Source organism: Prevotella sp. Sow4_E9_plate, assembly GCF_052116205.1.
GTDB lineage: Bacteria > Bacteroidota > Bacteroidia > Bacteroidales > Bacteroidaceae > Prevotella.
The window spans coordinates 1-57,671 of the sequence record NZ_JBQKLN010000014.1 but is presented as its reverse complement, the minus strand read 5'-3'; the positions used below and the strand labels follow the sequence as shown (position 1 = coordinate 57,671).

Sequence of the window (57,671 nt, the reverse complement as noted above, 5' to 3'; positions counted from 1 at the left end):
TTATGACAGCATTTCTAAAAATAATATTTTTTATGATAGCATTTTTTCAAATGGTAGAATCATAAAACTCTCGCTTTACGATTGCAATCTTCTCGCTTCCCGGCAGATAAAGATAGCCTACGCATTCGGCTGCATCAGCCTTGAACGTACGCATTGAGAGCTTGCTCCAATTAATCTTGTCCGTGCTCTGAGCCACAGGAACCTGAGGAATCAAACTGCCATCCTTGACCAGAATAATGCAAGGAAGAGGCTGGGAAACCGTTGCCGAGCCCGAAGCCTCAGCATAAGCCTTCACCTCCTGAGCCGTAGGGATGGAAATCTCCTGATAGCCACCCTCGTAAACCTTACCGCTCTGATAATCAATCCATTTACCCTTAGGCAAATAAACCGTACGGCTACTGCCCGACTCCAGGAGCGGAGCCACCAGCAGCTGGGAACCATACATGTACTCATCCTCTACCAACCAGGCACCCGCATCATGCGGGAACTCTACGAAGAGCGCACGAACCATCGGCAAGCCCTTCTCCGAACAATCCTTAGCCTGCGCATAGACATAAGGCATCAGCTGATACTTCATCTCGGCATTGGCACGGAAAGCATCCGTAAAATCCTTGCTGATGAGCCAAGGCTCGGTAGGAGGCGCTCCATGAGCACGGGTATGGGAACTCAGGAAACCGAACGGCAACCAGCGACGGTACAGATCGTCAGGACTCTGGGTTACAAAGCCACCCATATCATGACTCCAGAAAGAGAAACCGCTTAATCCGAAACTCAAGCCGCCTCGCAAATCGCCCAGCATTCCTACGCTTCCAATCTCGTTGGTAGCCGCATCGCCACCCCAATGGAGAGGGAAACGCTGGCTTCCTGCCCACGCACTTCGTGCCCAGATTACGCCCTCATGGTCGGCAGAATTTGCCTTCACGGCTTCCCAGAGCGCCTTATTATAACGCAGAGGATAGAGATTGTGCTCATAAAAGCCTGTCTTGCCGCTGGCGTAAAGACCATCATAAGGAGCCGCCTCGCCAAAATCGCACTTGATGACGCCTACTCCCTGCCGGATGAGATGGGCTATCTTGTCCTGATACCAGCTTACGGTCTTCTGATTGCTCAGGTCGAGCACAGCATCCTCATAATTGAGCGTTCCGTTGGCATTTCTTACCGCCATTCCACCTTCTACCAGTTCGTGGAAGTAACGATTTTTCGGAGTGAAATAAGGCAACTGCCACAGGCAGGTATGGAAACCTTCCTTCTTCAGGGTCTTCAGCATTCCCACAGGGTCCTTGAAGCGGTCCTTGGCAAACTCATAGTCACATTGCCAGTCTACGCCAAACCATCCCGTGTCGAAATGAATCACGTCGGCAGGAATGCGGTTGGCTCTCAGCTGGTGTGCAATCTCCAGACCCTCTTTCTGCGAGAAGTAGGAAATGCGGCTCATCCAGGTGCCGAAAGTCCAGAGAGGCAGCATCGGCGACTTGCCCGTAACGTTGGTATATTTATCCAGAATCTCCTTTGGCTCTCCGAAGAAGACGAAGAAGTCCATCGTCTCATCGCCCATAAACAGGCGCTGAGCTCCGATGTAGCTGGCTCCGAAATCGGCAGTAGTAGGAGCCGAAGTATGCATAAATATTCCATAGCCACGATTGGAGAAATAGAAAGGCACAGGCTTGTACATTCCGTCGGTTTCAGGACCCTGCGGGTCTACCACGGAAATATTCACCTTCTGCCCCACCTTGTTGAGCGAGGTGAAACTCTCTCCGCAACCATAGATTCTCTCTCCCGGCGAAAGCATGAAGACGGGGTTGATGCTGCGCGAATTGTCGCTTCCGCGCTTGATGAAATTAAACGGCAGGAGTTTTACCTGCGTACTGTCGTTGTCTATTATATGTCGAGTTTGTGTAAGTATTTTTCCTTTCGCATCGCGAAGTATCAATCGGAATGGATACTTCTGGATTTCCAGCTCTCCATTTCCGTTTTTATAAATAATGCTTTGTGCCGACGCCGACGTGTTCCATCTACCCTTCCCCATGCGGGCATTCCCGTTGCCGAAGTTACCGGAGATAAACTCAGGCGAGAACATCGGGTCGTTGGCCTCGTCCATCTTAGGTTCGATAGGCGAAGTAAAGACGGTAATGCGCAGGGTTCTGTCATCAATCTTCTGAATCCTGATTTTCAGGTTTGGGTCGTTATCGTACTGGGTGTCGGGGAAATCGAGCATCTTCATCCTGACCGGCCAATAACCGTTGAGGTTGAAAGCCTGTCGGGGTGCCAGCCGGTAACGCTTCCAGTTGAGCAGTCCTTCGCCCTTGTTCAGGTCGAAGTCGGCGATGCTGTCGGCAAGGAAATAAGTATTTGCCAAATCGCAGAAATCGCCCGAAACATCGGGCGCCTGGCATTGTAAGTATTCTATGCCATTATTAGTTTTAAGCTGTGCCTGTCCTGCCATCGGCAGGCTCAGGACACAAAGGGTTAAAAGTGATTTTCTCATGATTCAAAAGATTTTTTATTCTATAATTCCAAAGCCGCTTCCTTCAGGTCAACAGCCTTTGCCTGGAGCTTACCCTTGCCCTTCAATACCACCACGCACTTGCCGAAGAACGCCTTGCGATGAGGGTCGGTAAAACGCTCCAGAGAGGTCTGGCAACCATTATCCGTACCCAGAATCTGAGCATCGGAAGAGAAGAAAATCTGGTTCTCGGCATTCGGGCAGAGATTTCCGTCCTTATCCACCACATTCACTTCTACGAAGGTTGTAGGTTCTGCTGATCCATAAGCCAGATTGCCCTGATAGGTCTTCTTCAAGACGATGTGATGAGGAGCCCCCGCAGTCCTGATGGTCTGCTCGCCCACCAGCTTGCCGTCCTTTCTAGCCACCACCTTTACTTCGCCCGGCTGGAATTCAACTCGCCACATCACGTGATATTCCGTACTCTTCCGGAAGGCTTCACCCTCGTTCTTCTCACCATAGACGGTCTTTTTGCGAACACCCTGGCTCTTGCCGTTCACGAAGAGTTCCACCTCGTCTGCGTTGTTGTAGTAGCACCACATGTCGATGGTCTGTCCCGGAATCCAGTTCCAATGAGGGAAGAGATGAAGCACGTTCTTCTGCGTCCACTCACTCTGATACATAAAATAAGTGTCCTTCGGGAGACCTGCCAGGTCGATGATTCCGAAGTAGCTGCTTCGCGCCGGATAAGCATAAGGAGTAGGTTCGCCTATATAATCGAAACCGGTCCAGATAAACTGTCCGCCCACGAAATCATTATGTTTCACCACATCCCATGTCTCCTCGTGCGTGCTGCTCCATGAAGCATGCATATTATCATAAGCCGAGCACTTGAAGGAAGGGTCGTAGTACGGCAGCCACCACTCCTTAGGAGCCGAATAGATACTGTCGCTAGGCATCATGTAAAAGCCGCGCGTCTGCAGGGCAGAGACACTCTCCGACATGATGAAAGGCTTGCCAGGGAAGTTCTTCGGAACATCCTTCACCCATTGATGATGGTAATTGAACCCAATCACGTCGATGGCTCCACTCTTGAAGAGATGGTTCTTCGGATCGGGCTCATTACAGCCAGCCGTAACCGGTCGCATTCCCCACGGATCATACTCCTTGACTATCCGGGCAAGATGCCGGGTAAGGAGCGAATTCACGCTCAGCTCATCGCCATGCGCCAGCGTAGAAGCATCATGACCTGCATTCAGAATCAGATTCGCCTGCTCCAGCGAAAGCGTATCTGCCGCAGCATCCGACCATTGCTCCAGCACCTCGTTGCCGATGCTCCACATGATGATGCTAGGATGATTGCGGTCGCGCTTCACCAGGTCAGAGAGGTCGCGCTTGTGCCATTCATCAAAGAATCGGGCGTAGTCGCCATTCGATTTCTTGCGTCGCCACATGTCGAAACTCTCGTCCATGACGAGGATTCCCATCGAATCGCACATGTTGAGGAGTTCAGGAGCCGGAGGATTATGGCTGCTCCGGATGGCGTTCACGCCCATGTTGCGCAGGATGGTGAGCTTGCGATGCATCGCATCCTCGTTTACGGCAGCACCCAGACAGCCGAAATCATGATGCTCGCAGACTCCATTCAGCTTGATATTCCTGCCATTGAGGAAAAATCCCTTCCTGGCATCAAACTTCACATCGCGGAAGCCTGTAGTGGTTGTGGATACATCCACTACCTTTCCGTTTAGAATCAGCTCACTCTTGACGGTATAGAGATATCCCTTTCCGATGTCCCAGAGATGCGGATTCTTCACCTGCAGTTTCTGTTCCTGATCACCTTTACTCTTTGCTACAATCTTTCCTGCAGCATCATAGATGGTGTTACGGACAGAGAGTTTCATCCTGTTGCCGGAAGCTGCAAAATCCGTCTTCACCCTGACATCACCCTGAGGAGTGGTAGAAACATACTGCCCCCATTGAGGAATGTAAGCCTTCTTCATGGTCTTGGTGAGCCAGACGTGGCGATAGATTCCGCAGCCCGAATACCATCGGCTGTTAGGCTGGTCGCTATTATCCACCTTCACGGCAATCACATTATCACCCTTCCTATTAATATAAGGTGTAAGGTCGTACTCGAAAGTACTGTAGCCGTAAGGACGGGTTCCGAGCTGATGACCGTTGATGTAGACGGTAGAGTTCATGTAAACTCCATCGAAGGTAATGGTAAAGCGGTCGTACTTCTCATGAGGATTCAGGGAGAAATGCTTTCTGTACCATCCTATTCCGCCTGGCAGAGCGCCTCCGCTGGCTCCCGAAGGATTGCCTGGCGAGAAATCGCCCTCTATCGCCCAGTCATGAGGCAGATTCAGGCTTCGCCAATGGGCGTCAGCATAATCCGCTTTCCACATTCCGGCAGAATCAGCCAGAGTGAAAAGCCAGCCCTTATCAAAAGACAGATGTTCACGGGCACTCATCGGAAGAGCGAAAAGACCGCTCATCAAGGCAACGCTAAATATTGTTTTCTTATTCATTCTTTCCTATCAATATAAAAAATCCCACAGACTGCACGGATTTTCACAGATTCATCTTTCCAGAAAGAGAGTTACAGATATCTGTGTAATCTGTGAAATCTGCGGGAGATTAGATTACTTCAATTTTACAGTTACTGCCTGACCGGCATACTTCACCATCTTGCCCTTAGGAGCCTTGGCGAGGTTAACGCCCTGGTTGTTCTGGGCATTCACTAGAATCACGTTGAAGCGACGCTTCTGCAGCATTCCGTCGAATGAACCCTTGCGAGCACCAATGGTCAGGGTCTTCTGGGCATCATTATACTTGAAGTCTATCATAGCATACTTGCCCTTCTCGTAGTTGTAGTTGGTTCCCTCGTCCTCATAGAGCGTATAAGAACCGTCCTTGCCTGCATAGACATAGAGGTAGATGAGCTCAGCCTTCTTCTGGTCGCTCCACTCCATCTCCGGACCTACAGGAAGGATAGAACCCTCTGGTACGAAGACAGGAATCTTCTCGAATGGCGCATCGGCTACGATGGTCTGACCACCTGCATAATGCTTGCCGGTATAGAAATCGTACCAGCCCTTCTGCTTAGGAAGATAAACGTTACGGCTGTACTTCTGATACTCGCCTACAGGACAAGCCATCAGGGCAGGACCGAACATCCACTGGTCCTTGATGTCGTAAACATTATCATCGCCGTTGAAGTCCATTACCAATCCACGCATCATGGTGTAATCCTTGAAATGAACCATACCCGCCATACTGTAGAGGTAAGGCATCAGACGGTAACGGAGCTTGTCGTAAGCCACGATGGTCTTGTAAGCCGGATGATTGGCTGGCGCAATATTCCAGACCTCACGCAATGGCCACTGGCCATGAGCACGATAGAGCGGAACGAAGCAGCCGAACTGGTTCCAGCGAGCCTGCAACTCACGCCACTCCTTCAAGTCGGCATTCTCCTTACCGGTCTTGTCGAACTCCTGCTGGGCAGCCACGTAGCGGTTCTCTACGCAGAAACCACCCTGGTCCATTCCCCAGAAAGGCAGACCCGCCATAGAATAGTTCAAGCCGGCAGTCATCTGAGCGCGCATGTCCTCCCAACGGGTAGCAATATCGCCCGACCAGGTAGCCGTGCTGTAGCGCTGCTCGCCTGCAAAGCCCGAACGGGTAAGGAGGAAGACACGCTGGTTAGGATTCACGCTACGCTGGCCATGATAGATGGCGTCAGCATTCACGATGCTGTAAGCGTTGAAATATTCGGTTGATGTTCCGAGGGCAGTAGGACCGGAAAGGGCCTTGCGGTACCACATCGGAGTACAGTCGCGAACGTTTGGTTCTGATGCATCCATCCACCATGCGTCAATTCCTAACTTATACTTGGTATAGAGATTCTCGTCCATCTGGCGCCAGAACATCTTTCGTGCACCAGCATCATAAGCATCATAGAAAGAGCCGCGGAAGCCGAGCCAGTCATGAATATCGTCCTTGATAGCCTGATGATACATCCAGCCCCTGCTGTCGAGTTCCTTATAGTTCTTGACGGTATCGTAGAACTTAGGCCATACGGAAATCATGAATCTTCCGTTCATGGCATGCACGCTATCGAGCATCGCCTGCGGATTAGGATAACGTGCCGCCTCAAACTCATGGCTTCCCCATGAATCGAGCTTCCAGTAGTTCCAGTCCTGAACGATATTGTCTACAGGAATTTTCAGGTCGCGGAACTTCTTGAGGTTCTCCTCGATGTCCTTGCTGCTCTTATAGCGCTCACGGCTCTGCCAGAAACCGAGGGTCCACTTAGGATAGAGCGAAGCCTTGCCGGTAAGCGTACGGTAGCCCGAAATCACCTCGTCGAGGTTCTGACCGGCAATGAAGTAGTAATCCATGTCAGGAGACATTTCGCTCCAGATGCTCAGCTGGTTCTTCTCAGCCTCTGAACGAGGAGCAGCTACGCGAAGACCGCAGTAGGAAACGTCGCCATCCGGCTGCCACTCGATGCGGATAGGAGTCTTTACGCCCTTCCTGATTGGAGTTTCAAACTTGAAGGAATTAGGATTCCAGGCTGTACGCCAGCGCTCAGGCACAACCAGCTTGCCGTCGATATAAATCTTCATGTAGCCGGCATAGTAGAGGATAAACTGGTAGAAACTGTTGGTTGGAGCCTCCACATAACCCTCGTAAACCACCTTGGAACCATTCAGGGCAAAGCCCTTAGGCAGGTTCTGGATACCGCCCTTGTCGGTCTTGTTGCAGATTTCAGAAGTCTCAGGCATCGCATATTCAAAGTAGATGCTGTCTTCGCCACGAACAATCTTCTGTCCGTTCTTGTCCACGTAAGTACCGGTAAGCTGACCTTCCTTTCCGTCCTTGTCGTAAAGCTTGAAGGCACGGTTGAGCTGGAGATAATCTTCCGGATTACCCCAACGGCAATAAGAATAGGAATCCCAGAGAATACCGTAGTTCTTGTTGGAAATGACGAAAGGCACACTCACCTTCGTATTATACTGGAAGAGGTCTTCGTTCTTGCCCTTCATGTTGAGTTCCTCGCTCTGATGCTGACCGAGCCCATAGAAAGCCTCGTTGTCTGGAGAATCGAAGAGGGCTCTCCATGACCATCCGTGCTTCTGAGATTCAGGAACCTTGGCGATGTCTACGCCAATCTCACGGTCAGGAACGGTAAAAGGCTTGAAAGTCTTACCACCCTGAGCCACCTCGTTGAGGAGCACATGATCCTTCAAATCATAGAATGTAATCTGACCGGTAGCCTCATTCAACACGGCGCGCATGGCGGCTGTGGTAATGATGAGCTGTTCGCCCTGTTCCTCTACCTTATAATTAGCCTTGCCTTTCTGAGGCACGATGATGAGACTCTGCTTGTCGCGGAATCCCTGCTCGGCAGTAGCCTGCACACGGATAATCTTATCGCTCACCACCTGGAGGCGAATCTGACTAGGACCAAAATTCTGGTGCTGTTTCAATTGAACGGTAAGATAGTTACCTTTCTGAATAAAGCCTGCTGCCTGGAGCCCAGAAGCGCTCATCAGCAAAACGGCTGAAATCAATAACGTCTTAGTTAGCTTCATACTATATTGTTTATACAAGTTTTTTAAACTTATGATTATTAGATTGAATATCTGCCTGCAAAATTACTTCTTTTTAGTGATAATAATACGTGGAAATGTAACAAAATAGGGTATAAAATGTTAATTACCACATTTTATACCCTTTTCGTTAACAAGAAATCAAGAGATTCCTATGGATTCCTATGATTAGATTCTCTCGCCATTCAGTTTCTTCTTATACTGGGAAGGCGTCAGTCCATAAGCCTCCTGAAAGTATTTGGTGAAATAGCGAGGATTGTTGAAACCTACCGTATAAGCGATTTCGCTGATGTTCAGCTCGTCGCTATGAATCAGCTCTTCAGCCCGCTTGATGCGCTTGGCACGCAGATACTCTGAAGGAGTGGTACCCGTGAGCGAAACCATACGCTTGTAGAGCTGGACGCGCGACATGCAAAGATGAGCACTCATCGACTCTACCGAAGTATCCGGATCGCCCATCATGTCCTTGATGTATTTATCCACATCTGCCAGGAACTTGCGGTCGCTGGCTGTCATTTCAAAGTCGCCCAGTTCTCCCTTAGGAATCACTCTCTCCTTAGGCTGGCTTGAATCCTTCTTCTCTTCCTTATTCTTATCAAGGAAAGAACGACGGGCAGAACGGCGTGCCCAACCCAAGAGATTGCGGATGCGCAGATTGAGCATATCGATATTGAACGGCTTGATGATGTAATCGTCTGCTCCACTCTCCAATCCCTCTACCTGATGGTCGGTAGCCAGACGCGCAGTCAGCATCACAAACGGAATGGAAGCCGTCTCCTCGTTGCTCTTCACCATGCGGCAGAGCTCGATTCCGTCCATCACAGGCATCATCACGTCGGAGAGGATGACGTCCGGGCGAACCTCGATAATCTTCTGCCAGGCATCCTTACCGTTCACGGCCTCGATGACCTGATAGTCGGTAAGCACATCACGCATAAACTCGCGGAAGTCATCGCTATCATCTACCAGAAGCACCTTAGCCACATAGTTCTTGCGGGCAGGCTTGGCGGTTAGCGATGAACGATGAACGCCATAGAGCGCATCAGAAGAGCCTCCCTCCTCTACCGTTTCTTCCATCGTATCTTCTGCCTTATGAACGGTAGCGATGACTGGAGCCACACGCATGGATTCCAGATGGGCGTTGGTCTTGGCAGCTCCGCCATCATCCATCGGCAAGTCTACGATAAAGACTGAACCGCCGCCATCGTTGTCTCTTACTTCTACCTGACCTCCGTGAAGTTCTGTAAACTTCTTCACCAGGTTGAGGCCGATTCCGCTTCCACCGGCAGGCTGCATTTCCGTGCCGTTCACCTGATAGAAACGCTCGAAGACGTGCTTCTTCTCCTCATCGCTGATTCCCTTGCCGTTATCGGCTACGCTGATGCGCAACATGTCGTGGGTATGGTCTTTTACCTCTACGCCCAAGGCTACGGAAAGTCTAACCGTAATAGATCCTCCGTCTGGAGTGAACTTGTAGGCGTTACTGAGGAGATTATTGACAATCTTGCCCACCTTGTCTGCATCAAAGGTCATGATCAGCTTGGAAGTATACGACTCGAAAGACAGATTCACCTTATTATTAGCCAGGATTCTGAACGAATTGCAGATATTGTCCACGAAGCTCACGATGTCCATACGGGCAAGAGACAGCTTCTCCTTGTTCTGGTCGAACTTGCGGAAATCCAGAATCTGGTTGACCAGATTCAGCAGTCGGGTTGCATTACGATGAATCAGCTCGAGCTTTCTGCGCTTCTCTGGGTCACCCTCATCCCGAATCATGGTAACAAGAGGCGAGATAATCAGGGTGAGCGGAGTTCGAAGCTCGTGGCTCACATTGGTAAAGAAGTTGAGCTTCAACTCGTTCATCTCACGGGTCTTCTTGATGCTGTCTTCCCTGATCTGGATTTCATACTTCACTCTCTGCTTCTCTATCATGCGGCGGCGATAGTACCAGAACGCAGCCACAACGAGGAGCAGATAAATAATGATGGCCCAGGTAGAGAGATAGAACGGCGGATGGATATGAACCTTCAGCCGGCTCACCTCTTCGCTCACGGTTCCGTCTCCATTCACCACCTTCACTTCGAGCACATAGTTGCCTGAAAGGAGATTGGTAAATGTAACTTCCGATCTTCCGTCAGGAGTCATCATCCACTTATCATTCAATCCCTTCATGCGATAAAGGAAACGGCAACGTGCCGGAAGCGACACCTGATTGGAAGCCAGCTGGATGGTAAACGCCTTGTCCTTATAACTCAAGTCAAGTTCCGGATTGCTGTCGAGCGATAATTTGAGTGGCACTCTGCCCTCGAACTTTTCGCCCGCAGTAAGAGGATGGTCAAAGAGAACAAATCCGCTGAAGAGCACATGAGCCTGCTGCCTGCTGGTGCGGATGGTTCTAGGCCGGATGATGTTGATACCGTCCTGACCACCCACGGCAATCGCTCCGTTTCGCATCAGATAGGCAGAACGGATATTAAACTGACGGCTCTGCAATCCATCCAGCGAATTGAAACAGATCATGGTAAGATTCCACTTGCCCTGAGCATCCTTGGTCAAGGTTACACGGGTGACGATAAACTCGGAAACCAGCCAGATATTATGCTGCTTGTCCTCAACAACCGCACAGCCCACAGCTCCTGTGGTTCCATTCAGTTCGTTGATGGATTCATACTGTCCGTTGCTGCTGTCATACATCGAAATTCCTCCAGGCGAAGCCATCCACAAGATGCCACGGCTATCCTTCATCGCATAATTGATAGAAGGACTCCCGAAAGGAGTTCCGTCCTTGGTACTATTGATGTTAGTCATCTTCCTACTATGAAGATCAAAGACAGAAATATACTGGGAATGACCTATCAGAGCCTCATGATTATTGAGCAGGAAAATGGAATTGATGAAATTGCTCGTTATTCCCGAATTGGCAATATTGAAGGTAGAGAATTTCTCTGTGACAGGATCAAAAATCTGCACACCACTTCCCAAAGTACCGATAAGCAGACGATGCTGAGGGTCTTCCTGGAAGCACCAGACGCTATTATTAGCCAATCCGCTATTGGAAATATTGAAAGTCTTCCACCTGCCATTCTTAAACTGGGTAAAGCCGCCGTTGAAGGTTCCGAAATACATGGTTCCATCCTTCATGGTCACGCTACTCACCACGACATCCGAGCCAAGCCCCGTCTGAGCCTTACCGAAATGCCAGGTCTGTCCGGTTACAGGATTATAACCCACGATTCCCATATCGTTGGTTCCACACCACAGATTTCCTGCCAAATCCTGCGTAATGGTACAGACATCGCCGAGCGGAATGGTATTGAACTTGCTGGAAGATGGTGAATAATAAGCCACACCATTCTTATAGCTGCCCACCCATACGGCTCCGAAATTGTCAATATAAACCTTCTGTAAAGAATTGTCTACAATACTTCCCCGGGCATTACTATGCACATACTGGTGAAAAGTCTTTGACTTGAAATCAATATAGAAAAGTCCATGATGATCGGTAGCAACCCACAAGGCACCATTTGGGTCTACCTGAAGGTCGCGCATGACGATACGGTCTTTTACAGGAACAAGAATTCCTCTCTGTGCAAGATAAGAACGGGCAGTAAGCCATTGTCTGTTAAGAGAATTGAAGACATAAGATTCTGTTGCTGTAGAAACCCAGAAAGTATGATTGTTCTCTACATAACTGTAAGCGCCATTATCTCCACAAAGACGATGGTCTTTCAGGAAGGTATTATACCAGAGCACGCTCTGTTTGTCGCCATCCAGCAGGCACAGCTTTCCGTCGCCATAAGTAACCAGCAGCTTGCCGTCTACATCCTTCAGGTTGCTAAAGTCGCCATCCAGGATACAGCCGCTCTTAGGCTTCTTCGCATATTTGAACAGGTATGTGGTTTCGTTCTTTACATTATAATAATAAAGACCCTTTCCCCACACCTGAATCCACATATTCTTCTGTGAATCCACCAATACTCTCTGTGGTGCACCCTCTACGTTGATGGTCTTCAACCATACTTCCGGCTTGCGGTCGAACTGCTCGGTAGTAGGGTCATAGACACAATAACCCACAGAAGTATGCACCCAGATTTTTCCTTCATTGTCCTCCTGTAAATCATCTACGTAATTGTTGGCCAATGAAGTCTGGTTTGTGGCACTATACAAGAAGGTCTTCATTCGGAATCCATCAAATCGATTGAGTCCCGACTGAGTACCAAACCAGACGTAACCTGTCTTATCTTTCAAGATAGCATTCACCTGGCTATTACTGAGTCCGTCACGGTTATTCAAACTGGAGAACTCGATGTTTTGCAAAGCCGCACTCATCTGGAGAGGCTGCAGAAGCAGCACAAATCCTAGAACCATGAGGGCCTGCCTTAGCAAATTCAAGTTTTTAAACATGCTCATTCAAGGTTTATATTTATAGTTTGTCGTTTTTATCTTTATCATCGCTTTCCATCGAGGTTCATCAGTCTTCAAAGTGGTCTTTCAGTTCTAGGGAAAAGTTCCTTTAGCCCTGCTTCTCAGAGCTTTCTCTGATTTTCAGAATCATCGGCACAACTTCCTTGTAGATTTGCTCATCCCCATTGATGCTGCGCATGAGCAATTCGCAAGCCTTGGTACCCTGTTCGTGCGCCTTATCCATGATGGCAGAAAGGCGGGGAGTAACGAAGGCTGCCGTATCTCCATCCGTGAAGCCGATAATGGCAACATCTTCAGGAATGCGCAAGCCCTTAGCCTTGATGGCATCAAAGGCAGCATAGGTAATGATATCGTTGAAGGCAAGAATAGCATCCGGGCGATTCTCACTCTCCAGAAGTCGAAGTGTAGCATTACGAGCTACATCGAAATCTATCTTGTCACAGACTACCAGATCGCGGTCGATAGGAATACGGTTCTCCCTGAGCGCTTCCAGATAGCCATGCTTGCGACGGCGAACCATATCGAGATGATTAGGACCGCCAATGAAGGCAATACGGCGGGAGCCTGTCTCAATCATGTGCTGAGTAGCCTTCTGAGCCGCCACATCACCATTACCCACAACCTGAGAGAACTTTTCTTCCAGGCAGCAACGGGCAAAAAACACCAAAGGAACTCCCATCTTGTGGAGCTGCTCGAAATGAGAATAGTCGGTAGTATCTTGTGCAAGGCAAGCAATAATACCTTCTACATGCATATCGAGAAAATTGTCAAGAGCCTTCGCTTCGCGCTCATGGTTCTCATGACTATTGGCACTAATAACCGAATAGCCACACTTTGAGGCATAATCTTCTATGCCATCCAGCACGGCAGCATAATAGTGGGTAACCAGATTAGGAACGATGACGCCTATCACCCTTGGAGCTTCCTTCCGAAGACTCTGTGCAAATGGGTTAGGCCGATAGTTGAGTTCCTTTGCCAAGGTCTTGACTTTCTGAGTCATTTCCTCTCCCACCTCATGGCTATTTCGTAAAGCTCGAGACACGGTAGCGATGCTCACTCCCAACTTGTCTGCGAGATCTTTTAGTGATGTTCTACGTTGCTTCATTTACTAATAAGTTAGATTAGAAGATGCATTATTGCACTTTTACGTGCAAAGATACAGTTTTTATTCGAATTTGCAAACGTTTACGTGTGTTTTTTCTAGAGAAAATATTTTTTTTTCTATAAAAACTTGTAATTTTGCAGCCAGTAAGTAATGAATAGTTGATAATAAGTTAGTTAGAGACAAAAGGTTTCAGACTGTCGGGAGACAATCTGAAACCTTATTTTTTTACCATATCCTCAAATATCGTATTCAAGTTTCGCAAGTTCAGAAGTTAAATATAATATTCTGCAGAATCTACCAAGCCCGCTCTTAAAGCATATTTTGTAGCCTCATGAACATTATTGACGCCCAGCTTTCTGAAGATATTCTTACGATGGGTGTTCACGGTATGGAAACTGGAGAAACGCTTTTCGGCTATTTCCTTCGTAGTCATTCCTAATGCAATATCTTTCAGAATCTCAGTCTCAGTCTTGGTAAGATTTACCTTTTCTTCTGTTTCTTTCTTAGGAGCGAGCAATACTTCCATCATGCGCTGGCAGATGAAACGGTTGCTGGCTACACAGAAACGGATAGCCTCCTTGATTTCCATCAGCGGGCTCTCCTTCAGGAGAATACTGAACATACTACTGCTAGCCACGAGTACCTTCACGAAGTCGGTACTCAAGTCTTCACTAAACAAGAGCCATCGGGTATAAGGAAAACGTTGGTTCAGGATGAGCAGCTCTGCTGCATCGTTGATGTCGAAGTTCGTATAGTCGAGTATCACGACCGTATCTTCGTTATCTTTGAGCGCATGCATCAGCTCAGCCTTGTCTTCCACATACTTGCTTTCCAGCCCTTCCATTTTCTCTATCACGTAGCTGAGTCCTGCTCGCGTGATGTCCTGTCTGTCTGCTAGCAAAAGTTTCATGATTCTATCTCCTATCTTATTTTATGTTGTTGATGACAAATATGATTTCTGATGGTCCGCTTCCAGACCATCAGAAATTGATTAGAACGTCATGAGGAATCCCATGCGGATGCCCCACTTGTCTACATTAGGATGATTCAGGTAATTGATACGGCGCACATAGTCAATTCCGAAGAACTTGAAGATGTTGTGCACGCCAGCCACCAATTCCCAATATGGAGTATCACCAAAGGTGTAAGAGTTGTTTGGGAACTTGAAGAGAACATCATCGTTCGGATTCTTCAGCGGATTGTTCTTATCCGTAAGTTGTCCCCAGACTCCCTTGGCTGCAATATATTCACGCCACTTGAGTTTCTTGATGAGCGGAATACGATTGAGCAGCTTGCCGTTCATATCCCAGGCTACAGACCAGAACACCTGACGGTCGCTCAGGAATTCCCAGTCTTTCATCATACTGATAGTGGCCTCCTGTTCAAAGATAGAGAGGTTGACAGGTGGCTGGATAAGCATGCTGAATGGCACCTTGTTCCATTGCATCTTACCCACAATATTGAAATCGATGTATCCGAAGCTTCCCAACCATTGGCGCTTGTAAATACCCAGGCTGGTGATGTTGCTCTTATACTGTCCACCCATAAAGCCATCGAGACCCGTCGTATGGCGCAAGCTGAGCTCAGGACTATCCAGATTGATAGGCAAGCGCTGCTGCTTGGTATTCACATAGGTAACACCAGGATTGTAATTGAGTCCTGCCGAAACCTCCGTGGTACGGATTTTCTTTACTTCTTCGCCCGTGTTCACCTTATAATAACGCAGGTTGCCCACGGTACGGTTGCTCTGCCAACGTATATTCGTATCGAAGCGGAAGCCCCAATCGGTCTCGTAGACAAAGCCCAGCTTCTGGCGCTGGTAGAGATACATCTGATCCTGAGTCGTGGCACGAAGGGTCATGAAGAAGTTGTCCTTGTTGTGCAACAGGTTGTCATCAGATGGAGAAGTAATATCATGTCCCATCTCGAAGGTCAGGTTGCGCATAGGGAACTCGAACGGACTGTTTTTCTTCTTGTTGAAAGAATAGGTCAGCACATGACCATAATACCATTCATGACTCTTCAGACCATAGGCTCCGTAACCATTCCAGAAGAAATGAGGATTGAGCGCAGCCATCGTACGACCAGCCAGACGCAATCGGATTCCATCCACGAAGTTGTTGGAAAGGAACGTATTGATAGGTCCCAAGTCGAAATAACTTCTGTTTTCCTTATTCTCCTCGGTCTTCTTGGCATGAGCCACCTCAACATAGTTCTCCATCAGGGCTCGCACACCCAGGATAATGTATTTGAAGCCCTTGGAATTCTCCATACGATGAATGAAACTATCCATCGATGATTCGCTCTTCGTAAGGCCTACCTGTCGGTATTTATTCCAGTAAGCCTCATCACGGTTCATGGCGTCCATATCGTGCCTTATCTTCGCCTTGCCCTTGAACAGCTGCTTCGGCAGTTCATCAAAGGCATAGTCGGAGAGTCGCGTATTTCTTACCACCAGCAGGTCCTGCAACAGATTATTGATGTGCATTTCTGCCACCATATCGTCCTTGGTCAAAACCCACTCGCCATTATCGAGCTTCGTAAATTCCTGCTCTATCTTCATATCCTTCACCCAGTTTACATCACTATTGTGAGGCATGTAAAGATTACATTTCTTTACATGCAGGGTGCTGTCAGCAAGCACATAGAGCTCTCCACGAAATCCGAAGTCCTGACTGTTGGCAGGAATAAACTGCAGATGATAGCAGAGATCGCGATCTACATAAACCGTATCCTCTATATAATAATGGTAGAAGGAAATAGCTGTTCTACCGATAGGAGAAGGGAACGGATATTGCAGGAGGCGCACATAATCATCGTAAATATCGACATCGGTAAATACATCCTTGAGAACGGTATTGATGATTTCACCCGTCTGAATCACCTGACCGATACCATTACTCTGCTGACCCTTGATAATATCTTTCTCGCTCTTTGGATCCTTGCGGTAGATATGCTGCGAAACCGTCTCGTTGATCTGCACAGGCAAGGTCAGCTTATCATTATAAGGCGATTTCTCCACCTGGTCCAGCAGATACTGACGCTTGCTGAAGAACTTGCCCTCCAACTGTTCCTTGGTCAAATCGTTGAGCGCCAAGGTTAACTTCTGATATTTATCAAACTGATAATAATCATGATTGGACAGATTGCTCTTCTTCTTGGCAGCAATCACACGTCGCATCAGCTCTACGGCAGGATTTTCCTTTCTTTTGTACTTACCTTTCTTCGATTTCACCACCACCTCGTTGAGCCGGCGGCTATCATCTTTCAATTTCACTTCCAGAAAATTGAGCTTTTCGCTAATCTTCACAGTCTGTGACTTATAGCTGAGGGCACTCACGGTAAGCACCCATTCGGGATGCTTCTCGATGGTAAACTTACCCTCTCCATCACTTGAAACGGCAATCTTGTGTCCCTTATATTGCACGCTAGCATAAGGCACGGCAAAGCCATCCTCGTCGATGACGCGACCGCTGATTTTTTGCTGTGCAGCCATCTCAAGCGCACAGACCATCAATGTAAAAAACAACAAGAATGATCTTTTAAAATTCATATCCTTCATTAACCTCTTTCTAATAATACCTTATTTATATAATAAGCCATATTTAAGCTCTTTTGGGCTTCATTTTTGGCTTTTTTCCGAATTCGGATGCAAAGATATACATATTATTCTGAAAATAATCGAAAACTATTTGGATATTTTAGTTTTTTAGCGTAATTTTGCAACCGAATTACAAACAATCAAGCAAAACGAATAGAAATTAGGCAAAAATGAACAATAAAGGAAATCTAACCAATGAACCCCCTCCGCTGCTGCCCGTCATCATCGGAACAGGCTTCGGAAGCGGCTTCTGGCCTTGGGGACCAGGCACGGCTGGCTCAGTCTTGGCCACCCTTATTTGGGCATTGATGGCTTACCTCGGTGGCTTCAACGGAGAAACGCTGCAAAGCATCACCTTCTTCCTGGTCATCCTCTCTACCCTGTTAGGAACCTGGGCTACAGCCCGACTACAGCCTTATTGGGGAGAAGACCCAAGCCGAGTTGTAATCGACGAGATGGCTGGCGTATGGATTCCGCTGTCCCTAATTACGCCATTTACTACCACAGGAGCACCAAAGGATGCCTGGTGGTGGGCTTTGGTTGCCTTGGTTCTCTTCCGCTTCTTCGACATGGTGAAGCCGCTTGGCATCAAGTGGCTAGACCGCAAAGAGGGAGCCTTCTATGTCATGGCAGACGACCTGCTGGGTGGATTCTATGCAGCCGTCGTCATGCTGATTGCCAAAATCATATTTTTATGGGTAAGATAAAGCAGGAACTGGTAACCTTCGGAAAGGCTGAGCTGACAGCATCAATAGCCTCGATAGTAGACTTCGGACTGGCTTTCTTCCTCTCCGATATCATCGGAATATACTACGGACTAGCCAATGCCCTGGGCGTCATGAGTGGCGGAATCACCAACTGCACCCTCAACTACCGCTACGTATTCGGCTACTCCAAGCGCAAGAAGAAGAGCGTGGCATGGCGATATTTCATCATCTGGGCCTTGAGCTGGACACTCAATTCGGGCGGTACCATCGCCTTGACAGAAGCCATCAACCTGCATGAACACGTCAATATCCACTACATGATTCCAAAATGTGTGGTTTCATTTCTTGTAGCTGTGCTGGTGAATTATCCCGGACAGAGGAAATTCGTGTTTAAGAAAAAGGACGAAGAAGAGGTTCCTGAAGGAAGGAATCCTGAAGACCTCCAATAAGAAGGAAAAAAGAATATTAGGAAATTACAAATGACAATAAACAAATGAATTACAGAGATTTCTTACAAAAAGTAATCTACGTGATGATCAATCCGCTCATCAAGGCGATGATAAAGATTGGAATCACGCCAAACATCGTGACGCTGGTAGGTTTTATCGGCAATATTTTTGCTACCTGCTTCTTTATTGACGCAGCGTGGATTCAGGGAATGGGCGGAGTCAACAGCGACCCTACCCTGATGACTGCCGGCACTAGCGACTATACTTATGCCGACTGTATGACTCTCATCGGATGGGGTGGATTTATCATTCTTGCCTCTGGTCTCTTCGATATGATGGATGGAAGACTGGCCCGTATGAGCGGCAAGAGCAGCCTCTTTGGTGCACTTTGGGATTCTACGCTCGACCGTTACAGCGAGCTGGTCAGTCTCTTCGGCATCTGCCTGGTCTTCCTCCTTACCGACAAGGGCGAATGGTTCTGGATGGGCGTAATGACTTTTGCTGCCATGACGGGTTCCGTGATGGTAAGCTACGTTCGTGCCCGTGCTGAAGGTCTTGACATCGAGTGCAAGGTAGGATTCATGCAACGCCCGGAGCGAGTAGTCGTTACTGCCGTATCTGCAATCGTTACTGGCATTACCGGAGATTTATGGTGGTTGGCGAGCGGCATGATTCTCATCGCCATTCTTGCCAACATCACAGCATTCTGGCGTATCGCACATTGCTATCGAGTAATGAAAAAAAAATAAGAGAAAGTGTTTAGCATATATTTAATCATTCTATTGGTCGTGCTGATGGCTTGGAAGAAGACCCGCAACTTTGCCATCTACTTCCTGCCTTGGTTCCTCTTCGGAATCATCTACGATTCGATGCGCCTTTACCCGAACTATAAGGTAAACTCCATCGATGTAGTTCATCTGTATGAAGCAGAGAAATATCTCTTTGGAATAGCAGCCACTACAGCTGCTGAACTGCAGGCTGTAGCCGACCATACACAACTCATGATACCAGGCGAATACTTCAAGGTTCACAACTGCGGAGCAGCCGATTTCATGGCTGGTATCTTCTACCTGTGCTGGGTACCGGTACCTATCGCCTTCGCCATTTATCTCTACATCAAGAAGCAGTATTCCTGGTTCAGACGATTCTCATGGGCTTTTCTTCTGGTCAACATCATTGGCTTTATCGGCTATTATATCTACCCTGCAGCTCCACCTTGGTATGCGATGAACTACGGTTTCGAGCCGGTTCTCCACACCCCGGGTAATGTGGCAGGTTTAGGCAGATTTGATGAAATGACGGGACTTTCCATCTTTCATGGACTGTACGGCAAGAATGCCAATGTATTTGCTGCCGTTCCCAGCTTGCACGCAGCCTACATGTTCCTCACTACCATCTATGCCGTAATGAGCCATAAGCGTTGGTACACGATAGCCCTATTCGCTTTCATCTGCATAGGAATCTGGTGGACAGCCGTTTATTCCGGCCATCATTACATCATCGATGTCATCTTGGGCATCCTCACCACCCTTATTGGTGTAATTCTGATGGAACTGGGAGGCTTGAAGGGCTTTCTGGGAGAAAGAAAGAATATACGGTATTAGGAAATAAAACAAAGCGCCTGACTCAGAATCAATTATCTAAGCCAGGCGCTTTTTTATCTTAAAATTGCATTTTCCATATTGTTTTATCTTATCTAACCATCACCTTACGGTAACATCTGCGACGACGATGCTGTTCGCTTTCCAGATATTGCCATTGGCTCTGTACACCTTTGTTGCTTTCCATCTGCGGCATAGCCTCAGCCCATTTAAATCCATAACGGTGATATTGCTCGATAAGATCGGCAAAGATCAAGGCATTGGCTCCCTTGGCACGATACTCAGGCAATACACCTATCAGGAGTAAATCTACCGTATCTGTGGCATGAAACTTCAGTACTTTCAGAATTTTCAACCATCCCCAAGGCAACAGTTTGCCATTCCCTATCTTCTGCAAAGCATCGGTAAAAGAAGGGAAAGATACGCCAAAACCTATTAATCTATTGCCATCATTACCATCAACAACACCCGTAACCAGATTCAAATCAGCCTTCTTGATATAATCATTTACATACTTATCTATCTGCCTGTCCGTGAGTTGCTGGAAATCATAAAGGTCTTTATAGGTTTCGTTTACGATATGAAACACCGCTTGTCCCATACCACCCTTAACCAACTCTCGGGAAGTAAACTTATGCACATGCAGATTGTATCTTTTCTCTATCATCTCTGCAGTTCTGGCAAACTTGGCCGGGGTTTCCTCAGGCACCTTGATGCGATATTCCAGCCAGTCATTATCCTTCTCATAGAACGACATGGCTTCCATGTGGTTCTTATAATAAGGATAATTATAATTGATATACATGGTAGATTTATGATGGAATCCCTCGATGAGCAATCCTTCACGGTCCATATCCGTAAAGCCAAGCGGTCCTACGCACTCAGTCATTCCCTTTGTGCGTCCCCATGCCTCAACAGCATTTAATAAAGCCTGCGATACTTCTAAATCATCCACAAAATCAAACCATCCGAATCTTACCTGCTTCTTATTCCATTGTTCATTGGCACGGCGATTGATGATGGCAGCAACACGACCCACGATACGCGCCTCACCATCTACAGCCAGAAAATACTGCGCCTCGCAGAATTCGAAGGCAGGATTCTTGCGCTTACTCAACGTATTCATTTCATCAAAGCGCAAGAAGGGAACAGCAAATTTATTGCCCTTATACAGTTCATAATAGAAGTTTACGAAGGCACGCAATCCCTTTCGGGTTGTTACTGGTATTATTCTTATATTGCTCATTACAGTTTTTACTCGATTATAATCAAATTCTGATCAGTATAATTAGTCCGTTTTATATAGCTATTCAGTCCGTACATCTTGTATTACAAGAAGATAGAGAACTACAAAACTTCTGCAAAAGTACTATATATTTTTGACAGAGGCAAGTTTTTAGTGCATTTTTATTAAAAAAGTTCACATAAATCCCATTATTGGGCGATAATCGAAAATAAAATAGTACCTTTGCATGGTCAAAAAAAGAAGAAAACAGATTTTTCGCAATGAAGAAAACAAGAGATAATTATACATTCCTGACCGAAGCTCCTGTGCACAAGGTTGTTTTCACGATGGCGATTCCTACCATCATCAGCATGCTGTCTACAAGTATGTACAATCTCGCCGACACCTATTTCGTGGGAAGCATCAATACCCAGAGCGTAGCGGCTGTGGGAATATCGTTTGCCATGATGGCGGTAATACAGGCTGTTGGCTTCTTCTATGGTCATGGAGCTGGCAATTATATCTCTCGTAAGTTGGGCGCCAAAGAGGAGGAGAACGCCAGAAAGATGGCGACAACAGGCTTTGTATTGAGCTTTCTCACAGGTTTGGTCATCGCAATACTGGGACAGCTGTTTCTTACCCCACTCTGCCTTACCTTGGGCTCTACTCCCACCATTCTTCCCTATACAGAGCGTTATCTGGGCATTATCCTGTTAGGGGCTCCTTTCATGACCACTTCGCTCACTCTCAACAACATGATGCGTTTCCAGGGTAACACGATGTATGCGATGAAAGGCATCATGTCAGGCGTATTGCTGAATCTGATTCTCGCCCCATTGCTCATTCTCTACTTCGAGCTGGGCATTACGGGTGCAGCCATCGCCACTCTCATCAGCCAATGTTTCGGTTGCACCATCCTCTTCTGGATGACGCACAAGGGGCAGAACATCCGAATCCTCCTTCGCTACTTCACACCTAGCAAGGCTTATGCCAAGGAAATCATCTTTGGCGGAACCCCTTCCCTGTCAAGACAAGGCTTGGGAAGTATCGCCACCTTGGTATTGAATGTGGCAGCGGGAGCTTACGGAGATGCTGCCATTGCCGGCATGAGCATCGTTACCCGCATCTCTTTCTTTACCTATGCTGTGGTAATCGGATTGGGTCAAGGATTCCAGCCTCTCTGTGGTTTCTGCTATGGAGCCAGACTATATGCCCGCGTCAAGGAAGCTTTTTATTACTGCATCAAGTGTGGCACAATATTCCTGGCTATCTGTGCCGTAATTGGCTTCATTTTCTCAGAGCCTATCATCGAACTCTTCCGTGATGATGCCAAGGTAATAGAGGTTGGTTCCATGGCTTTGAAATGGCAGGTTATCAGTTTTCCTCTGGTTGCCACCATCGTACTTACCAATATGCTGATGCAGACCATCCGCAAGCCTATCCGTGCCAATATCGTAGCTGGAGCAAGAAGCGGTTTGTTCTTCATTCCGCTCATCTTTATCCTACCCCATTTCTTCGGTTTGCAGGGGGTAGAAATGTGTCAGGCATGGGCAGACTTCTGCTCCTTTGCAGTAGCTATTCCGATAGCCTGGAGTGCGTTCAGAGATATGAGAAAGGTGTGAATGCCCATTCTTTGTTCTTTGAAAAAGTCATGGGATTATTAGCAAAAATCATAGCTGTCTTTTGGTTTTCTTGAAAGATTTTTGTAATTTTGCAGGCTGAAAGAAAGAAGAGAAATGGAGAAAGCAAAATATAGTATCGGACTAGATGTTGGCTCTACAACAGCCAAAGTTGCCGTTATCGATGGCAAAAAAAACTTGATTTACTCAAAATACGAACGCCACAACGCTCGTGTCAAAGAACTTGTGTCTCATTATTTCGATGAGATTAACCAGTTGATAGTCGATACAAAGGTAAATATCTGCGTTACGGGAAGCGTGGGCATGGCTACGGCAGAACAGCTGCAGGCTGAGTTTGTTCAGGAAGTAGTGGCAGCATCGGTTTATGCCCGTAAGGCTCATCCTGAGGCAAAGGCTCTCATCGATATCGGTGGAGAGGATGCCAAGGTTGTTTTCTTCAAGCCTAATGGCGGAATGGAACTCCGCATGAACGGAAACTGTGCCGGAGGTACTGGTGCATTTATTGACCAGATGAGCGTATTGATGGGTGTAGACAATCAGAAGATGAGCCAGTTGGCTATGAATGCCCAACATGTTTATCCGATGGCAGCCCGCTGTGGTGTCTTCGCCAAGACCGATATCCAGAATCTCATGGCACGCAATCTTCCGGAAGAGGATATTGCAGCCAGTATCTTTCATAGCATCGCAGTACAAACTGTGGTGACGCTTTCTCACGGCATCGACTTCGAGGCTCCTATCCTGCTTTGCGGTGGTCCGCTGACCTTTCTCCCTGCACTCCGCAAAGCATTCTGCGACTATATGCAGCTGTCAGAAAATGATTTCATCGTATCAGAAAATAGCAATCTGATTCCTGCGCTGGGATGCGCCTACCGTAATTCTCCCACGGATTCCGCAGATTCTACAGATGCTTCTGATTCTGACGGAATCCAGCTTTCCATACTCAGAAAGCGCTTACATCAGGAAATAAAGGTTGAGTGGAACAGTAGCTTGGAACCTTTGTTTAAAAACGAAATGGAGCACGATAAATGGCTCCTGTCAAAAGCAAGATTCGCTACCGAAATCCATCCTCTGGCAAAAGGTAAGCAGCAGGTGGTTATCGGTATTGATTCCGGCTCCACTACGACCAAGATTGTGGCAGTTAGAATGGGAAGCAATACGGATACAGATGCGAAATCTGCCCAAAAGGACAAGGGCGATATTGTCTTTACAAACTATCGTCTGAACCTAGGCAACCCTATTAAGGCGGTAGCCGATGGTCTGAACGCCCTGAAGCAGGAAGCAGAACATAGAGGGGCTGAACTGGAAATCGTAGGCTCTTGTTCTACCGGCTATGGCGAGGAACTGATTAAGGCTGCATTCGGACTTGACAGCGGCATTATCGAAACCATGGCACACGAACGGGCAGCTGCATCACTCATGCCCGACGTCAGTTTCATCCTTGATATTGGCGGACAGGACATGAAGGCTATCTTTGTTGAGAAAGGAGCTGTTGTGAGAATGGAACTCAACGAGGCATGCTCTTCCGGTTGCGGAACCTTCATACAGACTTTTGCCAATAACATGGGATATTCTGTAGGTGATTTCGCCAAACTTGCCTGCCAGTCTAAAGCTCCTTGCGACCTGGGTACCCGCTGTACGGTCTTCATGAACTCCAAGGTAAAGCAGGTTCTCAGAGAGGGGGCTTCGGTGGCTGATATTTCTGCCGGAATCTCTTATTCGGTTATCAAGAACTGTCTTTATAAAGTACTGAAACTCCATGGTAACGAGAACCTTGGAGGAAAAATCGTCGTACAGGGTGGTACCATGAGAAACGATGCTGTGGTAAGAGCTTTCGAATTGCTGACTCATACCGAAGTGGCCCGTAGCAACATGCCGGAATTGATGGGTGCCTACGGCTGTGCACTCCATGCGGCAGCTGATTACCCAACAGAAACGAATGCCCGGAGCATTGACGACCTTCTGAATCTGGCTCATTACGAAACCAGGCAGTTGCAATGTAAAGGCTGTGAGAACCATTGCTATGTTTCTCGCTACACCTTCGCTGGTGGCAATAAGTTTTACTCGGGAAACAAGTGTGAACGGGTTTTCAACAACAAGGGTGCAAATGAGATAAAAGGTAAGAATATTTACGAATATAAATATCACTTGCTCTTTGACGGTAAGGAAATTAAGCACTTTGATGTCACAAAACGCCACATCAAGGTTGGTATCCCCCGCATTCTCAACATGTATGAGGATTTTCCGTTCTGGAATGCCCTGCTTCATGCAGCAGGTTTCGATGTCATTCTCTCTTCTGATTCAACCTTCAGCCAGTATGAAGGAGCCTTGAATACAGTTATGAGCGACAACATCTGCTTCCCTGCCAAGTTGGCTCACAGTCATCTCAAAGAGCTTAATGAGAACCCGGAGGTAGACCGCATCCTGATGCCATACGTAGTATATGAACACAATGACGACCCGAAGAATACGCTGAACAGCTTCAACTGTCCTGTGGTTTCGGGCTATAGCGATGTCATCAAATCGGTAATAGATCTGAAGAAACCGATAGATTCTCCAGTCATCAACTTTGCACAATCCAAGGCTTTGGAAAAGCAAATCGTGGATTATCTCAAGAAGTTGGGAGTAGACAGAAAGACTGCCCGAAAGGCCTTGAGAGAAGCGCTCTATGCGCAAACTGCCTATTCAGCAGAAATCAAGACGAAAGCTTGGGAGATTCTCAATCAGAACGAGGAAAAGCCTCGTCTTACCATCCTCCTGGCTGGCCGTCCTTATCATACAGACCCGTTGGTTCAGCACAAGTTGAGCGAGATGATTGCAAACCTGGGAGTCAACGTAATCAGCGAAGACATCGCCAGAGGCTCATCAGACAACAACGATGCATACAACAGCCAGCCAGAGACTTATCTTGTCAAGCAATGGGCTTACATGAACCGCATCATGAAGGCTGCGCAATGGGCAGCCGAACAGGGTGACAATGTACATTTCGTACAGATGACCAGCTTCGGTTGCGGACCGGACAGCTTTATCCAGGACGAGATTCGTGACATCATGAAGCGCCACAACAAGCCTTTCACGCTCTTGAAGATAGATGATGTCAGCAATATTGGTTCGCTGAAGCTTCGTGTCCGCTCGCTGATAGAAAGTCTTAAAGTTAAAAGTAATCATAAGGTTCAAAGCTCAAAGTTCAAAGTTCAAAGTCTCAAACAGACCAAGGTTTTCACCAAGCAGGATGTGCATCGCAAGATTCTCGCTCCGTTCATGACTGAGTATCTCACTCCTATCATTCCTCCTATCCTGAAGCTGATAGGTTATGATGTAGAAGTTTTGCCTATGAGTGATGAAGCTAGTGCTGAAATTGGCTTGAGATTCGCCAACAATGAGGTTTGCTATCCTGCAACACTCATCGTGGGCGACATCATCAAAGCCTTGAAATCTGGCAAATACGACCTCAAGAACACAGCAGTAGTAATGAGTCAGACGGGTGGACAATGTCGTGCAACCAACTATGCAGGCCTCATCAAACGGGCGATGATTTCCAACGGTTTCCAGGATGTACCATTACTCACACTAGGCGTGACAGCCTCGACAGGCGAAGCTTCCGGTTCTACGGATGATAAGCAAGACTATAATGAGCAGGATGGCTTCAACGTGCCTTGGCTAAAATACAGCCAGATTATCGTTACCGCTATTTTCTATGGCGATGCGATTAACGAGATGTACAACGCCTGCATCGCAAGAGAACGGAAACAGGGAATAGCCAAGGAATTACGGGATAAGTACATACGCCTCATCGACGAGCCTATCGCCCGAAACTCAGCAAAAGGTCTCATCAAGCTCCTGGAACAGGCTGCAGAGGAATTCAACCAGATGACCCTAGACAAGGATGTACCTAAAGTGGGCATCGTAGGAGAAATCTTCCTGAAGTTCAATCCTTTTGCCCATCAGTACCTGGAGCGATACATCATCTCTAAGGGCATCGAGGTTGTACCACCACTACTCGCTCCATTCTTCCTACAGGAATTCGTGAATGTAGAGATACAGAAGCACATGCGACTGAATTGTACCAAGGTACCAGACTTCATCATCAAGGGTGCTTATCAGGCATTGATAGGCAGAAGATTGCGCCAGGTGAACAAGGCAGCCAGCAAGTTCCGCTACTTCCGTCCATTCACCAATATTTATGATGATGCGAAGGATGTGCAGGGATTGGTTTCGCTGGCAGCACAGTTTGGAGAAGGCTGGCTCCTGCCTGCCGACATCGTGGGTTATATCCGAGACGGAGTGAATAATATCATCTCGCTCCAGCCATTCGGCTGCATCGCTAACCACGTGATTTCCAAGGGAATCGAAAAACGGCTACATGAGCGTTTCCCTCAACTGAACCTGGTATCCCTCGATTTCGATTCGGGAGTTTCAGAAGTAAATGTCACCAACCGATTGCTGCTCTTTTTAGACAGTATCACAGAATAGAAGCCGAAAAAGCAGATTCCGTATTTTAGTGAATCTGCTTTTTCTGTTTCGATTATTCTACAAAAAAGCAAAAAAACAGCCGTCATTTTTTTGCAATTCAAGAAATAAATCGTATCTTTGCACACGAATTTTATTGATACATGAAGAAAATGAGTAAAGATACATTAACTCATCAGCTGACAGAGACCATCGACGAGCTTTCTTGCGCCGATTCATTAAAAGGTCTATTCCATCAGCACAGAGACGGAAATCCACTTCCTTCGGGCAAGGCGCTCGAAGATATCATCAATCTGTCTCGCTCCATCCTCTTTCCGGGATATTTCGGCAATTCTTCCGTTAATATCTCCACTATCAAATATCATATTGGAGTAAGAGTAGAGAAACTCTACGAGATGCTTGCAGAACAGATTCTCGCCGGACTCTGCTTCGCCAATGATTGCGAAACTGAGACACAGGCTGATCTACAGCATCAACGTGCCAAGGCTGGCGTTATCGCAGCAAAAGTCATCATGGAGTTTCCAAAACTTCGTAAAATTCTCGCCACTGACGTGGAGGCTGCCTATAATGGAGACCCTGCGGCAATGAGCCACGGAGAAATCATCTCCTGCTATCCTGTCATCAAGGCGATAACCAACTATCGTATCGCTCATGTTCTTCACCTGCTCGGTGTGCCACTCATCCCCCGTATGATGACCGAGCTGGCACATTCAGAGACCGGTATCGATATCAATCCAGAGGCTACCATCGGTCACCACTTCACCATCGACCATGGAACGGGTGTGGTAATCGGAGCCACCTGCATCATCGGCAACAACGTGAAACTCTACCAGGGTGTAACCCTCGGAGCCAAGAGTTTTCCACTCGATAAGGACGGCAACCCTATCAAGGGAATCCCTCGTCACCCTATCCTGGAAGACGATGTCATCGTCTATGCCAATGCTACAATCCTCGGCCGCATCACCATCGGAAAGGGCTGCGTAGTAGGAGCAAACGTATGGGTAACCAAGGATATGCAACCCAAAACAAAGAAATATAGAAAAGAAAAACAAAGTTTATTAGATATAGAATTCAATAATGGAACAGGAATTTGAACTCATTGCCAAGACCTTTATGGGTCTGGAGCCCGTCTTGGCTGAGGAGCTCACCCAGTTGGGTGCCAACAATGTACAGATAGGTCGCCGTATGGTATCTTTCACAGGCGACAAGGAAATGATGTATCGTGCCAACTTCCAGTTGCACACAGCCATCCGTATCTTAAAGCCTATCAAGCACTTCAAGGCTCGTTCTGCCGAAGAAGTGTACGATCAGATTCAGAAGATTAAGTGGGATGACATCTTAGACGTGAAGAAGACATTCTCAGTAGATTCAGTAGTTTACTCCGAGGAATTCCGCAACTCACGCTTTGTTACTTACAAGGTAAAAGATGCTATCGTAGACTGGTTCCGCGAGAAGCAGGGCACACGTCCTAACATCAGCGTATCCAACCCAGATATCCGTCTTAATATCCATATCGCAGAAGATAACGCAACCTTGAGTCTCGACTCAAGTGGTGAAAGCTTACACCGCCGTGGCTACCGCCAGGAGCAGGTTGAGGCTCCATTGAACGAGGTTCTGGCTGCAGGTATGATTCTGATGACCGGCTGGAAGGGCGAATGCGACTTCATCGATCCTATGTGTGGTTCTGGCACCATCGCTATCGAAGCAGCACTTATTGCCCGCAACATCTCTCCAGGTGTATTCCGCAAGGAGTTTGCCTTCGAGAAGTGGAACGATTTCGATCAGGAGCTTTTCGATATGATTTACAACGATGACTCTCAGGAACGCGAGTTCGAGCACCATATCTACGGTTATGATGTAGATATGAAGGCTGTGAACACTGCCAACCTCAACGTGCGTGCAGCCGGACTGAGCAAGGATATCACCATCGCACAGCAGGACTTCAAGAACTTCACTCAGCCAGCAGAGAAGAGCATCATAGTGATGAACCCTCCATACGGTGAGCGTATCTCTACCCCTAACCTCTTGAATACCTACAAGATGATTGGCGAGCGCTTCAAGAAGGCTTTCGCAGGCAACGAGGCTTGGGTATTGAGTTACCGCGAGGAATGCTTTGAGCAGATTGGTCTGAAGCCATCTATCAAGATTCCTGTATACAACGGAAGTTTGGAATGCGAATTCCGCAAGTACGTGATGTTCGACGGTAAGATGAAGGAATTCCGCTCTGAAGGCGGTATTGTCAAGACCGAAGCCGAGAAGCGAGAAATGGCTCAGAAGCATCGTTTCAAGAAAGAGCGCGAGTTTAAGAAACGCATAAGCGAGGAGACAGAAAACGAGGATGCAGACATCCGCAGCTTCCAGTTCCATAGCCATCGCCTGGAAGACTTTGAAAAGCGCCGCAATGAGATTCGCCGTGGCGGACGAAGCCACGATGATGATGACCGCAAGGGCGGACGCAGCTTCGGCGGAAAGCGTGGCAACGACCGTAACGACAAGCGTGGTGGATTCAAGGGAGACCGTCGCGGTGGTCGTGATTTCGGAGGAAAGCGTGGTGGCAAGCCTAGCTTCAACACCGACTTCGATGATGAGGATTAAAAACTACGCATCAAACCATACAAGACCTTGACGTGGCATTCTGCCACATCAAGGTTTTTATTCATTCAATCAACAAACAAAATAACAATGAATCTAAAGAATTCAATTTATAAATTATCTTTTGCAGCAATGATTTCCATGATGGCAATGAATGCAACCGAGATACAGGCTCAGGGCGTGGTTCCTGCGCAGAAGGGTGAAAAGACCTTCACCCTGGAGGATTTGAACTTCGGTGGTCATAACTATCGCAACATGGTGGCAAAGAACCGCTGGTGTACCTGGTGGGGAAATGAACTCATTCGCCAGGACGTGGAGGCTTGCTATCTCGTGAACAAGGCTACGGGCAAGGAGACCAAACTCTTCGGCATCAACGATATCAACCAGTGGATTGCTCCTACCAAGGACATCAAGGTAAGAGCTCTCTACAACGCTCAGTTCCCTTTTGCAGGCAAGAGCATCGTAATGGTAAGCAATGGCAGCAAGACCTACACCATCGACTTCAAGAAGCATAAGCTGCTGAGCGAGATGGAGTTTGAAGATGGCGAGAACCTCCTCGAAGCTAACGCACAGCAGAATGCATTCGCCTATCTGAAGGGCAGCAACCTCTATGTGCGCACCTTCAACGTAGCCAACAATGCCATGACAAGAGAGAAGAAGTCTCACGATTTCCAAATCTCTACAGACGGCAGCCGCTCTATCGTGTATGGTCAGAGTGTTCACCGCGATGAATTCGGCATCAGCAAGGGTACCTTCTGGAGCCCTAACGGCGAACTGCTCGCATTCTACCGCATGGACCAGAGCATGGTAACAGATTATCCGCAGGTGGATATCCCGGAGATTGATTACTTCAATCATCCTGAGACAGAAACCTGCTGCGCCAAGCCTGCACCAGACAAGTATCCGATGGCAGGCGAGACATCGCACAAGGTAACTGTGGGCGTGTTCGACTGCATGACCGGCAAGACCATCTATCTGAAGGCTGGCGATCCTACAGACCGCTACTTCACCAACATCGCATGGAGCCCGGACAGCAAGACCATCTATATGTTCGAACTGAACCGCGACCAGAACGACTGTCGCCTGACAGCCTACAGCGCAGAGACTGGTGAGAAGACAGGTGAACTCTATCGCGAGACCGATGAGAAGTATGTAGAGCCTTGCCACCCAATCCAGTTCCTGCCTTGGGACAATAGCAGCTTCATCATGCAGAGCCGCAAGGATGGCTACAATCACCTCTATCTCTGCACCCTGGGCAAACACGGCAGCCGCATGGCAAGCAACACAGAATCACTCGAAATCAAACAGTTGACTTCCGGTAAATGGGAGGTGATGGAAGTGCTCGGCTTCAACGCCAAGCGCAAGAGCATCATCATCGCATCCAACGAGTGCTCTCCTATCCAGCGTAACATCTTCGTGGTGGATACCAAGACCGGCAAGCGCACCATGATGGACGACTGCGGCAAGGGATGGCACAACGCTACCCTGAGCGAGAACGGTCAGTTTATCTATGACAACTACTCTACTCCTACCGTGCCTCGCAAGATTGCCATCGTAAACACCGAGAACGGCAAGCGCACCGCCTATTTCACAGCCGAGAACCCTTGGAAGGGCTACAACGTGCCTGAATACAGCTGCGGTTCCATCAAGGCTGATGACGGCGAGACCGACCTCTACTGGAGAATGGTGAAACCAGTGAACTTCGACCCCAACAAGAAGTATCCTACTATTATATATGTATATGGCGGTCCTCACGCCCACAACGTGGATGCCCGCTGGAACTACTCTAGCCGTGGCTGGGAAACCTACATGGCAGAAAAGGGCTATCTTCTCTTCATCCTCGACAACCGTGGCAGCGAGAACCGTGGCAAGGCTTTCGAGCAGGCAACCTTCCGCCAGCTGGGTCAGGTGGAGATGAAGGACCAGATGAAGGGTGTAGAGTATCTGAAGACCCTGCCATACGTAGATGCCGACAAGATTGGTGTTCACGGTTGGAGCTTCGGAGGATTCATGACCATCTCATTGATGACCAACTATCCTGACGTATTCAAGGTAGGCGTAGCAGGCGGTCCGGTAATCGACTGGCACTGGTATGAGGTGATGTATGGCGAGCGCTATATGGATACCCCACAGACCAACCCAGAGGGTTACAAGAAGACATCCCTGCTCTATCAGGCTAAGAACCTGAAGGGTAAGCTGCAGATTATCCAGGGCTTGAACGATGTAACTGTAGTACCACAGCATTGCCTCACCTTCCTGAAGGCATGTATCGCAGCAGGTACACAACCAGATTTCTTCGTATACCCAGGCGAACCTCATAACATGAGAGGTCACCAAAGCACTCACTTGCATGAGCGCATCAGCAATTACTTCTTCGACTATTTGAAGTAAAACTTGCAAAAAAATATATTTTATGTAAATATTTTGCCTAATTCATAGGATTTTAGTAACTTTGCAGCAAAATGGAGAAATTAAGTATCCTAAGGTAAAATATCAGAGGAACAATTAAACGTACAACGATGAAAATATTATTGTTAGGAGGCGGTGGACGCGAGCACGCCTTAGCTTGGAAAATCGCTCAGAGCGAAAAGTGTGAGAAACTTTTTATCGCTCCAGGTAATGCCGGTACTCAGAATGTCGGCGAGAACGTGAATATCAAGGCTGACGACTTCGAGGCTCTGAAGAACTTCGCTGTCGAGAACGGTGTTGATATGGTTGTTGTTGGTCCTGAAGACCCATTGGTAAAGGGTGTTTATGACGACTTCAAAACCGATTCTCGCACCAAGAACATTCCTGTAATCGGTCCTTCAAAGGCTGGTGCTGTATTAGAAGGCAGCAAGGACTTCGCCAAGAAGTTTATGAAGCGCCACAACATTCCTACAGCTCAATACGAAACTTTCGATGGCGAGCATGTAGAGGAAGGTCTTAAATTCCTGGAGACCTTGAAGGCTCCATACGTATTGAAGGCTGACGGTTTGTGCGCAGGTAAGGGTGTTCTCATCCTCCCTACTTTGGAAGAGGCAAAGAAGGAGTTCAAGGAGATGCTGGGCGGTATGTTCGGCAATGCTTCTGCACGTGTGGTTATCGAGGAATTCCTGAGCGGCATCGAATGCTCTGTCTTTGTTCTCACAGATGGCAAGAACTATAAGATTTTGCCTGAGGCTAAGGACTACAAGCGTATCGGTGAGCACGATACCGGTTTGAATACAGGCGGTATGGGTAGTGTTACCCCTGTGCCATTCGCTACCAAGGAATGGATGCAGAAGGTAGACGAGCGCATCATCCGTCCTACAGTAGAGGGACTTGCAGAAGAGAACATCGACTACAAGGGCTTCATCTTCTTCGGACTGATCAACGTTGAGGGCGAGCCAATGGTCATCGAGTACAACTGCCGTATGGGCGACCCAGAGACAGAAAGTGTCATGCTCCGATTGAAGAGCGACATCGTAGACCTCTTCGAAGGTGTTGCTGCTGGCGACCTTGACAAGCGCAACATCGAGTTTGATGAGCGTGCAGCAGTCTGCGTCATGCTCGTGAGCGGCGGTTATCCAGAGGCTTACAAGAAGGGCTATCCTATAGAAGGTATCGACAAGGTTGAAGGTTCTGTAGTATTCCACTCCGGTACAACGATGAAGGATGGACAGGTAGTAACCAACGGTGGTCGTGTCATCTGCGTAAGCAGCTACGGCAAGGACAAGGAAGAAGCCTTGAAGAAGAGCTTTGCCGAGGCCCAGAAGATTCAGTTCACCGACAAGTACTTCCGTTCAGACATCGGACAGGACCTTTAAGATAATGAATAATTAATAATTAATAATGTATAAATCTGCAGGACACAATCCTCCTGCTACAACGTACATTATTAATTATACATTATAAATTATTAATAGACATTGATGTTAAGAAAAAAAACTTTTCAAAATAAAGTAGCACCTAGTCGCTACGCACTACCAATCACTGCAACCCTTGCCACCTTGGTTTGGGTTGCAGTAGGTTTTATAGAGGGTAACATTTGGCTTAATTTTGCTTTTACCATCATATCTACATTACTGATGGTAGAACTCAACAACCACAACTCTCTGATGCGTACCTACAGCCGAATGGTTTCGTGCAGTTTTCTGGTACTAGTCACCATGACTTGTCTACCAACCCCATCTTATAAAGCCAATATCGTATCGATGTGTTTCATCGCCTTCTATCTCATTATATGGAATAGCTATCAGGATAAACGGTCGGCAGGATGGACTTTCTATGCCTTTACCTGTATCGGACTCGCTTCGATGGTATTCATACAGATAGGTTATTTCTTACCGATATTATGGCTGATGATGATGGTATTCACCAATTCCTTCAGTATCAGAAACTTATTTGCCTCACTCATCGGAATCATCATACCTTACTGGTTCTCGGCAGGATACTATGCCTATACCAACAACATCGATGGACTTGTCAGCCATTTATCAGAATTCATCAACTATCATGAGTTGTTTGATTATTCAAGGGTAACCGACCATGAAGTCGTCAACCTGATATTCATCACCATTCTGGGCATTATCGGTTCCATCCACTTTCTGCACACAGCATATGCTGACAAGATTCGTACGAGAATGATATACGAGTCGTTCACCATGGTGAACTTCGTGAGCCTCGCCTTCATCATCCTGCAGCCTCAGCACATCAAGGAGTTAGGCAGCATCATGATAGTAAACACGGCACCACTCATCGCTCACTTCATCACCTATACCAAGGGAAAAATAACCAATATCATGTTTATCACGATGCTCGTGATGACTGTCTTGATATTATTATACAATATATTCATTCCTGAAACTGTATTATTACAGGCAGTTCAAGGATTAAGTATCCACGGATAAAGTTTGATGTGTTGAAACGCTGCATCAGACCTATTAAATGACGAATTGACAATGAGTTGGATTATCAGTTTCTTAATCGACTGGGGCTATTGGGGCATGCTTGCTGCAGCTTTTCTGGCAGGTTCTTTCTTCCCATTCAGCAGCGAGGCAGTAATGGCAGGCTTGCAGGCAGCCGGACTAGAGCCTCTCCCCCTCGTTATCTACGGTAGCATCGGCAATGTGCTTGGTTCCATGTTCAACTACGGTGTGGGCAGAATGGGTAAGATGGAATGGATAGAGAAATACCTGCATGTGAAGAAAAAAAATCTGGATAAGGCTGAACGTTTCATGGCAGGCAGAGGCGCCTGGATGGGATTCTTCGCCTTTCTCCCACTATTGGGAAGTGCCATCACCATCGTTTTAGGCTTGACAAGAGCCAATATTCCGATTTCGATACTCAGTATCACCATCGGAAAAGTACTAAGATATGTTTTATTGGTCTATGGACTGAGTTTTATCGTTTAATTATGAAGAGATTTTTATACCTTATTATAATATGCACCCTAATGGTTGGCTGCAAAAGCAACCAGCAAAAGGCTGGCATGGCTGAAAGTAATGCCAAGCCTACTGTAACCGTTACCATCCCTCCCTACCAATACTTCGTAGATAAGATTGCCGGAGACAAGGTAGATGTCAACGTAATGGTATCGAATGGTAACAACCCTGAAACATACGAGCCAAACGCCCAGCAGATGATGGAACTCTCCAATAGTGCACTCTATCTGAAAGTGGGCAGCATCGGCTTCGAGCAGACTTGGATGAAGAAACTGCAGGACAACGCTCCCGACATGAAGGTGATTGATACCTCTGTAGGCATCAAGCCAGCCCAAACACCTGGCGGCAATATCGACCCACATGTATGGATGAGTTGCAAAAACGCCCGCATCATCGCCAGCAACATACTCAAGGCACTCTGCGAACTGGAGCCAAAACACAAGACTTTCTTCGAGAAGAACTACAAATCGCTGCTCAGCATCATCGACAAGAGAGACAGCACCATCAAGGAAAGTTTCAAAGAGAACCCAGATTTGGTACGCAAGTTTGTGATTTATCACCCTATCCTTACCTACTTTGCCCGTGACTACCAGCTTGAGCAGCTAGCCATAGAGGAAGAAGGAAGGGAGCCAAGTGCCGCCCAGCTGAAGAGCCTCATCAAGAGAGCAAGAAAAGAGAAGATCAAATATTGCCTCATACAAGCAGAGTTTGCCAACCGCAACACCAATACATTCATCAACGAGAGCCACACCAAGCCAATGAATATCAACCCATTGCAAGGCGAATGGAACTGGGCGATGCAGGAAGCTTCATTGGCTGTACAAGGCAAGGAAATTGTGGTAGGCAAATAAACTATACTTCTGCTGGTGCTACCCAGCCTGGCGGTTAAATTTAAAGAACAATAACTAATCATAAAGTTCAATGTTCAAAGTTCAATGTTCAAAGTTAATAGAGATTGAGCATCTATCCGCCGGATACGACGGCAAACAGGTGCTCCACGACATCAATCTCACCGTCTATCAAGACGATTATCTTGGCATCATCGGACCTAACGGTGGTGGCAAGACTACCCTCATGCGCCTCATTCTGGGACTGATGAAGCCAACAGAAGGAAGAATCAGATATTATAAAGATGGGCAGGAAGTCAAGGAAATCCGAATGGGCTATCTCCCACAATACAACTCCCTCGACAAACAGTTCCCTATCTCCGTCTACGAAGTGGTGCTCTCTGGCCTCAGCAAGACCAAGAGTCTCTTTTCGAGATACACCCAGGCGCAGCATCAGCAGGTACTCGATTGCCTCGAGCGTATGCAATTGATGGAATTCAAGGACCGCCACATCGCAGCCCTCAGCGGTGGACAGCTGCAGCGAGTCCTCCTCGCCCGGGCTATTGTCTCAAAGCCGGATGTAGTAATCCTCGATGAGCCAAACACCTATATCGACCGCAGATTTCAAAAGCAGATGTACGAGATGCTGGAGCAAATTAACAAGGAATGCGCCATCATCATCGTGAGCCACGACATTGCCGAAGTGCTTAATAATGTGAAGCACATCGCCTGTGTGAACCATCATCTGCATTACCACGATACAGCAGATATGCCTAGAGAAAAACTGGAAGAACATTTTCTAAATGTTTAGGTAGATAATATAATAATGCCTAAAAAACAAGAATAAACTTCAAGATTATCTCATCTTTTTAGTATCTTTGCAACGATTTATACACTTTAACAAAGAAATATAATACATTAAAGTTTAAACAATAATGAAACAGTACAAATTGGTGGACAATATCTTTGGATGGGTCGCATTCATCATTGCGGCTTTTGTTTATTGTTCCACGATTGAGCCGACAGCCAGTTTCTGGGACTGTCCTGAGTTTATTACAACTGCCTACAAGCAGGAAATCGGTCACCCACCAGGGGCACCGTTCTTCATGCTCTTGGGCAATTTCTTCACACACTTCGCCAGCGATACCACTCAGGTGGCTAAGATGGTGAACATGATGAGCGCACTCCTCAGTGCCGTCTGCATCATGTTCCTCTTCTGGACCATCACCCATTTGGCTCGCAAGCTTATCATCGGTGACTGGAAGGAGATGACCACCGGCAAACTGATTGCCATTGAAGCATCCGGTATGGTGGGCGCACTCATCTATACCTTCAGCGATACCTTCTGGTTCTCAGCTGTTGAGGGTGAGGTATATGCCTTCTCTTCTGCCTTTACCGCTGTGGTATTCTGGTTGATTCTGAAGTGGGAAGACCATGCCGATGAACCTCATAGCGACCGCTGGCTCGTACTCATCGCTTATATGACAGGTCTGAGTATCGGTGTGCACTTGCTTAACCTGCTCTGCATCCCAGCCATCGTATTGGTTTATTACTACAAGAAGGTACCTCAGGCAAACTTGAAGGGTTCGCTCCTGGCGTTGTTCCTCTCATTCCTGGTAGTAGTTGCCGTATTGTATGGTGTGGTTCCAGGTATCATCACCGTAGGCGGATGGTTTGAGCTGTTCTTCGTCAACGTGCTCGGTTGTCCATTCAATACCGGTGAAATCGTATATATCATCTGCCTCGTAGCCTCTGTTATCTGGGGTATCTACGAGACATACAATGCCTCAGAAAAGAACGAGAAGAAGCAGAACATCGCCTTCGTTCTCGGCTTCGGTATGCTCGGCATTCCTTTCTATGGATATGGCTGGACCGCCGTTATCTGTGGCATCCTCGTATTGGCAGCCCTCTGGTTCGCCTTGAACTACAAGCGCAAGAAGGAAATCACAACAGGTGTTGACGAGGTAACAGGCATCACAAAGAAGAAGATGCAGGTATTGCCTCTCATCTCTGCCCGCATCAAGAATACAGCATTGCTCTGCATGCTGATGCTGATGATTGGTTACTCGAGCTATGCGCTCATCGTAATCCGTTCATCTGCCAACCCTCCTATGGACCAGAACTCTCCTGAGGACATCTTTACCTTGGGTAGTTACTTGAGCCGTGACCAGTATGGCGACCGTCCTTTGTTCTATGGTCAGGCTTATACCTCTCAGGTAGCTCTTGAGGTAGATGGCAATATGTGCAAGCCTGTCATGAAGGAAGGTGCACCGGTTTACCAGCGCAAGGAGAAGGCTTCTGCAGATGAGAAGGACTCCTACTTTGTAGTAAGTCATAAGAACAAGTACGTCTATGCACAGAATATGCTCTTCCCTCGTATGTACAGCTCGGCTCATGCCTCAGCATACGAAGACTGGATGGTCGGCGTAGAAGGCTCCGAAGTACCTTACGACCGTTGCGGTGAAAGCATCATGGTGAAGGTTCCTTCACAGATTGACAACATCCGCTTCTTCCTCTCATATCAGTGCTACTTCATGTACTGGCGCTACTTCATGTGGAACTTTGCCGGACGTCAGAACGACATTCAGGGCAATGGCGAACCAGAACATGGTAACTGGATTTCCGGTTTCTCATTCATTGATGATGCACGCTATGGCGACCAGAGCAAATTGCCAGACGATTTGAAGGAAAACAAGGGACACAACGTGTTCTACTGCATGCCGCTGATTCTCGGTCTCATCGGTCTCTTCTGGCAGGCTTGGTATACCCGCAAACGCAAGGTAATGAAGAACGGCGTGGAGACTGAGGAGACTCTTCCTATCGGTATCCAGCAGTTCTGGGTGGTATTCTTCCTGTTCTTCATGACAGGTCTTGCCATCGTCATCTACTTGAACCAGACTCCTATGCAGCCACGTGAGCGTGACTATGCTTATGCCGGTTCATTCTATGCCTACGCTATCTGGTGTGGTCTTGGCGTCCTCGCCATCATCGACCTTCTGAAACAGAAGATGAAGCTCAGCGGAACAGCCGTTTCTGCTATCGTAGCAGTCATCACACTTCTCGTCCCAATCCAGATGGCTTCACAGACTTGGGATGACCACGACCGTTCAGGCCGTTACACCTGCCGTGACTTTGGTCAGAACTATCTGATGTCACTCCAGGAGAAGAGCAACCCTATCATCTTCACCAATGGTGATAACGATACCTTCCCACTCTGGTACAATCAGGAAGTAGAAGGCGTAGGAACAGATGCCCGCGTTTGTAACCTGAGTTACCTGCAGACTGACTGGTATATCGACCAGATGATGCGTCCTGCATACAACTCACCTTCTGTGCCAATCACCTGGCCACGTCTCGACTTCTGTTCAGGTACCAACGAATATGTATCGGTAGAGCCGGAAACAAAGAAGCAGATTCTTGAATTCTACAAGCAAGATCCAGAGAATGCCAAGAAGCAGTTCGGCGATGAGCCTTTCGAGCTGAAGAACATTCTGAAGAACTGGGTACGCAGCAAGAACCCTGATATGCACTTCATCCCAACCGATACCCTCTATGTCACTATCGACAAGGAGGCTGTAAAGAAGAGCGGCATGATGATGGCATCAGATTCTATTCCAGACAAGATGGTCATCTCGCTTGCCGGCAAGAGCGCACTCTACAAGAACGACCTCATGATGCTCGAAATGTTGGCACAGTGTAACTGGACACGTCCTCTCTACGTAGCACTCACCGTAGGCGAAGAGAACTATATGAACCTGGGTGACAACTTCGTACAGGAGGGACTTGTGAACCGTATCACTCCGTTCACCACCAACAAGCCAGGTGCCAAGAACTTCGATACAGAGAAGACCTATCATAACATCATGACCCGATTCAAGTTCGGTAACCTCAAGCAGAAGGGTCTCTATATCGACGAGACTACCATGCGCATGTGTTATACTCACCGTCGCCTGCTTGCTCAGACAGCTCTCCAGCTCATAGCTGAAGGCAAGAAGCAGAAGGCTATCAACATCTTGAAGAAGGCTGATGTAGAGATTCCGGCATACAACGTAACACTCGATTACATGAGTGGTGGTCTGGATATGGCTCGCGGCTGGTTGATGACCGGTCAGAAAGCCAAGGGTAAGGAATATGTAGAAGCAGTTTGGAAGAACGCTTCACAGTATCTCAACTATTACCTCTCATTATCTAACGACCGATTCCTCATGAGTCAGAACGACTGCATCCGTCAGCTTATGATTATGCAGAGCATCTGCGATGTAGCAGGAATGGTAAGTCCTCAGTTGGAACAGAAGTATCAGAAGCAGCTCAACAACCTCTATACCCTGTACCACGGCAGAGGCGGCAAAATGCCAGAAGGCAATCAGTAAATAACAGAAAGTTTGATGTAGCGATGGCTACATCAAACTTTTCATTATTCATAACAATCAATTTTTCCCATGTTCATAGAGCAACCAGCCAAATGGCTTAGATGGTTATATCCAAAGGCAATCTGGAGAATGGATAAGAATGACCACTCGGTATATCTCACATTCGATGACGGTCCCATTCCAGAATCCACTCCATTCATTCTGGAAACCCTGAGAAAATATAACATCAAGGCAACCTTCTTTATGGTGGGCGAGAATGTATTGCGCAACCACGACCTCTACAACCAGATTGTGGCAGAGGGACATCAGGTGGGCAACCATACATTCAACCACATCGGTGCTTTCAAGCATCGTGTCATCTCATACGTTCTCAATACCAACAAAGCAAATGAGTTGATACATGCCCATCTTTTCCGTCCACCTCATGGATGGATGAGAGCCAGTGAATACTGGTGGCTGCATCGTACCTATAAAGTAATTATGTGGGACCTGGTTACCCGCGACTATTCTAAATGGATGACGGCAGAAGACGTGGTAAACAACGTGAAGAAGTATGCCCGCAACGGCAGCATCATCACCTTCCACGACTCATTGAAGAGCATCGACAAACTGAAGACAGCTCTTCCACAATCCATCGAATGGCTCATGGAACAGGGTTATGAATTTAAGATTTTTGAATAAACAGACATGAAAAGAATCAATAGTTATCAAGCTGTAGCTTCATTTGTAAGAGGTTTCTTCGAGGCTTATGCCCGAGGCATCATGGATGCAGCCATCGGAGGAGATGACTTCCAGAAGAAAAACGACCCGAAAGAGGTGAAGCAGATGATGCTGGAACACTATGGAGAAGTGAACCAGTATTTCTTCGACATCATGTTCTCTACCCTCGTACGACTCAACTACAAGAGCGCAGAAGAGGCTAATGAGCGCATGAAGAAGAACTTTGAGAGCATGAAGCAAGCGGATCCTACCTTCGAGCCAACCATGCTCGACTATCTGCGCATCGCCTGCAAATCCAACCAGCTTTACAAGGCGATGGAAGCTGAATACAAGCGCAACTTCACCTGGCTTCTTCAAGGTAAGTTTACAAGCATAGAGGAGCACGTACGCGATTATACGCATGGCATTCTCATCAGTCTTGCCGACGAACCGATGGCTATCCATCTGCTGGTGCGTATCATCGTGAAGGCATACGCAGCCGGACTGAAATGTGGCAGCAAGGAGGGCAGCCAGCATCAGCTCCACATGCCTACCCTGCACGGTATGCTGCTGAACAATGTGAACATCCTCCTCAATGAGGCTCCGCTGAAGGGCGATCCTGAAGATCCTGTTGCCCTCTTCAAGGAGGCATGCAAGAATGAAGAAGAAAACATCAACGTTCTTTTCAACACATTAAACGATGCGATGAAAGAGCTGGCAGAGGAATAAGTTTTCCATCAAATTATACCGGAGCTAAAATAACTGCACTTCAGCTGGGCAACAAGCGCACAACACGTGCTATGCAAGCGCACAACAGCTGTTGTGCGGCTTTAGAAGCTGACTGTTACGAAAATAAATAAGTAATATCCGGACAACTTTTACTATAAACGAGAACGACTTCTCACACTTATAAGCATTGCTGCCTATAATTGTGAGAAGTCGTTCTCATATATAATACAGTATCTTACTGCATATCATAAACTACCTGCATGAGCTTCTTACCAAGTTCATCAGCCTGCTCCATGGTTGAAGCCTCACTATATACGCGGATGATTGGTTCAGTGTTACTCTTGCGGAGGTGAACCCACTTGTCAGGGAAGTCAAGCTTCACACCGTCGATATCAGTAACAGTTACATCCTTCTCCTTGCCATACAGCTCCTTCACCTTGACGAGGATAGCATCTACATCGGTAGAAGCGGTCAGGTCGATGCGGTTCTTGGCGATGAAGTAGTTAGGGAAGCTGGCACGAAGCTCGCTCACCTTGCAGCCCTTATGAGCCAGACTGCTCAGGAAGAGAGCGATACCTACGAGGGCATCACGACCATAGTGGCTCTCAGGATAAATAACTCCACCATTGCCTTCGCCACCAATCACAGCGTGAACATCCTTCATCTTGGTGGTTACATTCACCTCACCTACGGCAGAAGCACAATATGAACCGCCATGCTTCTCGGTTACATCACGGAGCGCACGAGTAGATGAAAGGTTGCTGACGGTGTTACCTGGAGTCTTGCTCAATACATAATCAGCTACACTTACCAGGGTATATTCCTCGCCAAACATCTTACCATCCTCGCAGATGAAAGCCAGACGGTCAACATCCGGGTCAACAACGATACCCATATCATATCCACCCTTCTTCAACTCATCCATGATGCCACCGAGATTCTTCTCCAATGGCTCTGGGTTGTGAGCGAAATCACCGGTAGGCTCAGCATTCAGGAATGTATATTCTACGCCGAGGGCATCGAGCAACTCAGGGAGAATAACACCACCCACAGAGTTGATAGCATCTACACAAACCTTGAAGTGAGCATTCTTGATAGCCTCAACATCAACGAGCTTCAAAGCAAGCACCGAGTCGATATGGCGCTTATTGAATGTATTATCTTCTGTATATTTACCGAGAGAATCAACATCAGCATACTCGAAGTCTTCTTTTTCAGCGATACTCAACACCTCGCTACCATTGGCAGCAGTCAGGAACTCACCCTTCTCATTCAGGAGCTTGAGGGCATTCCACTGACGTGGATTGTGGGAAGCAGTAATGATGATACCACCCGCAGCACCACTCATGGTTACGGCAAGCTCAGTAGTAGGAGTAGTAGCCAGACCAATGTTCAAAACATCGTAGCCCATACCCATTAAGGTACCACAAACTACATTCTTAACCATCTCGCCAGAGATTCGTGCATCACGACCAACAACGATGGTATTACTCTTCGAAGCACCGCTACGACGAATGAATGTTGCGTATGCAGAAGTGAACTTTACGATATCGAGCGGATTCAAAGTATCGCCCGCTGGACCGCCAATTGTACCGCGGATACCAGAAATAGACTTAATTAATGTCATAATTATATCTTTAAAATGAATTATTAAGGAAAATTCTTCAACAAACCGGATTATCTTCCGCGCTGGATGAGCAAATCATAGAAATATGCATTCACACTACCCGAAGCAGTTGTTGTACCGTATGAATGAGGAATCAACAAGCGAACATGGGCAACACGCTCTGCATCGGTCTGAGGACGACCAACCTTGATCCATGTAAAAGGAACGAGCCATCCACTAGGTACGACACCACTGACACCATAAGACTGACTGGCATGAGCTGTAGCCATCAAACTGGTCTTGGTATCAAAAGTGGCCTGGAAAGTTCCTGTGGTATTGGTTACCGTCATCTTATCTATATAATAAGAATAAGCAGCTACCTTATTAGAGAGTGTCCATGAATCTTTACAGATCTTGGCACGGGTATTGATGTTATATTCATCGAAACGCACCAATACATCTGCAGTTTCACCAGATTTGATAAAATCGCCACAGCCCTGCTCCAATACCTGCATATACACACCATTACTGTTGAACAAGACATACTCGTTCTTGCCATTGGTATGCTCGGTAAGAGTCTTACCCTCTTTAAATCGCTTGGTAAACTCATCCTCTGAAATAACGGTGATATTCTCATTCTTCAGGAAGGCAGCGATAGAATCAAGTTCACGGTTACGCAAATCTGCGTAAGTCTCATTATCACTACATGCGGCAAACGAGAAAACGGCCGCAAAAGCTATTATTGCAAACAATAATTTCTTCATTACTATTACTTAATGTCTGAATTACTTTGTATTAAAATCTAAATTATTGCGCAAAGTTACAAAAAAGAAAAGACAACACCGAGAGGAATAGGAGGATTTTATTATAATTTATCACTTATTATCATCCAAATGCCTCTTTCGGGGTTGTTTCTTCTTATTTTTTCACTATTTGCCGGATTTATACCCGAAGTTTTACTTCAATAAATCGGCATATGCCATAATGGCTTTCTGGGCTACAAGCTCAGCTTCCTCGATACTGCAAAGCAGTTTTCCTCCCGATGCATTGAGATGACCGCCACCATTGAAGAATTGCTCTGCCATCTTATTGCATGGGAAATCATCTACCGAACGGAGACTTACCAGAATACGGTTATCGATGTCGGTATCCTCACGGAGAGAGATAGAAAGTTTATGTCCCTTGATGGTAAGAGGCACATTCACCAATCCTTCCAAATCGCCCTTGATGAAATCATAGTCCTTCAATTCCTTACGGGTAACGGTATAATAACTGGCATGAAGAGACTCGATGACCTGCAATTTCTCGTTCATCAGATGACCACGGAAGCGGACTGCAGACACACGGGCGTTATTGAATACATTGCGATAGATCTTATCCTTGTCGATGCCCTTGGTCAGGAGCTGGCAGATGATGTAATAGATGTCCGGATTAGAGGAATTATAAGTAAATCCACCCGTATCCGTCATCATACCGCAGTAAACGCAGGTTGCCCAGGTCTTATCCAGCTCAGGGAAACCACCCAACTGCCATACCAATCGGAACACCAGTTCGCTGGCACTGCTGGCATGTGGCTGGGAAATCATCAGCTTAGCCTCCAGATTAGGAGCCAGATGATGGTCTATAACAATGCGCTGCGCCTTGCAGTCAGCAAGTACATGATCCATCTCGTCAAGACGTCCTGTGCTGCCAAAGTCAACACAGAAGACGAGATCTGCCTCATCAAATGCCTGCTGCACCTTCTCGGGATGCTTATCATATCTTACTATGTCAATACAACCAGGCAACCAGGAAATGGCATCAGGTATCATATCCGGTACACAAACCATTGGCTCCTTGCCTAGAGAGCGCAAATAATAAGCCCATCCCAAGGATGAGCCAATCGCATCGCCATCAGGTGACTTATGGGCACAAATAACAATACGACGAGAAGCCGCTATAGTCTCTCGGAGAATAGCGGCTTCCTGATCTGATAATATGTTTAAATTAATATCCATCTAACTGAATTAGAAGAGTTTGTTTGGATATACACCTTCATCGATAAGACTCTGAATCTTATCTACAACACTCTGACGGTCTGCTGCATAAGTTACACCAAACCACTTACTTGTAGTATCGAGAACCTTTACTGTAGAAGTACCCTCGTTGATGAGCTTGTTGACCATCAATGGGATGAAGAACTCAGCCTTCTTGTTCTCCATATTCTTAGGATCGCTCAAGAACTCCTTGAAGTAAGCCTCACTGTGCTCGAAGTAATCAGGTGTGAAGCCCCAGACATTCATGGAAACAGGTGTGTTGTCCTCGACAGCAACCCACTTGCCTTCCTCGTCCTTGTAAGATACCTTACCATCGATGCGCATAATTTCAGTGCGCTCAACGCAAGTGGTCAGGTTTTCCTTATCATCCTTAGAGCAGATACCACGAGCTACAGTACCATTGTCGCTCAAGGTGTTGCCTACACGGAAACCAACCATAGCATAACGGTTCTGGCTACCCTCTGGAAGTTCAGAGAGGAACTTACCCATTACCATGAAGCAATCGCGATTGTAGAAGTCATCGCAGTTGATTACGCAGAAAGGTTCCTTGATGATATCCTTAGCCATCAATACAGCATGATTAGTACCCCATGGCTTCTCGCGACCTTCTGGTACGCTGAATCCCTCTGGGAGGTCGTCCAATGCCTGGAAGCAGAGCTCTGCAGGAATGTGGCCCTCATACTTAGAGAGGATTTTCTCACGGAACTGATCTTCGAAATCCTTACGGATAACGAAAACGATCTTTCCAAAACCAGCCTGAATAGCATCGTAGATACTGTAGTCCATAATAGTCTCACCATTAGGACCCAGACCATCGAGCTGTTTCAAACCACCGTAACGGCTACCCATACCAGCAGCCAAAAGCAATAATGTAGGTTTCATATTGTATATATTTTAAATAGTTGATACTAAAAGAATACCGATGCAAAAGTACAAAAAAATATGCACGTAGCGGCATTTTTCTATCACTTTTTTTGATTTACATCAACATTTCTCATTTTCTACCCTTAACTCCGGGCAATTTGTTCTCTCAATTCACTAAAAAGGATAACCCACTGCCAAATGCAGGCTCTGATTTTTCTTGAAGCTAGGGATGTTATAGAAGCCGCTCTTGCCGGTATCGTATGGCAGATGCAAGCCGATTCCCCAATCTACACGAACCACGAACATGCCCATATCGTAACGGATACCCACACCGGTGCCTACAGCCATCTGCTTATAGAACTCTCCGAACTTGAAGGCTTCATTCTCTGAGAGATCAGCATCCTTCATCCATACATTTCCAGCATCCAGGAACAGAGCACCGTAAAGGTCGCCCCAAATGCGGGGACGATACTCCAGATTTGCCTGGAACTTGATATCACCCGTACGCAGGATATTGGCATATTTATTACTCAGGTCACTATAATCCTGCTTTCCCGGACCGATACCTCGCACATTGAAGGCTCTGATGCTGTTGGCTCCTCCCACATAGAACATCTCGGTATATGGAGCCTGACTTGAGTTGCCGTAACTCCAGATGACACCTGCATTGAGATGAACAACAAGGGTAGAAGTAGGATTCAACGTCCAATACTTCACGAAATCCGTCTCCATCTTAAAAAACTGAGAGTACTCATTCTTGAACATCGTCTTGCCATCCTCGCTCCATTTCTTACCCGCCAGGAGATAGCCCAGCGACAGGACATTACCAGCTTCGCTCACGGTAGTAGACCAGACTATAGGACTGCGATACTTCTGGGCACTGCGATAGGTATAAGTATAACTCATCTTCGGAATGAAGCGGTCAGCCATCGAAGTTGCCACATATACATTATTATTCATGATACTGTCAAACTTCGGTGAAGTATAATTCATATACTCATACGAAAGAATCAGCGGACTGAACGAATGGCGATGCTGATAAGAGGTAGCCCAATCGTAAGTCAGCTCTCCTCCTGCCACATGGCGACGGAAATAACCGGCACGGTTCAATATGTTCATAGACGCCTTCACCGTGGTGGTTGGCGTACCATAGTAACGACGGGGCATATGACCATTTCTGAATCTGCGCTCGTTCTGCGCCATCGTACGGAAAGCATTCCAAGGGGTTATGATACTTGGGAAGGAAAGTGAGACATCCGAACCGAATTCATACGAATTGATCTTGCTGGAACTACCTCCCTGCCCGTTGATGGTTTGCCATTCATGCGAACCATGGAAGTTGATATCGAGTTTCTCGCCTCCACGGAAAGCATTGCGCTTGGTTAAACCCACAACCAGTTCCGGACCTACTCTTCCCGTCGTCTTACCCTTGGCATTCGCCTCTATATAGAAGTCGTACGGTTTGTCAAACACCAGGTCGATGTTGGCATCCAGGGTGTCACGGTACTGAATATTTCCCAAACTGTCTATCACCTGGGTAGTACGGGGAACATACTGCACATTGGTATAACTGAAGAGTCCCATTGACTGCAATCCCGCCTTTGCCCTCGTCTCATCATCCACCATATAGAGTTTGCGAGGACGGAGTTTCAATTCTCTGAGCACCACGCCGGCACGAATCGGCATCTTCTTACCTGCATAGCGGAACTTCAGGTAGCGGCGCACGAAAGAATCGGTCATCTCCTCCATAAACTGCTTCTTGAAGTTGATGTTGATATTGCCGATATACCATTGGCGTGTTGCCTCAGGCTCGATACTGTCGACCATCGCCAGACGGAGATTCACCTTTCCTGGCGTATTTACCGTATCAGCAAGATAAGATGCATAACCGTTCTGATAGAAGTAATAGCCATGGTTACGGAAAAGTCGGGTGAGTCGCTGGCGCTCCTGTTCCAAGGACGAAACCTTGAAAGGTCGTCCCTTCTTGATGATAGCCTCCGACATGGTGGAGTCGATAAGTTGCCTGCCATGCTCAGGGAAATTGAGATAAGCGATGGAATCCAATCTCCACAGATGACCCATATCCACCTTATAAGCCACCTTGGCTTCTTTCGGATTACTCTGGGTAAGCACCTCATAATCTACCTTGCCATTAAAATAGCCCAACTTATCGAGCTGATGTTCTGCCACCTGTGCTCTCAACTGCGGATTCACATTAGCCATCAATTTAGGCTTCGAGCCAAATACCTTGGTAATCCATCGCGAGAGTGCATCATCCGATTGGGAAAAGGCATTCCATACCCATAAGCGGAGAGGAAATGGTGTACGATAATAGCTGCTTCCCATGAAAGCACCCGTAGGCGCTGAAGCCAGTGCATACTCCATCTCCTCCTTCACCGAATCAGCATACGGATTCGCCTCATAATTGGTATATTCTATAGGCTTCAATCCTGCAAAAAGCTGCTCGCCTTCCTTCAGGGCACTCGTTGAGGAGCACCCTGTAAACAAAAAGCTGGTCAGCATCACCGATACTGCTATATATATAATAAGGTGAAGTCGATTCTTCTTTCTCATATCACTAACTTATTTTACTTGGTCTTCAAAGGGTCGAACATCTGCGATGTCTTTGCCTTGTTTATCTTATCTTTCCCTGTTCCAGGAGATGCCAGAGAGTCTTTCCTGATTACCGATGCAGGCGAAGGACCTTGGGGCTGCTGCTTATCAGTCTTCAAGCGGAAGATATCCGTAAACTTGGAAAGCTTTCTGCGCCAGGTGAAACCACCGCCATATTCACCAATCTGACCGTCCAGCCAATCGTAGGTATTGGCATTGTAAAAGGCTCTTACATACATACTGGCTCCTTCGTTGAGTCGATACTGTACTTCCACATTATTAAAGAATGTCTCATTATTATTGGCATTCTCCAATTCGGCACCTGTTGATACCTGTCCGCCCACCGAGAAACTCAAGCGATTGTTAAAGAATCGCTTGGCAAACTTAAAGTTATAATCTGTATGGGTTGCTCCTGCAGCATTGGTCTGGTTATCAACAGACATACCGACATCAAGTCCGATACTTCTCATGGCTGTACCGGCAATGTTATTGATTTCCGAATTAAGGAAGGAAGTCAAGGCACTATTCATAGAGAACGAACTGGTAGAACCATTTGCCAGATACATTCCCGAAGCCAGCATCGTGATGGCTATCTTGCCTCGCTCCTCAACACTCATCGAACTCAACTCGTCCTGAACGGTCTGGTCGTTCGAAGCAGAGATGATGAACTGGATGCCCGGTTTCTCCAAGGTCTGGCTCAGTTTTACTCCGCATACGAAATCTACCGAACGTCCACTACCCTCACCCTCGTTGACGGTAGTCTTGATATTCTCAGTTGCCGTGATACTCAAGGTTGGATTAAACGGATCACCCGTGAACTGGATATAACTTCCGTCCTGAATATTGAAGGTCTTCAATGGAATGATAGGCAGAGAGTACTTCATCTCACCATCATTCAAGGTATATCGACCCGTCAATCTGATACCGTCAGCCGTGTTGTACCGCATCTGCAAATTGCCTCCTCCCATCAGATCCACATAATTGGTCTTATCTGCATTCAAGGCACACAAGATACGTGCTGACTCGTCGATAGACATGCTCAGCAACATATCAAAACCATCCAGTGCCGGTTTCTGGACCACAACTTCCTTACCGCTCTTAAAGTTGGTAAACTTCACGAGCTCATCCAGCTGATTATCGGTGGTCAACTCCGACTCACGCAGAATATAGGTCATATCGGTCTTACCCAATACATCCAGCTTACCCATCATCTTCAGATTAGACAAGGAGCCCTGCATACTTCCGAGGAAATTGACATAAGCCTTACCGAAAGCTTCAGAACGTGCATTCTCCTGAGCATCTATCAGCAGGAAGTCCTGCGCCCTCATACGGATATTGAGCTTCATATTCTCAACATCAGTAAAGTCGAGAGCACCCTGGATATTGAGCGGACTCTCATTATTGGCATACATCATGAAGTTCTCGAAGAGCAGCTTACTGTCTGTAATGCGCACCGGATCGTTGGCAAATCGCATGGAAATACCGTATGGCACACTTACCAGATAAGCAGAATCGAGATATACCTCACCATCGATATCAAGATTGCTCAAGGCACCCTTCATCTTCAAGGCACCTTCGCCATATCCCTTCAAACCAAGAAGCTGGTCGGGTACGAAACCATTGATGAAGTGAAGCGGGAGTTTCTCCAGTCCTACCTCTGCATCCAGATCGCCGGCACCTTCCGACTTGTATGTACCCGTAACAGTTGCCACCTCATCACCCTCATAGGTAAGGATGGCATCTACATAGTGAGAACCGTCACTCTTTGGCATATAGGTAAACTCTGAACCCACATTGCCCATCGGACATTTCTCGTAGGTCATATTATCAATCTTCAGATTAGAAGATACGGAGAGTTCCTCCTTAGTCTGGATTACGTGGAAGTCACCGTCCATGATACCCGTAATATCCGGCATATATGGAATCACACTCAGCACCTTGTCCAGATTGAACCTGCTCATGCTGACGGTGATATCCTGCAGGGCATCCTCGTTCTCATCGTTGGAATAGACACGCATACCCATATTGCCCGCTGCTGCCTTCAGCACCAGATCGGCAGATACACGTCCGTCATCACTCAACATCACATAGTTGGAATCATTGGCTACAAATTCCTTATAACCCAATATCGGATGCGTATCAATCAAGGAAAGTTTCACACCATTAGGCTGCAACATGGCAGCCAGTCCGACATCTACGCCCAACTTATTGGCTGCATCATAGATACGTGCCTTGACATTGGAACCATGCTCCTGAACCTCGCCATCTACCAAAGCACGGAACACATACTGCGGATTGTGCTTATTGTTCTGAACACGTGCCGAATAACGGATAGTATCTCCCTGCGTATGGACCAAGGCACGGATGGTATCCAGCTGTATGCCACTTGCTACCAGGGAATCGATATTCATATAACCTTCAAGTCCAGCCAAAGGCGAAGCATTCAAATCCATTTCTACCGACTTGAAGTCATATCCCATGTATTTGATGAAGCGCGAGATGAAATTATCCCTGCCGGTAGAAAGATAAATATGTCCGAGCGGGAAGCTGTTACGTATCTGCACCTGATCGATGCGACGGTTCTTAAACTGCTTCAACAATTCCTTCTGCAATCCCACCACTCTATCGAAGAGCATCTGATATCCACCATGCGCATCCATGTTCAGGCGGAAATCACCACAGGAAGCAATGGCATGGGTAGTATCCCTGGTGGTCAGCACATCCAGATTCACTCCTACCGGACGATAGACATTATCTCCTGCTCTTACGGTAATATCGTCCATAGAGGCCCATACCTTATGGTTATCCTTTAAATCAGAATGAATATCTATCTGTCCACAAAGTGAAACACCCACAGGCTTTTGGGTTACCTGTAACTGATACATGTCTGCATGGCGCACATCAGCCACCAAAGTAGCCTGCAACTTCTTGGTACTTGCCAAGGCACTCACGGCTATGACACCGTTCAGCAAATCGTTCTTACTATCCAGCGTGGCATGTATCTTACCATTAGCAACCTGCGCATCAGCCAAGACATCATGCAGATGATACTTGTCATAATGCACCTGATTCACTTTGACTTTCGCCATCAGTCGGGTACGTGGTGACAGGAAATCCGTGCCCACACCCTTTGCCTCTACAGCTCCGGTAAAAGTGTAGAGATTCTGATGAGGCAAGAAATGTCTGGCTTGGATGTTTGAAGCCTGCAACTTAGCCTGATAAGCCAGACTGTTCATGTCCAGGCTACCGTCCTTGCGGGTCCTGGCATCAACAGTAGCATCCACCTTCATGCTTCCCTTACCCTCGGTAAGAGCCAGCCTGGTTGCATATTTCGTACCATCAACCTTTACATTACCATTGATGCTGATACCACTAGGAATACGGATTTCCTGAGTCAAGGAAGGATCAAGCATCGCCGTCACCATACCGAGGTTATAGGTACGGGCCTGCAAATCGACATTCGCCTTCAGATGGTCCATATCCATCAGATTGGCAATGGTTCCATCAGTACTCAACTGGAAAACCGTAGGCAGACTCAACTTGACTCCCGAGAAGGAAGCACGCTGCATATTTCCCTTGAATGAGCCTTCTAACTTCATCGGATAGTAAGGCCATCTGTTCTTCATCTGCTTAGGCAAAGCATCACCGATCAAGAGGAAAAGATCAGAACGTCCCAAGGCTCCGTTGACACGAGCCATGATCTTGCCCGGATTTTTCTCGGCAAAAGCATTCATATCGAAATCTACCGAAGCCTGCAAATTAGAAACAGGGGTACGAAGATAGAGATCAGGCAACTGCATCTTCACAGAATCCATTACGAATCTGCCATAGAGCTGGTTGATTTTCAGTCCGCTTTTCTCCTTCAACTTCGCTTCCTGAATCTTCACATCAATCCTGGAATCGCAGAAATAGAAAGAATCAGCCTTAACAGCCATGTCAGAAAAGGCAAGATGATTGAAATCCATACCCGGAACCGGGCGCTCGAAATTCTGATCGTAGTTCACCCTTCCGTTCTTCCAATCCAGATGCTGTATCTGATACAAACCTTTATACAGGTCGAGATAGGTGGTGCGAGCCAACGCATCACCCAAATAAGCATTCACCTGAAGTGTATCTCCAGGCATGTGAAGGGTAAAATCGGTATTCTTTAGTTTTAGCTTCTGGATATTGATTTTCCAGAAATTAGTACTTGGAGTCGTATCAGGTGGAACAGTATCACTCAATTCCACGGACAACCTGGCATCCTTTATAAGCGCATCATTTACATTCACACGCTCTTTTCCCAAATCGATGCCATGTGCCACCAATTGCAACTTGCCCACATCTCCCTTGATGCGGGCTTCATGAATGAAATTGGTAGTATTCACCTTCATCCTGGTGAAATTCAGTTCATCCACCATCACCTGATTGCTGAAGAGTGGAAGCAACTGCACATCTACCACCATCTTCTGGATGTCGGCAACAGTATCCTTTTTATTTCTCAGAGTAAGATTTCTGCTGTTCTTCAGCGAATCGACAGGTTGCAGTACCTTCACGCCTTCCACTCCCAATTTGAGAGGGAAAACGAGTTGTACATGCTCAACAGAAATATCCATGCCCGTCGATTCTGAAGCATAAGAAGCTACTTGCTTTACCGCCCAATTCTGTACAGGTGGCAAGTAAAGCAAAACGGTTAGCAACAATATAAGCAAGAATGGAGTAAGGATTAAGACACTTACCCATTTCGCATACTTCTTCATAAGCATGGATATTTAATAGTTATGGAGCTATCGCTCTCCATAGATTATCATCAGGCAGAGGAGCTTCCACTATAATCGTTTCCTTAGATACTGGATGCACAAACTCTACCTTGTGCGAAAGAAGCGAGATACTGCCGTCAGCGTTGCTGCGGGGGGAACCATATTTCAAGTCGCCCTTGATTGGACATCCCATCTTAGCCAACTGACATCTGATCTGGTGATGACGTCCTGTCATCAGGTTCACTTCCAACAGAGTGTAATGATCAGTATGACCTATCACCCTATACTTCAAAATCGCTTTCTTCGAATTCTTTACCTCATGATCGTAAGCATAGCTTTTATTCTGCTTTTCATTTCTTACAATCCAATGAGTCAAGGTTGCCTCAGTCTCTTTTGGCATGTTCTTTACAATTGCCCAATAGGTTTTGTGAACATCGCCATCACGGAACATCGTGTTCAGACGGCTTAATGCTTTTGAGGTCTTGGCAAACACTACGAGTCCTGAGACAGGACGATCAAGTCGATGCACCACGCCTAGGAATACATTTCCCGGCTTCTGGTATTTCTCCTTGATATATTGTTTTACCGTCTCTGAGAGAGGTTCATCGCCGGTCTTGTCGCCCTGCACGATTTCACCACTTCTCTTAGAGACGATAATTATATGGTTGTCTTCGTAAACTACCTGCATGTTTTAGCTAAAAAACGGATGCCAATAGATTACATGTTCATACCACCATCGATCTGGATAACCTGACCACTTACGTAGCTAGACATATCAGAAGCGAGGAATAGACAAACGTTAGCGATATCCTCAGTCTGACCACCACGGCGCAAAGGAATCTTCTTCATCCAGTCCTTACGGATTTCCTCTGGCAACTGTGCAGTCATAGCTGTCTCGATGAAACCAGGAGCAACAGCATTAGCACGTACACCCTTAGGACCCAACTCCTGAGCAATAGACTTAGCCAAAGCAATCATGCCAGCCTTAGAAGCAGCATAGTTACACTGACCAGCGTTACCATGAACACCCACTACAGAAGCCATATTGATGATAGAACCACTGCGCTGACGGAGCATGATTGGAGAGCAAGCGTGGATAAAGTTGAAAGCAGACTTCAAGTTTACGTTCAAAACAGCATCCCACTGAGCCTCTGTCATACGAAGCATCAAACCGTCCTTTGTGATACCAGCGTTGTTAACGAGAATGTCAATAGAACCGAAATCTGCATGAATCTGCTTAACAGTCTTCTCTGTCTCCTCGAAATCAGCAGCATTACCTGCGTAAGCACGACATGTCACGCCAAGAGCCTCAATCTCCTTACGAGTAGCTTCCAAACCAGCAGCCATATCATCGTTGAGTACGAGGTCAGTGAATGCAATATTAGCACCCTCAGATGCAAACTTCATTGCGACAGCCTTACCGATGCCGCGTGCAGCACCTGTAACAAGGGCTGTCTTACCACTTAATAATCCCATTTCTTTTATATTTAATTAATTATCAATAAATTACAATTTCAATCCAGATTTACCCAAGGCACCATATACTACCTTGGCAACAAGAGGTCTGCTGGATTCTACATTCAGTCCATGTCCCAATCGGCCATAGATGAATGGTACTTCCAAGCCCTTGATACAATAATGAGTAATATCTGCAACGAGATCAACATTATCAATGTCAAACTCACCGTCTTCCTTTCCTTCTGAATAAATCTTTCTCAGAATCTCAATTTCATCCTCATCAAAATTCTTGCGAGCCTTCTCTACCATCCAGATATTACGGAAAAACTCAGCTCGCAAATTACCATTACGAACTACAGTTTCCTTAATCATACTGAGATGTGTATAAATAAGCTCTATGATTTTATCTTGAGGACGCATTTTGCAAGAGGCAACTTCATCGAGTCTCTCAGACAAACGATCCAATTCTGATTCTATCACAGCATAATAGACATCTTCTTTTCTGCTAAAATACGTATAGAGCGTACGGCGACCCTTACCAGAAGCTACAGCAATATCATTCATAGTGGTATTTGCTATACCGTTCTTTGCAAACAGTTGTCGGGCGACATCTACTAACTTTTGTCTTGTTTTGGAAATTGACATATTGAAGTCCCTCCTAATTAAAATGATTGCACATAAAAATATCTGTGTGCAAAATTAGTAGTTTTATTCGATATATGCAAATATTTAGTGTTAAATTATAAATATAGGGATAAAAAAAAGAATCGGATAGAATGTTGAAGTACAACTTTCTACCCGATTTGCATGGTTGCGGCGGCAAGACTCGAACATGCGACCTCCAGGTTATGAGCCTGGCGAGCTACCAACTGCTCCACGCCGCGATATAATCAACTCATTTCTGAATTGCGAATGCAAAGGTACAACATTCTTCGATAACCGCCAAATATTTCTAGCAAAAAGTTGTCAAATTAACAATGTTTTAACACTTAACAAGAAAAATGTAGTGATAAATGATAAATATCACCACAAATAGCTAATAAAAGGTTGTCTATCTAAAAAACAGAAAGAGACAGAAAACAAAATCCGACCTATCCCAGCGGGACAGATCGGACATATCAAAAATCAATTACTTTTTCAAAAGCTTCATGACCTTCTCAAAATAGCGCTGGGTTCTCTTCACACTGTAGTGATTTCCACCATTCCAGGCACGAATCGCCTTCTCAATGCTATTAAGAGGATTGTGGACAGACTGCATCAGGAGAAACATCTCCTTAGATTTAGAAATACTATATCTATCTGCTAATGTGTAACGCTTCTTACTCTTCCTTTTCTTCAAGATGTCATTACACTCTGCCACTAAGATTGGGGTAATCTGCATAACACCAACAGAATTACCACTCTTTGCGTTGGGGTTACCCTCACTCTCTACCTGGATAATCGCTTCCATCACTGGAGTCCAATCGAAATCATTAGTAGAGGATACATTTCCATTTGTAGCAGCCGACGCTGTACATACTTTCATAACCAGCACCAAGATGCTGACCAATACCATTGTTATTCTCTTCATATTTTTTGTTTTATGGAACCTGAAAAGCTGAAATACAACATCAGTGATTTCGCGGTGGCAACTTGTGAGAAAAAGAAAGGCTGCTCACCTCAGTTCCGTTAGATACCTTAACGGATATCAATCTATGCGAAAACGCATAAACATGCTATCCTTATTCTTATCGTTTGCAAAGGTACTAAAAAAAATCGAAATATGCAAGTAATCTATTGATTATCAGCGCTTTTTTGAAGTTTTAAACACTTTATAACAAAACGTCTTGACATACATCAAGCAGGAAAAAGGTAAAAGAGTAAAAGAGTAAAAGGGTAAAAGATTAAAAGGGAAAAGGGGAAAGGGTCGAAAAGTAAAAGAGTAAAAAGGTAAAAGGATAAAGCAGCTGAAATAATCTGCGTCATCTGCGAATTGAAAATCGGCGGCCGAAGGGAAATCCAAATCTGCGTGAGAAAAAAACAATCAACATAAAATAGCAATCAGCGTGAGAAAACAAAATCAGCATGAAAACAAAAAAGCCCCGACTACTTTCGTAATCGAGGCTTCTGAAATTGAAAGAAGGCGGCTACCTACTCTCCCGCATTGTATTGCAGTACCATCGGCGCAAGTGAGCTTAACTTCTCTGTTCGGAATGGGAAGAGGTGGGACCTCACCGCAATAACCACCTGATAATGGGGTATGACGTATTTGCACACAAGCAAACTGTATTTGACAGTAAAGAACCACCGTCCCTCTCGATTCAATCGAGAGTCAACTGCTGAAACTATGAACTTTCTAAAGAAAGTGTTCGGGCAATTAGTAATGCTCGGCTTTGACATCGCTGTCTTTACACCTGCATCCTATCAACGTCATCGTCTCTGACGACCCTCAATGGAGTTCTCATCT

At 46.7% G+C, this 57,671-nt stretch carries 35 protein-coding genes, 1 tRNA gene and 2 rRNA genes; 17 read left to right on the top strand and 21 right to left on the bottom strand.

Annotation, left to right across the window (positions count from 1 at the left end):
- Window positions 1-46: 46 nt before the first annotated feature.
- The 7 genes from ACTQ53_RS07405 to ACTQ53_RS07375 form a co-directional block, all read right to left on the bottom strand.
- Window positions 47-2,485, bottom strand: coding sequence for a TIM-barrel domain-containing protein (locus ACTQ53_RS07405; RefSeq protein WP_441932597.1), 2,439 nt, complete (start codon window positions 2,483-2,485; stop codon window positions 47-49).
- Between the two features lie 20 nt (window positions 2,486-2,505).
- Window positions 2,506-4,977 (bottom strand): glycoside hydrolase family 2 TIM barrel-domain containing protein, encoded by a 2,472-nt coding sequence (locus tag ACTQ53_RS07400; RefSeq protein WP_441932596.1) that lies wholly within the window; start codon window positions 4,975-4,977, stop codon window positions 2,506-2,508.
- Between the two features lie 114 nt (window positions 4,978-5,091).
- Window positions 5,092-8,046, bottom strand: coding sequence for a TIM-barrel domain-containing protein (locus tag ACTQ53_RS07395; protein WP_441932595.1), 2,955 nt, complete (start codon window positions 8,044-8,046; stop codon window positions 5,092-5,094).
- A 186-nt stretch (window positions 8,047-8,232) separates the two neighbouring features.
- The gene (locus tag ACTQ53_RS07390; RefSeq protein WP_441932594.1) at window positions 8,233-12,435 is read right to left on the bottom strand and encodes a hybrid sensor histidine kinase/response regulator transcription factor; all 4,203 of its coding nucleotides are present in this window, start codon (window positions 12,433-12,435) and stop codon (window positions 8,233-8,235) included.
- Between the two features lie 145 nt (window positions 12,436-12,580).
- A complete protein-coding gene (locus tag ACTQ53_RS07385) occupies window positions 12,581-13,597 on the bottom strand; it encodes a LacI family DNA-binding transcriptional regulator (protein ID WP_441932593.1) in 1,017 nt (338 codons plus the stop codon).
- Window positions 13,598-13,868: 271 nt separating this feature from the next.
- Window positions 13,869-14,507 carry a response regulator transcription factor gene (locus tag ACTQ53_RS07380; protein WP_441932592.1) on the bottom strand — a complete coding sequence of 213 codons (639 nt, stop codon included), beginning with the start codon at window positions 14,505-14,507 and terminating at the stop codon, window positions 13,869-13,871.
- 81 nt (window positions 14,508-14,588) lie between these two features.
- Window positions 14,589-17,150, bottom strand: coding sequence for a DUF5686 family protein (locus ACTQ53_RS07375; protein ID WP_441932591.1), 2,562 nt, complete (start codon window positions 17,148-17,150; stop codon window positions 14,589-14,591).
- 218 nt (window positions 17,151-17,368) lie between these two features.
- Here ACTQ53_RS07375 and ACTQ53_RS07370 point away from each other — a divergent pair, with 218 nt between their 5' ends.
- The 4 genes from ACTQ53_RS07370 to ACTQ53_RS07355 are packed head-to-tail and all read left to right on the top strand — an operon-like array spanning window position 17,369 to window position 19,958.
- Window positions 17,369-17,905 carry a phosphatidylglycerophosphatase A family protein gene (locus ACTQ53_RS07370; protein ID WP_294969519.1) on the top strand — a complete coding sequence of 179 codons (537 nt, stop codon included), beginning with the start codon at window positions 17,369-17,371 and terminating at the stop codon, window positions 17,903-17,905.
- Window positions 17,893-18,354, top strand: a complete 462-nt coding sequence (locus tag ACTQ53_RS07365) for a GtrA family protein (RefSeq protein ID WP_295347283.1) — start codon at window positions 17,893-17,895, stop codon at window positions 18,352-18,354. Before ACTQ53_RS07370 ends, ACTQ53_RS07365 begins: the two co-directional genes overlap by 13 nt.
- Window positions 18,355-18,398: 44 nt before the next feature.
- Window positions 18,399-19,103, top strand: a complete 705-nt coding sequence (locus ACTQ53_RS07360) for a CDP-alcohol phosphatidyltransferase family protein (RefSeq protein ID WP_294969525.1) — start codon at window positions 18,399-18,401, stop codon at window positions 19,101-19,103.
- 6 nt (window positions 19,104-19,109) lie between these two features.
- A complete protein-coding gene (locus ACTQ53_RS07355) occupies window positions 19,110-19,958 on the top strand; it encodes a phosphatase PAP2 family protein (RefSeq protein WP_294969527.1) in 849 nt (282 codons plus the stop codon).
- Between the two features lie 88 nt (window positions 19,959-20,046).
- Here the strand turns inward: ACTQ53_RS07355 and ACTQ53_RS07350 are convergent, their stop codons facing one another.
- Window positions 20,047-21,201, bottom strand: coding sequence for an N-acetyltransferase (locus tag ACTQ53_RS07350; protein ID WP_294969529.1), 1,155 nt, complete (start codon window positions 21,199-21,201; stop codon window positions 20,047-20,049).
- A 260-nt stretch (window positions 21,202-21,461) separates the two neighbouring features.
- Between ACTQ53_RS07350 and ACTQ53_RS07345 the strand changes: the two genes are divergently transcribed.
- The 13 genes from ACTQ53_RS07345 (at window position 21,462) to ACTQ53_RS07285 (ending at window position 41,909) form a co-directional block, all read left to right on the top strand.
- Window positions 21,462-22,802: an MATE family efflux transporter gene (locus ACTQ53_RS07345; protein WP_441932590.1), complete on the top strand. Its 1,341-nt coding sequence runs from the start codon at window positions 21,462-21,464 to the stop codon at window positions 22,800-22,802.
- A 114-nt stretch (window positions 22,803-22,916) separates the two neighbouring features.
- Entirely contained in the window at window positions 22,917-27,290 is a 4,374-nt protein-coding gene (locus tag ACTQ53_RS07340; RefSeq protein ID WP_441932589.1) for an acyl-CoA dehydratase activase-related protein, read from the top strand.
- Between the two features lie 149 nt (window positions 27,291-27,439).
- Window positions 27,440-28,381 carry a serine O-acetyltransferase gene (locus tag ACTQ53_RS07335; RefSeq protein WP_441932588.1) on the top strand — a complete coding sequence of 314 codons (942 nt, stop codon included), beginning with the start codon at window positions 27,440-27,442 and terminating at the stop codon, window positions 28,379-28,381.
- Entirely contained in the window at window positions 28,365-29,882 is a 1,518-nt protein-coding gene (locus ACTQ53_RS07330; RefSeq protein ID WP_441932587.1) for a THUMP domain-containing protein, read from the top strand. The genes ACTQ53_RS07335 and ACTQ53_RS07330 overlap by 17 nt, the downstream gene beginning before the upstream one ends.
- 141 nt (window positions 29,883-30,023) lie before the next feature.
- A complete protein-coding gene (locus ACTQ53_RS07325; RefSeq protein ID WP_441932619.1) occupies window positions 30,024-32,270 on the top strand; it encodes a DPP IV N-terminal domain-containing protein in 2,247 nt (748 codons plus the stop codon).
- A gap of 128 nt (window positions 32,271-32,398) precedes the next feature.
- Entirely contained in the window at window positions 32,399-33,667 is a 1,269-nt protein-coding gene (purD, locus tag ACTQ53_RS07320; protein ID WP_441932586.1) for a phosphoribosylamine--glycine ligase, read from the top strand.
- A 105-nt stretch (window positions 33,668-33,772) separates the two neighbouring features.
- Window positions 33,773-34,750 (top strand): hypothetical protein, encoded by a 978-nt coding sequence (locus tag ACTQ53_RS07315; RefSeq protein WP_294969545.1) that lies wholly within the window; start codon window positions 33,773-33,775, stop codon window positions 34,748-34,750.
- Window positions 34,751-34,801: 51 nt separating this feature from the next.
- Entirely contained in the window at window positions 34,802-35,254 is a 453-nt protein-coding gene (locus ACTQ53_RS07310) for a YqaA family protein (RefSeq protein WP_441932585.1), read from the top strand.
- Window positions 35,255-35,295: 41 nt separating this feature from the next.
- Entirely contained in the window at window positions 35,296-36,135 is an 840-nt protein-coding gene (locus tag ACTQ53_RS07305; RefSeq protein ID WP_441932584.1) for a metal ABC transporter solute-binding protein, Zn/Mn family, read from the top strand.
- Between the two features lie 70 nt (window positions 36,136-36,205).
- A complete protein-coding gene (locus ACTQ53_RS07300) occupies window positions 36,206-36,922 on the top strand; it encodes an ABC transporter ATP-binding protein (RefSeq protein WP_294969553.1) in 717 nt (238 codons plus the stop codon).
- A 124-nt stretch (window positions 36,923-37,046) separates the two neighbouring features.
- Complete coding sequence (locus ACTQ53_RS07295; RefSeq protein ID WP_441932583.1) at window positions 37,047-40,481, top strand: glycosyltransferase family 117 protein; 3,435 nt, start codon at window positions 37,047-37,049, stop codon at window positions 40,479-40,481.
- A gap of 69 nt (window positions 40,482-40,550) precedes the next feature.
- Window positions 40,551-41,162 carry a polysaccharide deacetylase family protein gene (locus tag ACTQ53_RS07290; protein WP_153122407.1) on the top strand — a complete coding sequence of 204 codons (612 nt, stop codon included), beginning with the start codon at window positions 40,551-40,553 and terminating at the stop codon, window positions 41,160-41,162.
- 6 nt (window positions 41,163-41,168) lie between these two features.
- Complete coding sequence (locus ACTQ53_RS07285) at window positions 41,169-41,909, top strand: hypothetical protein (RefSeq protein WP_295403726.1); 741 nt, start codon at window positions 41,169-41,171, stop codon at window positions 41,907-41,909.
- A 235-nt stretch (window positions 41,910-42,144) separates the two neighbouring features.
- Here ACTQ53_RS07285 and glmM read toward each other — a convergent pair whose 3' ends face one another.
- From glmM to ACTQ53_RS07220, 13 genes are all read right to left on the bottom strand, one after another.
- A complete protein-coding gene (gene glmM, locus ACTQ53_RS07280; protein ID WP_233905763.1) occupies window positions 42,145-43,536 on the bottom strand; it encodes a phosphoglucosamine mutase in 1,392 nt (463 codons plus the stop codon).
- A 50-nt stretch (window positions 43,537-43,586) separates the two neighbouring features.
- On the bottom strand, window positions 43,587-44,279 hold the full coding sequence (locus ACTQ53_RS07275) for a DUF4827 domain-containing protein (RefSeq protein WP_264950638.1): 693 nt from the start codon (window positions 44,277-44,279) through the stop codon (window positions 43,587-43,589).
- A gap of 192 nt (window positions 44,280-44,471) precedes the next feature.
- Entirely contained in the window at window positions 44,472-45,506 is a 1,035-nt protein-coding gene (locus ACTQ53_RS07270) for a DHH family phosphoesterase (protein WP_441932618.1), read from the bottom strand.
- Window positions 45,507-45,521: 15 nt separating this feature from the next.
- On the bottom strand, window positions 45,522-46,433 hold the full coding sequence (locus tag ACTQ53_RS07265) for a nucleotidyltransferase (protein ID WP_153122387.1): 912 nt from the start codon (window positions 46,431-46,433) through the stop codon (window positions 45,522-45,524).
- 156 nt (window positions 46,434-46,589) lie between these two features.
- Complete coding sequence (tamL, locus tag ACTQ53_RS07260; protein ID WP_441932582.1) at window positions 46,590-48,989, bottom strand: translocation and assembly module lipoprotein TamL; 2,400 nt, start codon at window positions 48,987-48,989, stop codon at window positions 46,590-46,592.
- 14 nt (window positions 48,990-49,003) lie between these two features.
- Window positions 49,004-53,767, bottom strand: a complete 4,764-nt coding sequence (locus tag ACTQ53_RS07255; RefSeq protein ID WP_441932581.1) for a translocation/assembly module TamB domain-containing protein — start codon at window positions 53,765-53,767, stop codon at window positions 49,004-49,006.
- Window positions 53,768-53,786: 19 nt separating this feature from the next.
- Window positions 53,787-54,455, bottom strand: a complete 669-nt coding sequence (locus ACTQ53_RS07250) for an RluA family pseudouridine synthase (RefSeq protein WP_294972547.1) — start codon at window positions 54,453-54,455, stop codon at window positions 53,787-53,789.
- 29 nt (window positions 54,456-54,484) lie between these two features.
- Window positions 54,485-55,243, bottom strand: coding sequence for a 3-oxoacyl-[acyl-carrier-protein] reductase (fabG, locus tag ACTQ53_RS07245; RefSeq protein ID WP_294701713.1), 759 nt, complete (start codon window positions 55,241-55,243; stop codon window positions 54,485-54,487).
- Window positions 55,244-55,273: 30 nt separating this feature from the next.
- Entirely contained in the window at window positions 55,274-55,870 is a 597-nt protein-coding gene (locus tag ACTQ53_RS07240) for a TetR/AcrR family transcriptional regulator (protein ID WP_153122383.1), read from the bottom strand.
- Between the two features lie 163 nt (window positions 55,871-56,033).
- Window positions 56,034-56,109, bottom strand: a tRNA-Met gene (locus ACTQ53_RS07235).
- Window positions 56,110-56,354: 245 nt separating this feature from the next.
- The gene (locus ACTQ53_RS07230; protein WP_441932617.1) at window positions 56,355-56,750 is read right to left on the bottom strand and encodes a lytic transglycosylase domain-containing protein; all 396 of its coding nucleotides are present in this window, start codon (window positions 56,748-56,750) and stop codon (window positions 56,355-56,357) included.
- A gap of 592 nt (window positions 56,751-57,342) precedes the next feature.
- A 5S ribosomal RNA gene (gene rrf, locus ACTQ53_RS07225) occupies window positions 57,343-57,455 on the bottom strand.
- 105 nt (window positions 57,456-57,560) lie between these two features.
- Window positions 57,561-57,671: ribosomal RNA gene (locus ACTQ53_RS07220) — 23S ribosomal RNA — on the bottom strand; the annotation flags it as partial.

Bases quoted from the DNA above. Each gene is read 5' to 3' on its own strand.
- ACTQ53_RS07405 (WP_441932597.1), bottom strand. From the start codon at position 2,485: ATGAGAAAATCACTTTTAACCCTTTGTGTCCTGAGCCTGCCGATGGCA.
- ACTQ53_RS07400 (WP_441932596.1), bottom strand. From the start codon at position 4,977: ATGAATAAGAAAACAATATTTAGCGTTGCCTTGATGAGCGGTCTTTTC.
- ACTQ53_RS07395 (WP_441932595.1), bottom strand. From the start codon at position 8,046: ATGAAGCTAACTAAGACGTTATTGATTTCAGCCGTTTTGCTGATGAGC.
- ACTQ53_RS07390 (WP_441932594.1), bottom strand. From the start codon at position 12,435: ATGGTTCTAGGATTTGTGCTGCTTCTGCAGCCTCTCCAGATGAGTGCG.
- ACTQ53_RS07385 (WP_441932593.1), bottom strand. From the start codon at position 13,597: ATGAAGCAACGTAGAACATCACTAAAAGATCTCGCAGACAAGTTGGGA.
- ACTQ53_RS07380 (WP_441932592.1), bottom strand. From the start codon at position 14,507: ATGAAACTTTTGCTAGCAGACAGACAGGACATCACGCGAGCAGGACTC.
- ACTQ53_RS07375 (WP_441932591.1), bottom strand. From the start codon at position 17,150: ATGAATTTTAAAAGATCATTCTTGTTGTTTTTTACATTGATGGTCTGT.
- ACTQ53_RS07370 (WP_294969519.1), top strand. From the start codon at position 17,369: ATGAACAATAAAGGAAATCTAACCAATGAACCCCCTCCGCTGCTGCCC.
- ACTQ53_RS07365 (WP_295347283.1), top strand. From the start codon at position 17,893: ATGGGTAAGATAAAGCAGGAACTGGTAACCTTCGGAAAGGCTGAGCTG.
- ACTQ53_RS07360 (WP_294969525.1), top strand. From the start codon at position 18,399: ATGAATTACAGAGATTTCTTACAAAAAGTAATCTACGTGATGATCAAT.
- ACTQ53_RS07350 (WP_294969529.1), bottom strand. From the start codon at position 21,201: ATGAGCAATATAAGAATAATACCAGTAACAACCCGAAAGGGATTGCGT.
- ACTQ53_RS07345 (WP_441932590.1), top strand. From the start codon at position 21,462: ATGAAGAAAACAAGAGATAATTATACATTCCTGACCGAAGCTCCTGTG.
- ACTQ53_RS07340 (WP_441932589.1), top strand. From the start codon at position 22,917: ATGGAGAAAGCAAAATATAGTATCGGACTAGATGTTGGCTCTACAACA.
- ACTQ53_RS07335 (WP_441932588.1), top strand. From the start codon at position 27,440: ATGAGTAAAGATACATTAACTCATCAGCTGACAGAGACCATCGACGAG.
- ACTQ53_RS07330 (WP_441932587.1), top strand. From the start codon at position 28,365: ATGGAACAGGAATTTGAACTCATTGCCAAGACCTTTATGGGTCTGGAG.
- ACTQ53_RS07325 (WP_441932619.1), top strand. From the start codon at position 30,024: ATGGCAATGAATGCAACCGAGATACAGGCTCAGGGCGTGGTTCCTGCG.
- purD (WP_441932586.1), top strand. From the start codon at position 32,399: ATGAAAATATTATTGTTAGGAGGCGGTGGACGCGAGCACGCCTTAGCT.
- ACTQ53_RS07315 (WP_294969545.1), top strand. From the start codon at position 33,773: ATGTTAAGAAAAAAAACTTTTCAAAATAAAGTAGCACCTAGTCGCTAC.
- ACTQ53_RS07310 (WP_441932585.1), top strand. From the start codon at position 34,802: ATGAGTTGGATTATCAGTTTCTTAATCGACTGGGGCTATTGGGGCATG.
- ACTQ53_RS07305 (WP_441932584.1), top strand. From the start codon at position 35,296: ATGGTTGGCTGCAAAAGCAACCAGCAAAAGGCTGGCATGGCTGAAAGT.
- ACTQ53_RS07300 (WP_294969553.1), top strand. From the start codon at position 36,206: ATGTTCAAAGTTCAATGTTCAAAGTTAATAGAGATTGAGCATCTATCC.
- ACTQ53_RS07295 (WP_441932583.1), top strand. From the start codon at position 37,047: ATGAAACAGTACAAATTGGTGGACAATATCTTTGGATGGGTCGCATTC.
- ACTQ53_RS07290 (WP_153122407.1), top strand. From the start codon at position 40,551: ATGTTCATAGAGCAACCAGCCAAATGGCTTAGATGGTTATATCCAAAG.
- ACTQ53_RS07285 (WP_295403726.1), top strand. From the start codon at position 41,169: ATGAAAAGAATCAATAGTTATCAAGCTGTAGCTTCATTTGTAAGAGGT.
- glmM (WP_233905763.1), bottom strand. From the start codon at position 43,536: ATGACATTAATTAAGTCTATTTCTGGTATCCGCGGTACAATTGGCGGT.
- ACTQ53_RS07275 (WP_264950638.1), bottom strand. From the start codon at position 44,279: ATGAAGAAATTATTGTTTGCAATAATAGCTTTTGCGGCCGTTTTCTCG.
- ACTQ53_RS07265 (WP_153122387.1), bottom strand. From the start codon at position 46,433: ATGAAACCTACATTATTGCTTTTGGCTGCTGGTATGGGTAGCCGTTAC.
- tamL (WP_441932582.1), bottom strand. From the start codon at position 48,989: ATGAGAAAGAAGAATCGACTTCACCTTATTATATATATAGCAGTATCG.
- ACTQ53_RS07255 (WP_441932581.1), bottom strand. From the start codon at position 53,767: ATGAAGAAGTATGCGAAATGGGTAAGTGTCTTAATCCTTACTCCATTC.
- ACTQ53_RS07250 (WP_294972547.1), bottom strand. From the start codon at position 54,455: ATGCAGGTAGTTTACGAAGACAACCATATAATTATCGTCTCTAAGAGA.
- fabG (WP_294701713.1), bottom strand. From the start codon at position 55,243: ATGGGATTATTAAGTGGTAAGACAGCCCTTGTTACAGGTGCTGCACGC.
- ACTQ53_RS07240 (WP_153122383.1), bottom strand. From the start codon at position 55,870: ATGTCAATTTCCAAAACAAGACAAAAGTTAGTAGATGTCGCCCGACAA.
- ACTQ53_RS07230 (WP_441932617.1), bottom strand. From the start codon at position 56,750: ATGAAAGTATGTACAGCGTCGGCTGCTACAAATGGAAATGTATCCTCT.